The organism is Microcoleus sp. Z1_B2, assembly GCF_036700325.1.
Lineage (GTDB): Bacteria > Cyanobacteriota > Cyanobacteriia > Cyanobacteriales > Microcoleaceae > Microcoleus.
The window spans coordinates 1-57,671 of record NZ_JAUBOQ010000044.1; the positions used below are offsets into that span (position 1 = coordinate 1).

The following is a 57,671-nucleotide window of genomic DNA, read 5'->3' on the forward strand; positions in this document are numbered from 1 at the left end:
CCGTCCAAAAAGGACGGGCGGGACGCCCATCCCACAATAACAATTAAAATTGTAAGTTATTTAATTCGCGATCCTTAGTTAAAGAGTCGAATCCGCAAAAAACTCGACTCGATACCCGCGCTAGGAATTCTTGCGCTGTGCATCCTCACCGCCTTCGCGCTTCCGATAAGCCTTAGCCCAAGCATAGCGCTGCGGATCTTTTTTCAGCAGATATTCCACAACTTCCCGACGCTTCCCATTTTTAGCATTTTTGACAACCCGCTTCATTTCCGCATCCTGATCTCTGGGTGAAGCACCGCGTTTAATTGCCTCATTAAACCAACGCTCACCCTCTAAAAATTGACCCCGCTCAAAACAAATAGCTCCCATCAAAGTGTAAGGATGATGACTCTGAGGCTGATACTCAATAGCTTTTAGCGCACATTTTTCGGTATCATCTAGTTTATTAATATCTCGAAAAGCACCGCCCCTAGTTGTTAGCAAAGCGGACTTGAGCTTATTTTCTTTAATTTTGTCTAAGTCCAGATTTTCTGTCAGGTTCAATGCACTTCTCGGTTGCTCTGCCTTCCGCCAATGACTGCTGGCATTAGCCAAGTTCCATTTATTTCCAGTGCCTTTGTACTGCTGTTCATAAAAAAGTGCTTCGATTTTGTGGTAACCTGTAAAAATCTTGCCAGAGAACAGTCTCTGCCCTTGATATCGGCGTTCTTCCTGCCACCCATAATAGCTATAGCTGGGTTGAGATGCTTCAATTTTATTCTCCTCAAGCCAAGCAACATCTGTTGGTTCCAGTCGCTCTCCTTTATCCAGTTTTTGCAGAATTACGTATAACGGACTAGAAGGTGTCTTATCTTTATAGTTCGAGACATCATACTTAGACTTCAGAGCAGCAAATTCCTTTTCTTGGGCAAAAGTAATTACGTCTTCATATCCATTCTGTTTTAGCCAATCAATATCAGCCTCACTTAAATGCTCTCCCGATTGGATTTTGGATTTCAGACTAGCAGCATATTTGTCTTGGGCAAAAGTAATTACATCATCACGTCCATTCTGTTTCACCCAATCAAAATCAGCCTCACTCAACGGCTCTCCAGATTGAATTTTGGACTTGAGACTAGCAGCATATTTGTCAAGCGCCAGAGTAATTGTCTCGGTCAGTTTACGCTTTTTCAGAAAGTTAATATCCTGCTCACCTAGCGGATTGTCTAAATCAATTTTCTTGAGAACTTTATACAGATGGCTAGAGAGCGATGAATCCTCATAAGTAGTAGCTTTATACTTAACTTTCAGTTCAGCAAAGTGTCGTTTCTGTTCAATCTCCAAAACAATGCTAAGCGTTTCGCTAAGTTGATGCTCTTCTAGCCAGTTAAGTTCTGACTCGCTCAACTGCCGATCTGCCTCAAGATTTTTCAGGATGGGATACAACGGACTTGATACAGATGTTTCTGGGTATTCACTAGCTTTGTACTTATCCTTGAGTTGGGCAAACTTAGCTTCCCGTACAGCTTTTTGTTGCCAAAAAATTTCTAGAGTATCAACCAGTTGGTTATTGAACAGCCAGTTAGCCTCTACATCACTTAATATTTCTCGTGCATCCAGTTGCTTGAGGATTTGATACAAGGGGCTATCAAGTGAACAATTTGGATATTCAGTTGCTCGGTACTTAGCCTTTAGTGCAGCAAATCGCGCCATCTCTTGAACGATAGTAACTGTTTGAGTAAGCCCCTGTTTTTGCAGATATTTAACTTCCAAGTCAGTTAGCTGATTTTCTGAATCAAGTTTCCAAAGGATAAAATACAAAGGACTGGATATGCTTAGCCCTGTGGTTACTTTAAACTTAGACTTGAGTTTATAAAATTCAGCCTCTAGTGTTCTTCGTTCTTTAGCCTTACGTAGTGGCTCTTGCTCGATAGCTTCTCTTGTTTCCAAAAGCTCTTGGTTTAGTAACCAATTCCGCTCGAAGTCGGTAATTTCAAATTCTAAATCAGCTTTTCGCAGGATGAGATATAGTAGACTAGAAGGAGATGAATCTTCATATTTTGTTGCTTGATACTTGGACTTCAGCGCTGCAAAATGTTGCACATTGACTTCAAAAGGATCGTTGCTCATAATGAATCCCCCGATTTATACTTCTAGCCGCTACACAACCATCTCCCAGCATTCCGCGATCGCCCGCAGTCAAAACCCAAACTTTTTTAACTGAAAACTCATCCAGATGGTAATATTATTTTAACAGTTCGGTTTCACCAACTACAGCTACAAACCTCAGTATTTTCACTGAAATTTATAATAATTAGTACCTAAAGCCCCCTCCCTCATTCCATCAAATAATCGGTCATATATTCACCCGGATCAAACCGATAAAATAGTTCTCAACTCCATGAAATACAGATATGCGGTAGGGAAACAGCACGGCGCTGTGTCCTGAAATGTGCTGTCTCCTGAATTTACGGCCGACAATTGAGAATCTCTACAGCAATCCTATTTCATTTGTGAACTAATTTTTTAACTACCAGCCAGGAAGTCCCTCGGTATATTTAGAGGGGACACATCTGAGCGCTGCGCGAAGTACCCCGAATAAATTACCGCAGGGATGTCCAGAAGCGTCGGATGTCGCGGACGGAAGCCGACAATTATTTCTTTATACCCATTGATAATCTGGAAATACTCTGGTACTGTATTAGTCAGTGGGGGTGGAACTACCTCACTATAAAAAGCCTTTGCAAAAAAGGAAATACGAAGCCTGCGTACTAACGGTACTCCGTTGAACGCCTGGTTTGTTCACAGTAAACTATCCATTAAATCCATAACTTGGATAGCTTCATCTGACAAAGATAGTGATTCTTGTTGATTGAGGTGATGCTCCAAAACTCCTTTGAGCGCTATCAATTTCAGGCTATTTTCTGCTAAAGTTTCCGAAATAGCTTGCGCTCCCGGCAAATAGCCGATCGCCCCCAAGTCCATCAAAGCCGATCGCCTCAACTGCAAATTATCCCCATTCAAAGCACTTACCAACCGCTCTCCGTACACCCGCTCACCAGTTAACTGATACATCGCCCGCGCCGCAGCGTACTGCACCCGCTCCACAGAATGTTCTAAAAAAGGTGAAATTAGCGGTATTGCTTCTGTCGCTTGCAGGGTTCCCAAAGCTTCAATTACCGAGTCGTAAGGTTGCACGAGGTGCGATTTTCCTGGCACTCGCACAGCCACAGCTACGCCCCCATCCAATAGCTTCATTAGCGGCTCAATAGAATCGCGATCTCCCAGCATTTCTAGAGCTTGAGCCGCCGCTTCCCGCACGTAATAATCGGCGCATTCCAAACAGCGAATCAGGGCAGGTAAGGCTTGTTTGTCGCCCAATTTACCCAGGGCCCGCGCCGCATTTCGCAATAGGGAATAGTCGCCGATTTTCGTTTGTTCTGACTCTTCTTCCAATGCGGCAATTAAAGCTGCAATAGCTGCCGGTTCCTTGACTCGAAATCTGCCCACCCACCAAGCAGCATAATACCGGAGACTGTAATCTTGGGAGTGCAAATTTGCGATCGCCTGTTCAACAGTTAAAGACTCGCCCTCAGCTACACCCGCCGGCGGTGAGTCGGATTCGTAATAATTCATAGTCATTAGTTATTAGTTATTAGTTATTAGTTATTCGGCTCTTGAAATGGCTGCTATCCAGAAAAAACCTGCAAGGGTTAGGGAAACTGGCCGATTAAAATCGCTACTAAACAGACAAAACCCGCCGGGGCGGGTTACATTAACTCTTAGTCCGCTTGGAGTGGACGAAAGTTTGTCTAGGAGCGATTTTCATCGCCCCTTCTAGCTTGTGTCGGAGCGATTTTCATCGCCCCTGCAACCAAACTATTGGTGATCGTGGGATGATTCATGGGATGATTCTGCACCCGCGTTTAAAGGATGAATGCTGACAATTTTCCCGCCCATGCGAGTAATCCGCTGCATTTCTTGATTCATCCGATTGTAAGGCACAGTGATAAATGTACTCGCGCTCGATCGAATCGAATAATCCACATTATCTGTTTCATCGCTTTGGCGCAAGCCGACAACTTCATACCGAAAGCAGCGACTAGCCGAAGCTGTATTGCCACTTTTTCCAGCTACAATTTGACCCAACATAAGCTTCTTGGTAATTGGTAATTGGTCAGTAGTCCTTAGTCCTTAGTCCTTAGTCCTTAGTCCTTAGTCTCTAGTTCAGAATTTACGCAGAACCTAATTATGTAGGTTTCCGTGCACCTCGCACCTTACGCAGAAACTAATTATCTAATGACTAATGACTGATGACTAACAACTAAATTGGAGTAATGCTGGCGATTTTCGCGCCCATGCGTTGAAATTTCTGCATTTGCGAGGACAACTCCTCAACAGGTACGATGAAAGCCTTGCTGCTGCGGCGCACGCTGGGATATCCGCCCGTGCGAATGCCCGAAACTTCCACGCGCACCAGCCGCCCTTCTTTGCCGTAAGCTGCCGCACCGCCGAAAGTGCTGGCGGGAGTTACGTTTCTGGCGGAAGGCCGATATGCCCAACCTTCGTTACCGCCAGAAGGCCCAACTACAGCCGTAGCGCTGTTAGTGCCGAGTTCGACAGCTAAGCGAGAGTTATTGCCTTCTAGTTGAGATGTATCGCTGTTTGCATAGCCGCGATACAACCGGAACATCCGGGTAAAACCAACGGTTTTTTGACCGCGCTGGGTGTTAAAGCCGCGGTAGTAAGGGACGATACTTTCGCCGAAGTTTTCTTGATACTCTACTGAATCGATGTAAGAATCAATATCAGCGTCGTAGCCTTGTGTTTGGTACAAATCTAAGTGCTCAACTACTTCAGATTCGTCGTAGGGAGCGCGACCGAGCAAGTGTTTGTAGTTTAGTTCGATCGTCCGAGTTTGGAAGCTGTTGTAGAAAAACTTGGTTTTGTACAGTTCTGACTTAGCTACAGCGCGTACAAATTCTCGTACCGTCAAACTTCCGTCCCGCAGCAAAGACTCGGAACTTGTAAGTCGCTCGGATTTCATTAAATAGTCGTTGCCCAGTACCTGACGGTAAACCGCACGAATCACAGTTTCAACGTCGTCTTTGGTGTAGTTTGGGCGCAGTTCTACCTTCGGCGCATCGCTCAATGCGGATGTTCCCAGTCTGGACGCTGCTGTCGTAATCGCCACCAGATTTTCTCCTAAATTATTAATGACAAAAGTTTAATGCTTGGTTGCACTTGAAATTTTTAGGACTAAGGATAATATGCCTCAAAGTAGGGTGTACACTGCACACCTTACATATCCACATAAAATTGAAGAATTTTTTAGCCTTAGTCCTAATTTGCTAAAGACGTTTCAAAAAAACGTCAATACACAAACTTTAAGCTGTGGTAATACTTACCACTTTGCCACCACATTTGTTGATTTGCTGCAAGCGGCTCGAAAGTTGCTCGTAAGGCACGAGATATTCCGTAGTTGTCCGGCGCACTTGAGGGGAAAACTTAGCCGCACCTTGCATTGCAGTGACTCGGTAGAGTTGGCCGCGAGAACCGCCGGAAGTCCCGCCAAGGGCTTTTCCGGTGGAGGCTGTGTGTATCGGCGAAGCCATATTTCTCGCTACTTCCCAAGTCAGGCGGGCTTGGGTTTGGTTTTGCGAGCGATCGCTAGAAGCAAAACCCCGGTACAATTGAAACATCCGGTTAAAACCGACGGTTTTTTGACCTCTTTGAGTCGCGAAACCGCGATAGTAAGGCACTATACTGTCGCCAAAATTTTCTTCATACTCAACTGAGTCAATGTAAGAATTGATTTCAGCTTCGTAGCCTTCTGCATTGTACAAATCAACGTGGAAAGCAATTTCCGACTCGTCGTAAGGAGCGCGACCCAACAAATGCTTGTAATTAAGCTCAATTAACCGCGTTTGCGAGTTCGGATAAAAAAACTTTTTCCGATAAGTTTCGGAATGTGCAATTGACCGCACAAAATCTTTCACTGAAATCTGCCCTTGCATCAGCAGAGATTCAGCACTGGTAAGTCGTTCGCTCGACATTAAATACTCGTTGCCGAAAACTTGGCTGTAAGCAGCGCGAATTACTGCTTTCGCATCGTCTTGCGTCCAGTGGGGGCGCAGTTCTACTCGTCCCGCTTCTTCAAATGCTTTTATTCCCAACCGTTCTGCTGCACCTAATCCCGCCATCTTCGCTTCTCCCTTTTTTGCTTTAAAAACTGAAAACTGCTTAAAAAAGTATTTGCAAAACTAGGCTTAGATCGCAGATGCCCGGAATTCTAAACAACCGCTAACACTTAAGCTAACAGCAGCTTACAATTCCGGGCATCACGCAAATCTAGCTCAGAGCGTTGATTGCGTAGTCGATGTAGGAATTCGCTTCAGTTGCAGCGTCGCCACTCAGACCGTGGTTGCCTTTGATGTACTTGAGAGCTTCAACGTACCAGCTAGGAGACAATTCAAATGTCCGGTTGATTTCGTCAACACCTGCAATCAGGTACTCGTCCATCGGACCGGTGCCGCCTGCAACTAAGCAGTAGGTTACCATCCGCAGGTAGTAGCCGATGTCGCGAGAGCACTTGGCTTTACCGGTTGGGGTAGAAGCGTAGTTAGGGCCTTGCATTTGTTGTGTGTACGGGAATTTGTTGTACACAGCTTGAGCTGCACCGTCGATCAAGCGCTGAGAGTTGGCGGTCAAAGCTTTGGCTGCTTCCAAACCTGCTGCTGCTTGGCGGAAACGGCCGAAGGCGACTTGCAGTTCAGTGCTGCTCAGGAAACGGCCTTGAGAATCGGCTGCGGTTACTGCTTCAGTCAAAGGGGTTTTCATTGTTCTGGTTTCTCCCTAATGTTGTGTTGTTTTTGTACAAAAATGATTGTTTGCAAAAATGCGATGCTCGCTTCTTTACAAGAAAGGTTCGCTGGGCTATTTTTAGCCGACTGCATTGGCAGCGCGGTCGAAGTAGCTGCCGATTTCAGACATCAGCGAGCTGCAATCACCACGGGTAACGCCGTTGGGGTCGTTAGCGATCGCGATTGCTGCTTCCTTCATTTTTTGCACGCCGGCTGCAACTGAGCCACCGGGAACTCCCAGAGCTTGGTATGTTTCACGCAGACCGTTCAAGCAGCGGTCGTCCAAAACGCTGGCGTCGCCTGCAAATGTTGCATAGGTGACGTAGCGCAAAATGATTTCCATATCGCGCAAGCAAGCTGCCATGCGGCGGTTGGTGTACGCATTGCCACCAGGAGCGATCAGTTGAGGCTGTTCAGCGAACAGGGTGCGAGCTGCATTGGCTACGATGCTGGATGCGTTGCCGGTGATGCGGTTTACTGCATCAATCCGCTTGTTGGCGTCGGAAACCATGCTGCTGAGAGCATCTAGTTGACCCTGAGCTAGAAATTCGCCCCGAGCGTCAGATTGGGAAACCACTTTTGTAAATGCGTCAAACATGAAAGAACTCTCCTATTTGAGTTAATTGAGTTTGGTTGCGGTATAAAACCGTTAAGTTAAATTTGTTCAGGCTACGAGTGCCTGCAAGGGTTGAAATTTGATGCCAGCTAATCTGCTGGTCCCATCGATCTCTCCCTTTCCGCTACCTGCACTATTGTTACATTGCAACGGAGGTTTAAGAAACCTTAGAAAATTTTACACCTTTTATGAGATGCGACAAACCTTGTCAATCAGGGTTTTTGTTAACTTTGGCCTGTCGTTTCAACCCTCTGATAATCTTTATACAATGCTCGCCTGCGTTTGTTTATTACAAATTATTACAGAAACTTATCTCTCTAAGAAGGTAAATATCGGGGGGGAAAGTACGGGCAAATCTCCTTCTGAGGGTAGATGCGAGAAGACAACAATAAACGCAGAGTTTGCTTCGATCGCCCTGCTGTGGGGGTGCAACTGCCAGGAACCGTCCCGTGGGCCGATCGCCTTTGTTAGCTTTCTGTGGAAAAGCGGGATTGTTAAGAAGTGTTAAGTAAATTAAAGTTTTGGTAATAGAAGGCTGGGGGAATAGGGAAAAAAGCAAAAATTCTGCCCAATGTCAGGAGGCCTGCAAAATTCGGTGTGGGAAAAATCCCCAAGATTGTGAAGCCCCTCGCCAGAGCCTCAGCTTTTGCCGGAAATATCACCATTTGAAGACTAAACTCAGCCGTTGGGCATTGGGTAAAAGCCGAAGAAATTGCTAATTTTTAGTAGTAAGGTGGATAGGTGCTATCAGATACATTTAACCCGGTAAATCCAGGATTGCGCCTCGATATACTGTGTATGGCAGATCGGGCATCGCTTTTAGCGATCCCTAATAGGGAGGTATCTCTCAAAGCTTTCAACAAAATATTGAAAGCGCTATTCAATGCGTTACGTTTTTGGGGGCTGAGCCGTTACGCTTACTACGAAACTTTTTCGCTTAGTCCGATGCTTCGGCGCTGGTTTTAAACGGTAGCCTATCCTATTACATACTGCCAATGTCTACCGCTATCTTCTAAGAGTTTACAAGAATTCGTTTACTATACGAAAACAGCCGTAGGTCTACAAACGGCGCGATCGAGCCACCAGACGCATTGAAGTTAAAAGCTTTTTGCTTCCCCGGCATCGAAGCGCCCAAAACGAGTAGCAAGTTAAACAGTTTTTTATTCAGAACTCAAAACTCTCTCTCTCTGTAATCAGCCAGATGGATCGGCTGTAGCTGTCCGGCCGCAACCACCTTTATCCCCCATGCTCGATCGTAATTTATGTCTTCAAATTCTCCCTCTTCTTGGCACACCGTAGCAATTGACCAAACTCTCCAGCAGCTAAGCAGCAACAAAGACGCTGGCTTGAGCAGCAAACAGGTGTCAGAACGCTTGCAGCAATACGGCCCCAACGAACTCGAAGAAACAGGAGGCCGCAGTCCGTGGTCGATTTTTGTCGATCAGTTCACCAACATCATGTTGTTGATGCTGATGGGTGTGGCCGTGATTTCGGGTTTTTTGGACATCAGGTCGAATACTTTTCCCAAAGATGCGATCGCCATTTTTGCGATCGTCATACTCAACGGCATTCTCGGCTATTTCCAAGAGCAAAGTGCTGAAAAAGCCCTCGCAGCCCTCAAAAACCTCGCTTCCCCCCTAGTCAGAGTCCTGCGGGACGGCAAAACTTCGGAAATAGCCGCCAAGGAACTCGTACCCGGAGACGTAATGCTGTTGGAGGCTGGGGTAAAAATAGCAGCAGACGCACGCTTGATCGAAACATCAAATCTGCAAGTCAGAGAATCTGCTTTGACAGGAGAAGCCCTAGCAGTAACCAAGCAAGCCGATCTAGAACTTCCAGAAGATGCTTCCTTGGGCGATCGACTCAACCTGATTTTTCAGGGCACAGAAGTTGTTCAGGGACGAGCAAAGGCGATCGTCACCAACACCGGAATGAAAACTGAACTGGGCAAAATTGCCACCATGCTTCAGTCAGTAGAAACCGAACCGACTCCCCTGCAACAGCGGATGAGCCAGTTAGGAAATGTTCTAGTCTCCGGTGCCCTAACCTTAGTCGCAATTGTCGTCATCGGCGGCATGATTACCTTCCAAAACGGCGGCATCGGGTTCGATACCAGCAGGTTTGAAGAGTTGTTAGAAGTTTCTCTAAGCATGGCTGTGGCTGTGGTTCCCGAAGGACTCGCAGCAGTCGTGACAGTTACTCTGGCACTCGGAACTAGGCGGATGGTGAAGCGAAACGCCCTGATTCGCAAACTCCCTGCGGTAGAAACTTTGGGTTCGGTAACTACCATTTGTTCTGACAAAACAGGTACTCTGACTCAAAATAAAATGGTAGTTCAGCTAGTGTCTACGGGCGACTGCACTGTCGCCGTCGCAGGGGATGGCTATGCCCCGATCGGAGATTTTACCGATCGCCTGACATCGGCCAAAATTAATAATTTAGAGGAATATCCAGAACTCGAATCTTTATTAATTGCCTGTGCAGTTTGCAACGACGCAGTATTGCAACAAGAAAAACAAGAATGGCAGATTTTAGGCGACCCCACAGAAGGAGCTCTGCTTTGTGTAGCCGGAAAAGCAGGCATTTATAAGGAAAAACAGTCTCAATTGCTGCCGCGGACGGCGGAATTTCCTTTTTCTTCCGAACGCAAGCGGATGAGCGTGATTTGTGAAGTGCCCGGCAGATCGGGACATTCGGGATTTCCCGCAGAAAAAGGACAGCAGTCGAATTATTTGATGCTGACCAAAGGTTCTCCAGAGTTGACTTTGGAGCGCTGCAAAGGCATTATAGTCGGCGATCGAGTACAACCTTTAACCCAGGAAATGCGCGATCGCATCCTCGTCGAAAACAACAACATGGCAAGCGGCGGTTTGCGAGTCCTCGGGTTTGCGTACAAACTCTGGGAAAGCCTGCCGCCCGAAGGTTCTGAGGAAATTAGCGAACAAGACATGATTTGGCTGGGACTCGTCAGTATGCTGGACGCCCCGCGGCCGGAAGTGCGGGAAGCTGTGGTTAAGTGCCGCAATGCTGGCATTCGGGTGGTGATGATTACAGGAGACCACCAGTTGACTGCAAAAGCCATCGCCTACGATTTAGGTATTGCAACAGAGGGCGATCGAGTTCTCACCGGTCAAGAATTAGAAAAGCTCAGCCAAGAAGAACTCAAACAGCAAGTCGAACAGGTTAGCGTTTACGCCCGCGTCTCCCCAGAACACAAATTGCGGATTGTCCAAGCTTTGCAAAGTTGGGGCAAATTTGTCGCCATGACCGGCGACGGCGTTAACGACGCCCCCGCCTTGAAACAAGCCGATATCGGCATCGCCATGGGGATTACCGGCACCGATGTCAGCAAAGAAGCTAGCGATATGGTGCTCCTCGACGACAACTTCGCAACTATTGTCGCCGCCGCTGAAGAAGGGCGAGTGGTTTATAGCAATATTCGCCGCTTTATTAAATACATTTTGGGCAGCAACATCGGCGAAGTTTTGACAATTGCGGCCGCACCTTTAATGGGTTTGGGAGGAGTGCCGCTGACGCCGCTGCAAATTTTGTGGATGAACTTAGTAACAGACGGCGTTCCCGCTTTGGCTTTGGCGGTGGAACCGGGGGAACCGAACGTGATGAAAAGGCCTCCTTTCAGTCCGCGAGAAAGTATTTTTGCGCGGGGTTTGGGTTCTTACATGATTCGGATCGGGATTATTTTTGCAATTTTGACGATCGCAATGATGTCCTGGGCTTACGGATATACTCACTCTCCCGGACACGGCAATCCAGATGCTTGGAAAACAATGGTGTTTACAACTCTTTGTTTGGCACAAATGGGTCACGCGATCGCAATTCGGTCTAACACTCAGCTAACTATCGAGTTAAATCCCTTGACTAATATTTTTGTTTGGGGAGCTGTGATTGTTACTACTGCTTTGCAATTAATGCTGATTTATGTTCCGCCACTGAGAGCATTTTTCGGCACTCACTATTTGTCGCCTTTTGAATTGCTAGTTTGCTTCGGTTTCAGCGCTCTGATGTTTGTCTGGATTGAAATGGAAAAACTGTTTGTGCGCTTTTACAACAAATCTAGGAAATAGTGTTAACGGCTGACGGATAGTGAGCTAAGTTTGATTATTAGCTAGAGCGCTCGATTGGGTACTAAGCTGTTGGGCATTTAAAAGAGGATAGTAGGGTGCGGATCGTACATAAGTATTTCCCATATCCCGCCAGTGTTCGCGGATGACGCACCCTACCTCTATCGTTATTGGTTTAAATGTGTAACAGCTTATTTTCAAGAAGATCCGCCAGGGTTGAAACCCCTGGCTCACAGCGAAAGTCATTGCTACGAAAACTAAATAGATTGTGTCACAATTAAACATTTATTAGTTCGTTATAATGTCATTACGAATGCAACGTTCGGCGAAAATCGCCATCGTAAAGGCTCACGGCTACCAACCCTTAATGTTCGCCCTACGATGACTGTATTACAATTACCAATTACCGATTACCAATTATCGATTACCAATTACTAATATTATGTATTTGAAAACGCTGCACCTACGGCAGTTTCGGAACTACTTCGATCAAAAGGTAGCGTTTGACGCTCCCAAAACAATTTTAGTAGGAAATAACGCTCAAGGAAAATCTAACTTATTAGAAGCGGTAGAGTTGCTTTCTACACTAAAAAGCCACCGGGTAGGGCGCGATCGCGATTTAATACTCGACTCAAAGCCGATCGGGCAAATTGATGCTACACTCGAACGTCAAACCGGAGCGATCGACTTAGCTTTAACTCTTCGCTCAGGGGCGCGTCGGACACTGAAGCTCAACGGTGAACCGCTGCGCCGCCATTTAGACTTTTTGAGCGTCTTAAATGTAGTGCAATTTTCTTGTTTGGATTTGGACTTAGTGCGGGGCGGGCCCGAAGGAAGGCGTAATTGGATCGATCGCCTAGTCATCCAGTTAGAACCGATTTACGCTCACATTTTGCAGCAGTACAACCAAATTTTGCGCCAGCGAAACGCTCTGTTGAAACGTTCTAAAGAAATCAGGAAAGCGGAATTTTCCGACAGTTTTGACAAGATGCGATTTATTGCACCCGAAAGTCCCGAACCAGAAAATACAGAAGACTTACCAATTCCCAATTCCCAATTCCCCATTCCCAGTTCAGAATTAGCTTTGTGGGACGCGCAGTTGGCGACAGCGGGCGCTCGCGTTATCCGCAGGCGCGATCGAATTTTGGAGCGTTTGATGCCTTTAGCTCGAAATTGGCACCGTTCAATTAGCGGTTCAGCAGAAGTTTTAGATGTGAAATACGATGCTAATATTGAAGTAAGTTCAGAATTTATCGCTAAAGACAATCTCGAAGGAGTGCGGCAAGCATTTTTAGAGAAAATTCAAAAAAGGGCGATCGCAGAACAGTTTCAAGGAACCACTTTAGTCGGCCCCCACCGCGACGACATTACATTTACCATTAACAATACCCCAGCTCGTCAATACGCATCCCAAGGTCAGCAGCGAACTCTGGTATTAGCATTAAAATTAGCCGAACTGCAGCTTATTGAAGAAGTCGTCGGCGAAGCGCCTTTACTGTTGCTCGACGACGTACTTGCAGAACTCGATCTGAGTCGCCAAAATCAACTTTTAGAAACAATTCAAGAACGATTTCAAACTCTGATTACTACAACTCACCTAGGCGCTTTTGATGCTCAGTGGCTGCGACAAACCCAAATTCTCTCCGTCGTTGCCGGACAAATCAATCGATTTTAGATTTTAGATTTTAGATTTTAGATTGACAAATTTTCTGTTTCATGGTATGAGAACAAAAAAAAGTAGAAAGTGGCATTATTACCTCAATTCGAGATAGGATAAAGGTTAATTTTGATTACCGCTTTCGCTTCCATTTTTGTAAACCTTGTCAACGACCCAGGTCTAAAGACACTGGGCTTCTAGCCTAAGACTTAAACCACAGTTGACCAGACTAAGTACCTCGCGTACTACGTTAACGGTAAGAGTTTAAAGACCTACCAAGGGATGCGAAGCTAGTTCCTTGCTCTAGAAATTTAGGATTAAACAGACTTATTGGGTTAAATCAGTGTCCTAGATATAGTACCGGCCGTTAACTTTGTCGAAGCTAACATTACCCCGAAAGGGAGGCTCATAAAAGAGCGAACATTATGCGTACAGGGTTGCGAAGTTTGAGATGGTAATTGTCCCATCGAAAGTACACTACAAAAGTACACCGAATCTAGCAATCCCAAGGCGGTAATGGAAAGATTCACGCCGGTTTCAACCGCCGAGTCGTTTCCCTCTCAGCACTCTTCGTGACTGAGTTTCCCACTTACCGAATTTTTTATGAAGCATTACATTTCCCGTCTGTTAGCCCTGGTATTAGTTGTTGTCATCGGCGTAGCGGGCTGTACCAATGTTCCCGCCACTCTGAGTGGAGATTATGGCCAAGACACATTAGCATTAGTGAACAGCTTGAGAACAGCGCTCACTTTGCCAGAGGGCACGCCGGAAAAAGCAGCCGCTCAAGCCAAGGCTCGCACGAGTATCAACGATTTTTTTGCTGAATACCGCCGCGATCCCGCTCTTACCAAGCTGGCCTCTTTCACGACAATGCGGACGGCATTAAACTCTTTGGCCGGACATTACAGTTCCTATCCAAACCGTCCCGTTCCTGAAAAATTGAAAAAGCGTCTTGAGTCAGAATTTCAGCAAGTAGAAGCTGCTCTTAACAGAGGAGCTTAATCTCAAAATTTAGGATCGAGGATAAATTTCACTAATTCATCTTTCATCCTTGATATTTGAGTGTTAACAATTTTTAGTAGAAATATCAACTGCTTTTAGCGCCCACTGTATTCAGGCGCTTTTTTATGCAGCAGTTAGGGAAAAAATACTGCAAAACCGTTTAATCGCGGAGTCTTGTCTTACCCGATCGCCCTTATTGAATTTAAATAGCCGCCAGATAGAATTTGCACTGTGCGATCGACTTGTGCCATAACTAAGTCAACAGAAAAAAGTAGAAAATTTGTAGCTGCTTGTGGAGCGCGATCGCAAAAATGCGATAGCCACCCAATTTAAACCAGAAAACCCCATTCAATTCTCCCATGAAAATTGCACCAACTCGCATCGCGAATTTTCAACACCAGCGACGCTTTTTAAGTGCGGTAACTGCTGTTTTAACCAGTAGCATCATCAGCCAGCTTGTTTGGCCGTTTATCGGAAATCAACCAGCTTTTGCCCAAACATCAGCCTATTGCCAATTATCCCCAGAACAGGTCAATCAAAAAGAAGACTTGCGCCGCGCCGCGCTGTCGGGAAAACGGGAATCTCAGCAAGCATATTTTGCTGTTTTGAACAAACACGCGCGGGAAATAGCAGAATGCCGTAAAAAAACTTGGCCCGAAACCCAAGCAGTTTGGCTGCGTTTGTATCCCTGCGATGTCAGACCCGGAGAACTCGATCGAGTATTAGACAAAGTTGTGAATAAAGGCTACAACCAAGTCTATGTCGAAGTGTTTTACGATGGTCAAGTGCTTCTCCCAGTTGCAGACAATCCTACGGCTTGGCCTTCTGTTGTGAGAAATCGCGGTTACGAGAAATACGACTTGTTAGAAAGGGCGATCGCCAAAGGCAAACAACGAGGTTTAAAAGTATACGCCTGGTTATTTACCATGAACTTTGGCTATAGCTATGCTCAGCGTCCAGACAGACAGCAAACCCTCGCTATCAACGGTAAAAATCAGACAAGTTTAATAGTAAGCGAAGACGCAGCAATTAATCAGGATTTCGGAGAAGTTCCGGGCAATCAAGCCTTTATCGATCCGTACAACCCACAAGCACGGCAAGACTATACTTTGTTAGTAAATCAAATAGTCAAGCGCAAGCCCCAAGGAATGTTATTCGACTACATTCGCTATCTAAGGGGCATCGGGCCCGCTTCAGTTGCTACCAAAGTTCAAGACTTGTGGATTTACGGCCCAGCATCGCAGCAAGTTCTTTTGCAGCGGGCTAGCAATCAGCAAGGGCGAGATTTAATTCAGCGATATTTGACTAAGGGATTTATCAATCCTAATGACGTTCAAGCAGTAGTCAAACAGTATCCAACTGAGCGAGAACCTCTTTGGCAGGGTCGAATTCCGCAGGCGATGTCAGTAGCAACTCCACCTTCTAGAAGCCAGAATGCCGCATCAAGATCGGCCTCAACAAATCCCGCCCCTAACAAGCCAAACCCTGCAACTCCCACACCAAAACCGACACCGCGGCTTCCCGATACCGGCACTCTGCAAAAAGACCTGTGGAAACTGAGTGTTGCTCACGCCGTTCAAGGGATTTTAGATTTTTTTGGACTAGCTATTCAGCCAGCTCAAAGGATGGGAATTCCTGTAGGAGCAGTGTTTTTTCCTACTGCAAATCAAGCGATAAATCAAGGGGGATATGATTCGAGATTGCAGCCTTGGGACAGCTTTCCGGCTGCTGTAGAATTCCACGCCATGTCTTACGGAAATTGCGGGGATGTAAGCTGCATTGTCCCACAAGTGCAGCGGACTGTAAGTTTAGCGCCTCCGGGAGCAAAAATCATTCCTGCCATTGCTGGAGATTGGGGAAAACCTCTCAAAAATCGACCGTCTTTGGAGATTCAAATGGCGGCAATTCGCTCGGCGACTCCGCAAATTAATGCGGTAAGTCATTTTGCTTTTGGGTGGCAAGAACCGGAGGATGAAAGGGCGCGGCAAACTTGCCGATTGTAGATATATTCCTGGACGAAAAGGGTGTCATCATCTTGTTTTATGGTTGCGGAGCCTAAAAGCGTAGATTTTGGATCAATAAACCGGGTTTTTCTATCGGAATCGGCTGCGAACCACGATTGATTTGCCTAAAAAAACCCGGTTTTTGCCTCAGTATTGATTGAGTGCGATCGACCTTTTGCAAAAAAAATAATTTACCCAACTTTTAAGCTAGCTGAACAATCAGGCATAATGAGATTGTTCAAAAATTGCTGGAAATGCAAGCGGGACAAAAACAGCGAATTGCCGATCGCAAATCCCAATGAACAGACATCTGGGCCAAATTAACTTACTCAGAATTTCATCTGCGTTCATTTGCGTTCATCTGCGGTTAAAAATCCAAATTCTGCTAAACTTATTAATAACCATAAAAGCCTTGCTTAATCATAATGCAAAAAGTACAAGCAAGAGATATCAACCTCCGCTATCTAATCGATAACTTCGGTTTACAGCGAGTTCGCAACAGCGAATTTTTCCGAGAATGGCAAGAAAACTTACCCGAAGTAACCGACTCAGAAAAACAATTGCTCGATCGCGTCCAAGACATATACTTCAACTTGGTAGACAACCCGCCTGTATTGGAAAATGCAGTCAAGCTAACAATCATCAGCCCCATTTTGTTTATTGCCGGTCTGTATGAGTCTCCTTTTCAAGTCAAAGCCGAAAAGTCGATCGCAATTCAAGAGGAAGACGAAGGCAGAATCATCGAAGGCAGAATAGATATTTTAATTATGAAAGCAAACTTGTGGGTGACAGTAATTGAATCCAAACAACTTTCGTTTTCAACAGACGAAGCAATCGCACAACTCCTGACATATATGCTGGCATATCCGAACCCAGAAACTCCTACTTTTGGAATGATTTCCACAGGTGCTAATTTCAATTTTGTCAAGTTAGTTAGAGGCGAAACTCCCCAGTATGCCCGATCGGCGGAATTTGTTATTTCCAATCCCGGCAATGAATTGTACCGCGTTTTGCAGATTTTAAAACGCCTGAGTCAACTTCCAGACTAGCAATAAAAGCCATTTTGAGTTATCTTTCAAAACAGACAATCTCTAATATCTCAAATTTCAAACTAATGTGAGCATGGTAAATTACTGGATAGTCGGCGCTGTGGCAATAGCTTCTGTCTGCTGGGCAGAAATAATACGAGACTTTTATCACGTCGTGTCCCATTATTGGGCACCCCTGCAAAAGCTGCACACTTGGCATCACCGCGTTTTCCGCCCGAATTTGACCCCCGTCAGCGAGACAATTTACAAGCAAGCACACTGGCGTCACGACGTGCCCGAAGGTGCGGCGATGATGGTTTTGGGCTTGTTGCTGTGGGTTGTAGCTTATTTTGGGCTGCCGGAATACCACTGGGGTGCAGCAGCCGGTTGTATTTATACTTTAGGCTTTTTGTTGAGCGCGATCGCCCGCGGGTGCGGCATCAAAGGTGCAGACGAATTAACCGACATCACCCACCAACCGGGAGACTTCCTGACTCCCCCTGGCAAGTGGTTAGTTAATAAACCTTATCACTGGCGGCATCACTTCGACAATCAAAATGCTTACTATTGCGGTACTTTCACCTTAATAGATAAACTTATGGGTACAGCACTTTCTCTCAAAGGCAAAACTGTAGCCGTCACCGGTGCATCGGGAACTTTAGGACGTTTGCTACTCAAACACCTGCACAAAGCTGGTGCAAAAGTGATCGCCCTCTCATCGGGAAATGAGGAAATTACTTTGGATGTAGACGGCGAAAATTTACCTGTAAAAACCGTAACTTGGCAAGCTGGCCAAGAGGCAGACTTAGCCCTATTGTTAGAAAAAATCGATATTCTCGTCATTAATCACGGGATTAACGTACAGGGAGAAAGAACAGGAGAGGCGATCGCAAACTCATACGAAATTAACACTTTTTCCGCGTGGCGGCTGATGGAACTCTTTTTCTTAACAGTCCGCACTAACGAAAACATTGCTTGCAAAGAAGTCTGGATCAACACTTCAGAAGCCGAAGTAATTCCCGCTGTCAGTCCCCTGTACGAACTCAGCAAGCGCGCCCTCGGAGATTTAGTCACCCTGCGCCGGCTAGACGCACCCTGCATCGTTCGCAAACTGATTTTAGGGCCGTTTAAAAGCAACTTAAACCCGATCGGCATTATGTCTCCAGATTGGGTAGCGCAGCAAGTTGTCAAACAAGCTAAAGCTGATGCCCGCAATATCATCGTGACAATTAATCCTTTGACTTTTATCATTTTTCCAGTCAAAGAGTTTTTTGTTTCCCTCTACTTCCAAATTTTCAGCCGGAAAGCGATTTCAGAGATTAAAGCAGTGGCGACATCGGAAAAATCTAGCGTTGAATCTAAGATTAATTGACAAAAAAGAAACCCGGTTTTTTAGATAAACCGGGTTTCTAACTTGGTTCTAACTTGGGATGTAATACCAAATTCGGCTTTAATACCCCTTTTATTCTTTAGTCGCTCTCTGCCGTGACCAAAGTTTGTGTAGGATAGCTTTTAACCGCTGAGTCTTATTTAATTACTAACCTCAGCCATTTCAATCACGCGGCCATCGTAATCCTTGACCAAAAAATTCAGCGGCTTTTCCCGGCGAATTTTATAACTAATGCCGCGAGTTTGTACCCTCATCAATAGCTGATCCAAACAATCGCGATCGAAACAAACGTGACGCGGACGATTTTTTTCCCCTGCACCGGCCCCGCTAATAATGTGCAGTTGGGTATTTTTCATCAACTGATACCACAAACCATCGGGACTCCCCAGCGTTTGAGAGGTCGTTGCCCTCCCGACATTCGGCGACAAATACAGCGGATCAATACCTGTTGTGCCCAAAGTTTGCTCGTAATTGTAGTAGTAGTGCAGTGGCACTTCTGCTACGGGCAGGTTTAGCATACCTTCATAGAACTCCCTCGCTTGTCCGAGATCCGATACCATCACCGTGTGTACCTTCGGAGCACTGGTGAGAAACATCCACATCGCCCCCGCATAGGCCGCCAGCAGCATCACCATAATCCCTTGAGTCGAAAACAAGCTGTCAAGGGGCAGGGACGGCAAAAAAGAGCTCAAGTACAAAGGCCCAAGTCCAAAAGCAATAAAACTAACTGCTAGAGTCATGAATTATAAGAAAGGGTAAACAACGAAATTTATCAAGATTGCAGTCGCGATCGCCCGCGAGACTTAAACTATTAGCTTAGCCATCTATGTTAGCAAAAACTAGCGGTTAGGCCCTACCCGATGAAAGTCTTTGTCTACGGCACTCTCAAACCGGGGGAGTGCAACTACCTCCGCTACTGCGAAGGAAAAGTTGTGAATGCTTACCCCGCGATCGCCCGCGGTCAACTTTTTGCGCTGCCGATCGGCTATCCTGCGATGATGGCCGGAGATGGCACAGTCTGCGGTTTTCTCCTCTGTTTCGCAAATTCGGCTATTTTGGACGATTTAGACCGATTGGAAGACTATCATCCGCTGCGGGAACCGACACAAAACGAATATCAACGGCAGGAAATTGAAATCTTCGATCGACACCTCAAACCTTTAGGCACGGCTTGGGCTTACTTCATGTTACCCGATCGCGTCCGTTCCCTAGGAGGCATCTGGCTGCCCCACGGCAGGTGGGAAAATCGGTTTTTCACCAAATAAAGTGGTTAATGCCGATGAGCTTAGGAAATAGCCCTTGCAGTGCGATTCGGCGGCTCGAACCTGTAACCGTAACCCCGAATTGTTTTAATAAACTGCGACGCATTAGCATCAACTTGAATCATTTTCTTGCGAATCTGACCGATATGTACGCTAACAACGTTCTCTTCTCCTGTGTCGTTGCAGTTCCACCCCCAGATTTTTTCGATTAGCTGTTGGCGACTCCAAGATTGATTGGAATGACTAGCCAAAAAATACAAAATATTAAATTCCAAGGCTGTTAACTTGATAGTGCGATCGTTGAGTGTTGCTTCCCGACGCGCTGAATCGATCGCGAACTGATCGAATACAATACGTGATGAAGTGACAGGCCTCATCCGTCTCAACACAACTTCTATACGAATTGCCAACTCCGCCAAACCAAAGGGTTTGCAGATATAGTCATCAGCACCTGCAGACAGGACTTTAATTTTATCACCTTCGTCTGTGCGGCTGCTTAGCATAATCACAAAAACATTAGTACGGCGCTGCATTTCCTGGCAGAGGTGATAGCCTGTAGTATCCGGCAAATTCCAATCAAGAACGACTAGCAGTGGCTTTAATTTCTCAAACAATGTTAAAGCCGTCTCGCCATCTGCTGCCGAATCTACTTGATATTTCTGATTTAAAAAGCGATGAACTAGAGTGCGGATGGATGAGTCACTCGATTTTAGATTTTAGATTTTAGATTTTAGAATTGAAGCATTGAAGCATTGACTTGCGCGAGATAAATACGTTCGGCAAGTTTCATCGAATACAGGTTTTTTATTTCTGGACTGATGAATCCGGGGGCTTGTATCCTGGATGCTTTCGGTCATCATCCACAACGAGAATCTTGGGAGTAGTATCAGTAGTCATCACCAAAAAGTTTCTTTCTTTTGTCAATTTCAACCGGGCAATTAAAGAACAGCTTTAGTGAAGCGAAAATCCCAGGTCGTTCCAACTAATACAGACTTTTTTCTGGCAATTCTTCTTTCAACTTCGCTTGGAAGTCAAAAGGCTCTCCCCAATCCCAAATTTTTACTTCTAGGTGTTCGTTAAATACCCTTATTTCAATCTCTATCCGAGTTTCTAATGGCAGATTTTTGTGAGCGTGGCGAACAGCATTCGTAAACCCTTCAATCACAGCAAGTTTACACTGATGCAAAACGACTAGGGGAATGATTGGTAGAGGATCTAAAAAAACTGTATCAACCCACGATAAAACTTGAGCAACAGCCTTGATATCAGTATTTATGTGAAGGCTAATTTTTTTAACTTGCTGGTTAGAACTTGGCTGTGATTGCGGAAGTCGTTGCTTTTGAAACCAAAAATTAAAGCTGGTTAAAACATCTATCGCCCGCTTAAAAAAACCATCTTGAATACTGTCTTGGGATGGTACTATACCAGGCTGCTGATAATATTTTACAATGAACAGACAGTTTCTGCCGTCAGAAGTGCGGGTATAACTTAGCTCATCGGCAATTTTGCCAATAATTTTTATACCTATCCCACCTGACGGAATTTCATCTATGTTATCTATCATGGTGCTATCCTTTGTCATCATTTAATGTGTACTTTTTTACCTAAAAAAGAGAGTGGCATTCGGAACGATTAAGTTTGCATGATTTATGCCTGACTTTTCGCGTAGGCCGTGCAGTTGTTGTCCTGATCATTTTCTCTTTTTTGCTCAGGTCTTGACAAACTCAGTTTGCGATCGCTAAACTGAGGGAAAACTGATATTGACAATTAGATAAGTAAATTATATAATGACAACCCTCAAAGCCTCTGAAGAGGGATTAGTAAAAATTAAGCAAGCTAGAAGAGAAAGGGGCTCGACCATAGAAGACCCCAGATGGCTAGTAGAAGCTAGTAAAACATTAGAACCCGATCGAACTTGGACAGAGGCCGGGCCTTATGCTGATGGCCTCTCCCTGCCAACTTGGAGGCGTTTTTTAGGAGGAAGAGAACCCATTAAGGCTAATGCTTTCAAGGCTTTCTGCACGGTTTTGCAGTTGAATTGGGAAGAAATTGTCGATCGTCCTCCTTTAGCCCCCTCTTACCAAGGGAGGGTTGGGGGGGTTAAAGATTTTTGCCAACAGCATATTGATTCGGTAGTGCAAGAGATACGGCAAAAATGCCACAGCAAAATTCAACAGCTTTACAGCAAAATGCAACTGTTGGATATTGCACAGCCCGTTGATGTCAGCAACCTCTACGTTGAAGTCAACATTTTGGAGGAAATTACCAGTTGGCAGCCGGGAGAAATTAGCGATTTACTGAGAGACTTCAACCCAGATGCGGATAACTTTAACCGCTTGGGATTAGGTAAAGTATGCCAGAAACGAGTACCAGGATTGGATGCCGTGAAATCTCACTCTAAACTGATGGTACTCGGCAAACCTGGTTCCGGTAAAACTACCTTTTTGAAACACATTGCCATTCAGTGCGATCGCGCAAAATTTGAAGCCAACAAAATACCGATTTTTATCCCCCTAAAAACCTTTGCTGCAATCGCTAATCTTGACTTATTAGAATATATCAGCGACGAATTTGCCAGTTGCGGAGTTGAGGCGCGATCGCAAACTGAATCTGTACTTAGTCAAGGCAGATGTTTGATTTTATTGGACGGCTTAGATGAAGTGCCAGAATCAGATAGCGATGCAGTCGTCAGACAGATTCGTCAGTTTGTCCAAAAGTATTACAACAATCAGTTTATTATTACCTGTCGAATTGCCGCGGCTAAGTACCGATTTCACGACGAAGCTTTTACCTGTGTGGAGGTAGCCGATTTTAATTGCGAGCAAATCGCTGCCTTTGCGAGCAATTGGTTTGTGGCTTTTTCCCAGAATATGGAGGCAGGGAAAGCTTTAGCATCTCAATTTGTAGAGAAGCTGAAACTGCAAAAAAATCAGCAAATCAGAGAACTGGCAGTAACGCCAATTTTGCTTAATCTGACTTGTTTAGTATTCCAAGCCAAAGCCGATTTTCCATCCAACCGAGCCAAGTTGTATGAGGAAGGAATGGAAATTATGCTCAGAAAATGGGATGAAACTAGAGGCATTCTACGGGATGAAGTTTATCGCGATTTGAATTTGTGCCGCAAGAAACATTTACTTGCTTTTGTAGCAGCTATTACTTTTGAGCGGGGCGATTATTTTTTTGAAAAAAACACAGTTCAGCAATTGATTGCCGACTATCTAGCTAATTTGTCCGATGCCACAACTGACCGCGTTCAGTTAGAAATAGATAGTGAGGTTGTCCTGAAGGCGATCGAGGCACAACATGGATTATTAGTGGAGAGGGCAAGAAGGATTTATTCGTTTTCTCATCTAACATTTCAAGAGTATTTCACTGCTAGAGAAATTGTTACCAATTCCGATCCACAAGCTTTGGAAAAACTGGTCAGCCACCTGACCGAGAAGCGTTGGCGAGAAGTTTTGTTTTTAGCAGTTGGAATGTTGCAAAAAGTTGATGACTTGTTGCTGTCAATGAAACAGCAAGTTGATGGGCTGGTCGCTGAGGAGGAGCAGTTGCAGCAGTTCCTAACATGGATCAACAAAAAATCCCTTTCTGTTGATTTTCCCTACAAACCTGCGGCAGTTAGAGCATTTTACTTGACCCTTGAATATCCCCTCCTTGACTGCGGCTTTGCCCTTTCTCTTGACCCTTATCTGAAAAAAGTTGTGGGACAAGCTTTGGAACAGGTTCTTAACCTTGCACTTGAAGGTGCTCTTGACCTTGCCCTGAATACCGTCCTTAAGGATGCACTTGAGCCTACCCTTGGTTACATCAGCCTTACCCTTGAACGTACCCTTGTCCCTAACCTTGACCTTGTTCTTGACTCCGACCTTGTACCTGCCCTTAAGCCTGAACAAAGGCAAGGGATACAAGAACTTCTGGAACAACTGCCCGATCCAAAAAGTGACAAAGAGATATTTGCAAAATGGTGGCAAGATAACGGTCAGTCTTGGGATAAGCGATTAAGACAAATGATGATTTTGTATCGCGATGTGCGCCGCGTTTGGCAATTTAGCGAACAGCAGAAGTCATTGCTGAGGAAGTATTACGATGCTAATAAATTGCTGGTATATTGCCTCAATAGCGCTTCTAATGTATCTCCTGCTGTGCGGCAGGAAATTGAGGAGACATTGCTATTACCGATCGCCAATATTCAAAAAACCAGTGACAAGTGCGATCGAGTTTAATTGATCGCCATCGCCTTCCCCTTCGCCTTTACACGGAGAGAGCCACTGGAAATGATATAATGGCTAAAAGTTATTAGAAGTAAAGCGTATGAACATTACTCTAAAACCTGACCATAATAAATTCATTGAAGCCCAAGTCAAAAGTGGCAAGTATTCTTCGGTGGATGAGGTAATTGCTGCGGCGTTGGAACTACTCGCAGACAGAAGCGATCGGCAACAGAGCGATCGTTATCAAGAATGGGTCGATGAAACTCGTCCAAAAGTAGCGGCCGGACTAGCTCAGCTTGAACGCGGCGAAGGAATTGATGGGGAGATAGTTATAGCTAGATTGCGGGAAAAATTTCGCAAAATGCGGGAAAATCAACAATGAGCCGCTACATTATTTCCCCTGAAGCCAGTCGCGATCTCAATGAAATTACCGATTACTTTGCAACGAGAAATGTAGAAGCTGGTGAACAATTTATTGAAGACTTTGATAAAAAGTGTCGTAATTTAGTTAAGTTCCCCAATATAGGGCGCAATTACGAAGAACTAGCTCCTTCTGTGCGGGGAATTCCTATCAGGGGTTACATAATTCTTTATCGGGCACTGGACAACTTAATTGAAATTGTTCGGATCGTGAGGGGAGAACGGGATTTACCTTCTCTATTTTCTGATGAGGATGAGTGCAATTGCTGGTAGATTGCCTCAATAGCGGTTGTAGTGTATCTCCTACTGTGCGGCAGGAAATTGAGGATGCATTGCTGTTGCCGATCGCAAATATCAAAAAAAATCGGTGACAAGTACGCGCGTGCGAAACTATCCCGTAGGGAATCGCCCGCTCTAATTCCACTCGCTACCTACTCCCATATTAAGATGCGATCGCCCCACAATTCGTCATTCAAAGCCAGGAAAGCGTCAAAGGATATATCCACCTTGAAAAACTGGGAAAAACGGCAAAAAGCCCCCTTTTTTAGGGAGCTTAGTAACTTCCGTTATTGCTCAAAACAGAAATCCTACTGCGGCTTTGGCAATGACTTTTGAGGGGTTGCTACACCAACTTTGGGAATATCCACGATCGGTGCATTCACCCCAAGCATCAAATCGTTAGGATTAACCATCTCCACCAGAGGCTCGTTTAAAGCCATCATCAAACCGTCAGATTCAGCAGGAACGGGCGATCGAGCAAACTGAGGAGCAAACAATTGGCGGCCGCCACCGACACCAGACACCACCGCAACCAACAAAGCTGCGATCGCACCTCCACCCAAAATCCAAGTTTGTTTCGGCTTGCGTTCCACCCGCTGCAAAACCTTCGTCGCCAACTCCTGTGCAGATTGTTCCGCAGCAGGCACCGGCATTGCCTGAAAGCTCTGCTGCATCATCAGCAGTCGCGAGTACAAACGCTTCGTAGTGGGGTCATTTGTCAGCCACTCCTCAACTTGCCGGCGTTCTGTCGCCGTCACTTCACCGTCGAGGTAGGCACTTAGCAATTCAAAGCGATCGCGCATCATAGTAGTTACATTGCCCTGGGCATAATTGTTGTTAACTTGATTTTGGGCGAGTGAATCCCCGACGCCTTGCTGATTTTGATTTTTATCGGATTCAAAGTTACCCTTCATATTTCACACTTGCTCTAATTGGGGAATCACGCACTCGCTATTAGAATGATTTACTGCTTATTTATATTTTAAAATAGAAGTTTTGATGTCACAGCAAACTTCATCAAATCTTCTTAACCCGCCTCTGAAATTACTCTTGCTAATTACCATCAAGATATTTTTGCAATTCCAACTGCAATCTTTGGCGAGCTCTAGCAATTCTCGACTTGACAGTTCCCAGAGAAACTCCGGTCATTTCGGCTATTTCCTCATAGGCTAAACCTTCTATTTCTCTCAAAACAATTGTTGTGCGGAATACTTCCGGCAAATCTGCGATCGCCACCCGCAACTGGTCGTAAAATTCTCTCGTCGTCAAATCTTCATCAGGCCCCGGACTGTCTGCCGGAATTTCCCAATCAACCTCGCCATCTTCCAGAGTACGAGGTACGTCGAGCGACAGCGGAGTTCGCACCCGTTTGCGCTTCCGCAACTCATCGTAAAACAAATTAGTGGCGATGCGGCTCAGCCAGCCCCGAAATTTAACAGGCTCTTGCAAGCGGTTAATATTGCGGTAGACCCGAATCCACACTTCCTGAGCCAAGTCTGCTCGGTCTTGCCAGTCAGGGGCCAAGTGATAGAGAACCCTGTCTACGTGGGACTGATACCGCTTCAACAGTTCTGAAAAGGCCGTGGTCTCAGGTCGATTTCCTTCCTGACACCGCAACACCAAGTCATAATTAGAGAGTTTTTCGGCTGGCAATTGCACTCTTTGAACGGTCGCCACAACCGCAGACCAGGACACGGAAATAAAGTCGCTCATCGGTGGAATTGGCTCATCGAACATTCCACACTTTTTGACGTTAGGAGATCGTAACAAGTTCCCCTCTTCTATCTCAAATCTCAAATCGATTGACTAATGCCCGACAACCTCGCACGCTCCAATACTAACCCAACTGCTAGAACCGTCGGCCCAATGTTCCTTTTTCCAAATCGGTACATTGTGTTTGAGCGTATCTATGGCGTACTGGCAAGCTGCAAAGGCCGAGTCCCGGTGGGGACAGCCAACAGCCACCAGTACGCTGATTTCGCCTACCTGCAAGTGTCCGACGCGGTGGTGAATGGCGACCCGATTGACATCGGCCCACTGGCGGCGGATTTCAGTAGCAATTTGCTGGAATACTCGCACGGCCATCGGTTCGTAGGCTTGATATTCTAGGGAAACTACAGCTTGACCGTCAGTTTGGTTGCGGACTGTACCGCTCATCATTACCACCGCTCCGTTGGCGGGGTCATCTGCCAAAGCGTATATTTCCTCTACAGACAACGGCGCTAAGGTAATGGCGAAGCTGTCTGATTCATGGCGTTGAGGAATTGTGCCGATCGAAAGTGCAGCCAAGGAGTTCATTGCGAAAGAATTGGTGCTGGAGAAGTTAATTGATCTTGACACAAATCAAGTCGCGATGGATTTGTCTTGCATTCTTGTCGGGGACATAGGGCGACTAATCTTGAGACCCATCTTGTAGCACGGGTAAGAGCTCGACTCCATCGCCCCGAACTTCTGCACCAGTGCGATCGGCTACACTATGACTGACCAGAAGCAAATTAAGATCGTGCTTGAAGACGAGCCGGATGCTTGTTCGATCGAATTAACTGCCGATATTGCTGTAGCAATTCAATAAATCAGCACCAAAATAAGTAGTGTCATTCGCAACTCAGTACAAGCAATTTCCAACCCCAATCGATAACTTCGTTCCCTTTTGAATGAAACAGTTAAGTTTAATTGAGCCCGGAGTTCCGATCCGCGTCTGCAAAATTTTGAGCAGTCGATGTAAACTTTATTTATTTTTTTGTTCCGGAAAGCTACATCAATGACATGATATACCTGTGCAGGGTTCAGGAAAATTAGCCAATACTCGGCAAAAGCAAGACCTTAACGCCATTTTGTGGCTTTTATGAAACATAAGTTAATAATTTGGGCTGTTAATTGAGGTTTTGACCTGAGTCTGCACCAATAAAGGTTAACAACAATCACGAGGAAACTATGGAAGCACTAGCATTGAGCCACTCTTTTGTTGCTTATGAATCTCCAGAGTCCGAACTCCAAGTCAAGTCGTTAGACCAACTGGGCTTGAAAATTCCTAATTCTGCATGGATAGGCGTTGCAGGTATGGCAGTAGCCCTATCTGTTCTGAGTGTCGGTGGCGAAGCCCAGGCCGCAGGTTGCTACCGCAAACACTGTGGCCATCGCGCCCATCACGGTCATCACAACTACGCCAAAGTTGTCACCAATGGGGGCCGACTGAATATCCGCAACCGCCCCAGTAGCTGTTCTCATGTAATCGGCAAGTTATATCGTGGAGACCACGTAAAATTAACCGGTCGTTACAAAAACGGCTGGGCACAAGTCAAAGGTGGCGGCTGGGTATCTGCGTCCTGGCTTTCCTAACTCTTAACTAGAGCACTTGACATTTCTAGAAAGAGTTTTAATCGTTACCCGGCCATACTGGGTAACGATTATTGTAAAGAGGCGATCGATCCTGAAAATCATGGAATATCCGAAATTCATGACCACGAATTTCAAAGGTGGTATCAAGCCCCCGGATTTATCCGTGGAATCAATCCAAAATCGAAAATCCAAAATCCTCAAGAAAGAGCATTTATCTCGCGCAAGTCAATCGAAAATCCAAAATCCAAAATCTAAAATCGATTGACTAACAACTAACAGCCTAAACTTTACCGCCGCCGATTAGATAAAGTAATGCCATCCGCACCGCCACGCCGCTGGTAACTTGCTGAGAAATCAGGCTAAACTGGGCATCGTCCATCAAATCCGAACTAATTTCCACGCCGCGGTTAACTGGGCCTGGGTGCAACACCTTCACATCGGGCTTGCAGAGTTTCAGTCGATCGCGCGTAATCCCGTACAAAGAATGGTACTCTCGTAAACTAGGCAGCAAATGGTCGCTCATCCGTTCCTTTTGCAGCCGCAAAGTCATCACAAAATCAGCATCGGCCAAAGCAGGTTCAAGCTGCCAGTGCAAAAATAACTTGCCTTCCCTACCATCGCCACACTCAGCAAACAACAGCGGTAGCAAAGTCGGCGGCCCGGCCAAATGAACCTCTGCCCCAGAAGCCGTTAAACTCCAAATATTAGACCTAGCCACCCGCGAATGCAAGATATCGCCCACCACAGCAATTTTTTTGCCCGCTAAAAGTTCCAGCCGCGGATTTTCGTTATCTAACAGAACACAAATAGTAAATAAGTCTAGCAAACCTTGCGATGGGTGTTCGTGCTGGCCGTCTCCAGCATTGAGAACGCTGACTCTTGACCCCAAGCGATCCATTTCCGAAGCAATCGTGCTGGGAACTCCAGCTTGTTCGTGCCGGATTACCATCAAATCCGTTCCCATCGCCAGATAAGTCTTAGCCGTATCCAGAATAGTCTCCCCCTTCGTTAGAGAAGAACTTCCAGGGGTAAAATTCAGCGTATCCGCTGACAGCCGCTTCGCCGCCAACTCAAAACTATTGCGAGTCCGGGTAGAAGGTTCAAAAAACAAATTCGCGACCACTTGACCCTGCAGGGCCGGCACTTTCTTCGTGCGGCGGCCGAGCACATCCCGAAAACTGGCTGCTGTTTGCAGCACCGTATCGTATTCGTCCGAGGTAAAATCAGCCAGAGTGAGAATGTGTCGCCTTGTCCAAGTCATACAATTTTAGATTTTAGATTTTAGATTTTAGATTGAATCAATCAGGACGGACGATGGGTTTGGAACTTGCTGGTACGCCCGCTGTGCTGTCGCCTTTGAATGTTCGATCGACATTTAGGGGTGGCGATCAACAGTATCCAACAATTTTCGATCGCTTTTGCGGTCAGTAGAGTTATAATCGGTTTATGTAGTTCACATCCCACTCTCACAGCGAACCCAGCGTCGAAGGTGAAACAGGTGTGGTTTACCCGCAGGAAAGCGGAAATTACGCTGTAGCAGCGAAAGCGCAGTAGTTGCAGTTTCTCCTACGCAAACTCAGCCTTTTCCAGAACAAGCCGAGCGCAGCCCTTGCATCTACTACTATGTGGAAACAATTGAGGCGGCAAACCTTCCACTGCCGATCGACAGCATACAGTGCGACATTTCACAGATGATTAATTCTTTGAAGTCGGTCTTGACTATTCAGTCTTGCTTATAGGGCCTTGTCAAAACGAACAGTGTTGAGATACAAGTTGAATATGTAGCTTCCCGACTAAAATCTACACGTATCTTGGCTAGACTGTTCTTGGCGAAACTGCGATAAAGAGTGTGCGCTGGGAAGTGGTAATTACACAAGATTTAAACAATTCAAGAGGTATTATGAGCCAGAAGGTGATACAGCCGATGGTTAAGTTCCAGCGTCAGGTGCATTCTCTCGTCACGTCTGACATTATCAAGCCCACAGACAGTATTTGGAAAATTGCTCTGCTTTACGGCGACGAATGGCCGTACTGGAAACAGCAATTGCTAGAGTTTGATTTTTCTATGCAAGACCCCGTGAGCGAATTGATAGCTGTAGAAGCTTGGGACGAAGAATAACAGAGGAGACGGAGGACTGGGGTGTCGGAGAGAAATTTTGAGGCGATCGGGTAAATTTTCTTTCATAAATTTCCGTTGCTAAATTCTTCCCTCTTCCCTCGGACCTTTGCTCTGTTCCTAATGACTAATGACTTCTGACTTCTATTAAAGGGAAGCTGCTAAAGCTCGAGCTAATTGTTGAGCAGTTTGAAAGCGATCCCCAGGCTTAGCTGCGGTGGTTCGCAAAATGGTGTCCCGCAGCTTGGGGGCGATCGTCGGAATATTATCGAGCTTAAACCCGTAACCTCCCGGTATTTTCCCGTAAAAGTTTTGAGGGCTTTGGGCCGTTAGCAAAAAAATTAAAGTAGGCCCAATAGCATATAAATCCGACTGAGGGAGAGGCTGTCCCCGGTCTTGTTCTGGTGCGGTGTAGCCTTCAACGCCGATGCGAGTGCCCGGAGGAGTGCCGATTTCTTTAACGGCACCAAAATCCAGCACTGTAATGCAATTGTCGCGGTGGCGCACCAGCAAATTAGCAGGTTTAATATCCCGATGGACGATCGGGGGTTTTTGAGAGTGAATGTAGTCCAAAACCTCACAGGTTTGGATCATCCACTCTATTGCTTGTTGGGGAGCAACAGGGCCGCGGTTGTAGATGCGTTTTTCTAAATCCTCGCCGTGGAGCATTTCCATCACCAAGTATTTTTTACCCCCTTCCACAAAAAAGTCAAAAAACTGAGGAATTCCCCGATGGTGGAGGGCCTTGAGAGTTTTAGCTTCACGTTCAAACAGTTCTTGAGCTTTGGGGATTTGAGCCATATCAGCATTCATTTCCTTGAGGACTACCAGAGAAGCGGCGGGGGAACTTCCGGGTTGTTGAGCTTTCGCTTTCTCTCGATCCCAGGCTAAAGTCGTTGTCCCCATACCGCCTTGGCCCAAAGTTCTTAGCACTTGGTAGTGGCGCACCGTGCGATCGACTTTAATCGGTTCGCCGCAGTGGATGCAGAATAAATTCCCCTGCGGGTTTCCCGCATGGGTACATCTCGGTGCCACGAGATTGACGGTGGGGTTCGCCTTAATTTTGCCGCCGAGTTCAATAGTAATCACTTGGAAATGCAGAATTGGGCCGCCCCGCGCCAACTGGATCAGGGCACCGTCGGATATCCAACCCTGAGACATGAGAATACCGTTAACCAAAGTGCCATTTGTCCCCGAATTGACTAAGTACCACTGGCTGGATCTCCCGCTATTAACTCTTTGCAGTTCCAGATGCTGCCGCGACACTAGAGCATTGGGGATCACAACGTGATTTTCAGGAGAGCGGCCGATGCGAATAATGGATTCGCTCTGGAAACTCCACTGTTGCAGGGGGGTTTGTTTTTCTGGATCTAAAAGAGTCAGCAGCATTTTCGCTTGATGTGGTTGAACTCCCTAATGTGGCAGTGAGAGTTGGCGGGAATTTACAGATTAGGGGCGTAGGGCTTTGAAAAATTAGAAATTAAAAATTAATTATGAGCTTCACACGTTAGTTTTAGGAAAACTTTATAATATCCTGATTATGATTAAAGATTTCATAAACCATGAATTTATAAATAGTTTTTGGGGAACAATTATTCATAAAATTTGTGAGGGGTCGATCGCTCCTTAAAAAACAGTCGATCGATTTAACAATTGCCACAACAAAAACTAGGTAAACAATCGCTAAACTTTTACGTAAATTTGATGTAGCAGCAGATTGTGATGTCAGCCCCACATATATATGTAGAGAAGACACTTCCCACGTTGCCCCGATAGCGATCGAGTATAAAACAGATTTTGCATCAGCCCGCCTGCAGACTAACTTCATTTTAGTTTATTTTTTTTCATTAGACTAACTATTTTTGTAAGTGAAAGCTCTTTCAACAATGATGAATCCACTTACTATCAAGCAACTTTATTCGGTAGATTTCCTGAACATAGTCTCAAAATTAAAGCTACTGATAAATGGTTGGTACTCCACAGCTTTTCTGCAATCTTATGGGTCTGCAATCAGTTTTTGAACACTCAAGCTGAAGCTGCTTTAACACCGGATACCTAGAAAACAGAGCGAGAAGTAAAGCTTTGCCCGGAAACGACAGAAGCTGTTTTTTTTCTATGCAACAATCGGAGGTTTAACCCAGGCAGTCACGGGGGAAAGCGCCACCTTTGGAAAAGTTGGCAGCATCCAAATTCTAAAATCGAAATGCGCCTACCTGCGCCCGAATGATAATTGCCGTGATATTGTCGTGACCGTTGCGTTTGTTGCCGAGTTCAATCAACTGGGCAACTCCCTGGTCGAGATCAGCTTGGGGATTGAACAGGGGTTCGAGAGTGTTCTGCCAGTGAGTTTCCAACAAATCATTATCTGTCAGGCCGTCGGAAGCCAAAATCAACAAAGTATCTTCGCACAAGTCTAAAAACTGCACCTCTGGCTTGAGAAAATTACTGTCTCGCGGGCCGATGGCTTGAGTTAGTTGATAGGCGTCGGGACGGGCATAAGCAGTTTCCGGGTCAACCCCGCGCTTAATTTCGCGCTGGCCTACTTCGTGGTCTGAGGTGATTTTTTCTAGGGTTTGTCCCTTTCTCAGTCGGTAGAGGCGGCTGTCGCCGACGTGGGCAACGGCGAATTGGGTGTCTTGAACTAAGACTGCGACTAGAGTTGTACCCATGCGGGCGCTGCCGGAGCGTCCGTCTTTTTGATTGATTTCAAAGATGGCTTTGTTGGCTAGCAGGACTCCCTCGCGGATGGTGTCTGCCGGAGGTAGTTGATTTTCCCAACGGGTTTGAAAGAATTCTCTGAGGGTTTCAGCCGCTAGTTGACTGGCTACTTCTCCGCTGTCGTGTCCGCCCATGCCGTCGCAGAGAATGTAAAGCCCTTTGGTTTGAAAAATGCGACCGAAGGAGCTTTCGAGTTTGTTTAGCTGAGTCCAGATGCTGAAGAAGTCTTCGTTGTGGTCGCGCGTGCGGCCAACATCGGTGAGGCCTGCGTCTTCTAAGCTATAAATCTGGAGTGGCATGGGCTGGGTTAAGACCTCGCCAACTTCGGGGGGGGACTCGTCGGGGCTGCGGTAATGCCTGCGCGTCGGGGTTGAGCTTGGTGAAGGTGCGGGTTGGAGTTCGAGGGGAACTGTTTCTAGGCGCGATCGCAATTCTTCGATTGTGTTAATCTCGCCTCTGTACATTTGTTGCAGCAATTCGAGCAATGCGCCAAACTGAGTGCGACGATCGGACTGGCTAAATATCACCTGCCACAATTGCCCCAAATCTACCAGTTGCAGGTTGGAGCCGGCCGGTTCGGGATAGAGGTATTGCAGCCGCAAAGAAGCCAAAGAAAAGGAAGAGTCGGGGTTGACTCGCAAATTTGTCAGTTCCAACAAGCTTTGCCGACAGCGCCAGGGTTCTAGGGCAGCCCACAGTTCTGTCATTTCGTGCAGCCAGTATAAAATTTGCTGGGTGGAAGTTTCGGGTTGATTCCAGCGTTCTACCAGCGGCGGCCATTGGGAACAGTCTTCTAGCAGCAGCACTGCCTGTTCGTTGTCTGACCAGCTATCGTGAATGACTGGCAGGTTTTGAGAGAATTGCCACCGGAGTGCCAGATAAGGTTCAGCTATGCCTTGGCAAAGCTCTGCTAAGGCGGGATTGGTTGAATTTTCTCCGTCTTTGATTGCTGCGGTGTAGGGGGATGTTCGTCTGGCGACGCTGGCAGAGTTGGCTGCTAGCATGGCTTTGAGGGGTGACATTTCCAGCGGCTGACAGTCCAAGACTGTTACTGCTACTGTGTCTGAGCGTTTTCTCGGCGGCACGGTTTCTAGGAGTTGGTAGCGCTGCTGAGTGTCTAAATAAGCTCCTGCTGGCTGGGAAGGGATGACATATTCTGAATTGGGGATGGGGAATTCTGGAGATGGGGGGGAGATGTCAGCTATGTTTGGGCTGTCGGGGTTCTCGGTTGCTTCCGGGATTTGTTGAGGCTGTGGTGCGGTTGTAAAATGCTGCTCAGATGGGGTTATTTCGCGCTCTGGTGCTGTAGTAGAGCTTTTTTCGGTTGTTTGAAAGGATGCTGGTACGATCGCCCCCACGGCTACCACAGGGTCAATTTCTGTGCTGCTGAATTCGCCGTCGCTTGGCTGTGGAGAAGTTGATGCGACTGCTATTGGGGGTTCGGCTGGGGTGGTTATTTCGGTTTTAATGGCGTCTGTGATTGGTTCAGGAGAGTTTTGGCGCGATGCGATTTCTGGAACCCTCTCTGGTTTTTGGGGAAACTCGGCTGGGGGTAGGGTGGACTCGTCTGCCTCGACTGCTGGAAAATTCGATCGACCGCAGATAATGGCCCGCCACACTTGACCTGTTGCGACGCCGCAATTCTGACATAATGCGGCGCTAAAAGCGACTTGGGCACCGCATTCGTGGCAAGGTTTGTAAATTAGGGAATTTCCGCATTGTTGACAAAACTTGTTTGGATTGGGATTTTCAAATTGGCAGCGGGGACAGAGAAGCATAGGGGTTTTAAATTGGAGATGGGCGATCTAGTGAAAGCGGTGGGGAGTTTTGGGTTGTGGCCTGTGAGTTAGGAGTTATGAGTTTTGGGTCTGACTCGCAACGGATAACTCCCATTGCCCTATGCCTTATTTTATCGGGATGAATTCAGAAGTAAGATATTTCTTAGAACTGAGATGTTGCATCGGTGTCAGGAATAGGCTTCTTAAGCCACATCTACAACAACCTCTCTCGCTTCAGGGCCCCAAAAGCCAGCCCCACCGGTGGTAACAGCGTGCGGGCCCGACAATAAAAGTTATCTCATGAGTGGAACGGGCCGAAGATCCCGTTCTTAACAACGGTGCAATATGTCAGTTAGAACTCATGTGTTGCACCATTCTCAATTACTTGTTTAGGAACAGGCAAGATGCCTGTTCCACAAGAAAATTCCTTCTTTGTGGAACAGGCATCTTGCCTGTTCTTGACAATAGTCCAATATCTCAGTTAGAAGAGAATTGCTGTAGAATCTTCTTGGAAAACGGTTTCTCGGGCGATCGACACAATGGTGGAAAGGGGTACTTCACAGAAATATTTCCGCCGGAATTGTTCTTCGGATACTGCTGCTAGGAATTGCGCTGCAAAACGGGCGGCGATGGGGGAATTTGGCACTGAGGATTGGATGGATTGGCTATGTAATAACTGTTGGGGGATTTGCTTTGGCGCGTCTTCCTGCTGTGCGGTTTCGGGTTGTCTGGTGATGTGGAAAGCTCGATCGCGATAATTGATTTTAAAACCGAGATATGTTAGGGTTTTGAACCCTAGTTGCAAGGATGTGTCGCTGATGCCGAGTTTCTGGCGGAGTTGCTGTCTGGTGACGGGTTTTTTGGTGCGGCTGAGGTATTTGGCGATGCCGATTAGCTGTTGGCAGATTTGCTGTGGGGGTACGAGTGGGGGTAATGTGTAGGCGATCGCGAGTTTTTTCTGAGTTTGCTGTGCTTGGCGAAACCAGATCCGCAGTTCGTCCCAGCTTGCGGGGCATTCTTTGAGGACGATCGAGTTTTCGCGATCGACCTTTTGGGAATTGTAAACTAGATTGTCGATCGACATTGAAGATTCTAAGTTTGTGCTGGCTGCTAACAACTCTCCATCATTATTTTTATTGCGCCAATCTACGATCCAATCTATTTTAGCGGGCGAATTGATTTGGCCCTCTTCCGTGCGTTCTTGCACTGCTACGAGGCGCACTTCATACCGCGATTTGTAAGTATTAAAATCGAGTTCAACGGTGACATCGCAGCGGCCTTGGGGAACTTCATTTTGATTGTGTCCCCACCAAATGCCGGGAAATCCCGTAGGGCTAGATTCATCCCTAATTGTAAATTCTGTTTTGATATATTCTACTTTTTGTCCTTTCAAATCCTTGATTTTTTGATTCCAGAGATTCTCAAACCAGCAGTTTTCAATCAGCAATTTGGGTGCTGGATTGCCCATACCGCACGGTTCGAGCAATTTTAGTTCTTGAAATAAGTCTTTGCCTAATTCGGATACAGTAATTTTTAGGTCTGCTTGAACGGGGGCGGCTGTTAAACTATCGGTGCTGTATTGTTGTCGCAGTTGCTGATTTACCGCATCGGTAAATAGGGGGATATTTTCCACAGGGAGACTCAATCCGGCTGCAAAGGGATGACCACCAAATCTGTCCAATAAATGCGCTTGGTCTTTGACTAATTGGTAAAGGTCAATTTGATTGGCAGAACGGGCGGAACCCCTAGCTATTTTAGATTTTGGATTTTGGATTTTGGATTGGGGGAGTGTTGGTAATTCTGGGTTTAAGGAATCGATAAATTGTGTTTCCGGGGAATTTTCGTTAATTTCTTCGCTTCCTTCTGTGCTGAATAAAATCACGGGGCGGCCGTATTCTTGGGCGATTTGTCCCGCTACTAATCCTAATACTCCTACGGGCCATTGAGGGTCGCTGAGGACGATGACGCTAGTAGTTGAAAGGTCGAGTTTGGCTAATTTGTTGGCGGCATCTTTGGCAACATCTTTTTGTAAAGATTTGCGCCGGGAGTTGGCAATTTCGGTTAGATTTGCTAGTTCTTCGCAGCGTTTTTTGTCGCGGCTGGTGAGGAGTTCTACGCAGAAGCTGGCGTCGCCCTGAATGCGGCTGACGGCGTTGATTCGGGGGCCGAGGCCGAAGGAAATGTCGGTTGGGCGATCGCCCGATCTTTTGCACAGTTCGAGCAATTTTGCAACTCCTGGACGGGTGGGATTTGTGAGTTGTTTTTGCAGTTGTTCGATTCCGAGTTGTGCTAGATAGCGGCAGTCTCCTGTGAGTTGGACTAAATCGGCAATTAAGCCGATCGCCACTAATTCTAATAAATCTGCGATCGGGCGGTGCGGAATATCCGGTAATGTGTGATATAATGCTTCAATTAATTTGTAAGCTACTCCCACTCCTGAAAGGTTAAATAGTTGGTGGTTTGGGGGAAAGTAGCGGGGATTGATAATGGCTGTAGCTGGCGGGCGATCGTCTGGTAATGTATGATGGTCGGTGACAATTGTATCGATGTTTAAGCTGGTGGCATATTCGATTTCGGCGATGTTTGTACTGCCGGTATCGCAGGTAATAATTAAGCTGATTCCCGCTTTTGCTAAGGCATCTATTCCTGGAATATTGAGTCCGTGAGATTCGGTTAAGCGGTTGGGAATGTAATAAGTTAATTGGTCGTTTTGAGTAAAAAATTCTCCCAGTCCATCCCACAAAACGGAGGTTGAGGTAATGCCGTCGGCGTCGAAGTCTCCCCAAATTGCGACTTTTTCTGCGCTGTTTCGTGCTTGCTGGATTCTTTCTATCGCCCAGTTCATTTCTAGTCCGAATTCAAAGGGACTTGCTGGTTGGTAAAGTTTTGGATTTAAAAAACCGGGTATTTGTTCTGGGTTGTGAATTCCTCTATACCAGAGAAGTGCGGCGGCATAGTTTCCGGGGAGTTCTGGTGCGTGGTTCCTGACAGCTTGGATCAGCCAAGCTGGGGGTTGGGATAGGGGTTGAGTTGGCAAATTTTGAAGTATTTCTGTCATAAGTTATTTCATTAATTCCTGTAGGGGCGGGTTCACCAACAATCTTTCATTCACATCCACAATATCTATAAACCCGCCCCCACCGGGCGACTAATAGTTGCATAGTACAAGATTTGAATTAAATAAATATTTCATCGATTATAGCAAGATTTGGTAGCCAATCTGTAGGAGTTTCTGCGAGAAGATCGGGTGAGGTAATTTTTGTGTCGGTTGTGCGGTTGCAGCGAGTGGCAAATTGACAGGAATCGCAAAGATTGGAACTAATTTCTACTTGGGGTAAGAATTCGCCGCCTTCGGTATAGCGCTGTCGCCAGTCGGTTAGCTGCTGCAAGAGGTTGGTTAAATCTTGTTTTGTGCGATCGTGTTCAGTTTGGTTGTAATAAAATGTGAGTTTTTGCGGCGGTTCTTCTCCTTGCAATTGTACGAACCAGTATGTCATGGAAACTTGTTCGGGGGAATAGTCGCTGGTTTCTACTAAGACATATAAATAGAGGCGAGTTTGCCAACTTTCAGCTATCCATTTTGACTTTTGAGGGCGGGGATAGGTTTTCCAGTCGAGAATTTGGGCGGCGTTTGGTTCGGCTATTAGCAAGTCATAGATAACGGTGAATAGGTAGTCTTGGAAAATTAGGGTGCGGGGGTGTTCGGCTTGGCGGAAAATTCTATCGCTATTTTCTGAATTGGCGAAAAGTTCGGGTGCGGTGTTGATAAATGCTGCCACACAGCGTCCCAGTTCGGGGTCTTGTTGGATGATGAATTCAATGGGAAGTCCGAGTTCTCGCTGCTGCATTAATAGGTGAAAGTGGCTTCCCCATGTGAGTTTTTCTTTGTGTTCTGGGGATGCGGTGGTGGCTAGGAGTTCGAGGTAGCTATGTTGGAATTTGCGGGGGCATTCTTCGAGGATTTTGAGTTGGGTTTGGGAGAGTCGGAGCATTTTTATTTAAGGATATTCATATTGTTTGTTGCTGCTGCTTGTAGTTAGAATCTTCGTCGCAGTCAATAGTACCGAACAATTCCAATACTTTCAGTTGTTTTCTCATTGCAGCTTTAACAGCAGGATGAATCAATTCTTCAGGAATTCGATTGCGCTCAATATAAGTATTTATTTCTTCTTGGTTATCCAAATAAAAGCTCAGCGCGTCAAAAATTTGAGCTAATTTCAGGTGAGGTAAGTGCATGGGGATTTCTTCAGGAGTAATACCCAAACGCCACAATTCAACGATCGCCCGAACGGAAGTCCTGGTTCCTGCGATAATTGGTTCGCTTTGCAAGATTTCAGGGTGACGTGCGACATAACGCGAAACAGATTGTAGATTCATGGCAGATTAACAGGGCAGATATATTTTTATTATATGTTATGATTGAGGCTATAAGTGTGTAAAAAAGTAAGGGCGATCGCACTTTTCGTCAACCTATCTACAACTTCCCAACTTGTTGAGCAAACCACATCGCCGCCGTCCCATTTCCCTCACCCAAAAGTTTCAAAGTCTCCGAGAGTAAAGCAATTGGCAATCCCTCAAGAGCACCGGAAATTTCGCATTCTTGATATTTCCCGTTTTCCTGCAAGCGAAATGCCAAAACTCTCTCACCCTTAATATCTACTACCCAATACTCAGGAATTCCCAGCGCAGCATACAACCGCTTTTTTTCATCTAAATCGCTGGCCAAAGTAGTATCGGAAGTTTCTATAACTAAATCGGGGATTCGCGATTTATTCAGATTGACTCGGCGCGGTTCACCTTTTTGCCACTGGATGAATTCTCCGCCGACATATAAAATGCGATCGGGCGCACCTCCTCCCACCTTTGGCTTCTCAATTACACATCCACCCAAATCATCGAAAGCTTGTCCTCCTTTGCTGACAAACCAAAATCCAAACACCAGAGTCAAGAGGTTGTTAAATCTGGCGTGATTAATTCCTTCATTACCCATGTCTATCCAAAGATATCCTTCATAAAAAAATATTCTGGCTTCCTCCAAAGATGGATCTTCGCAAGCCGCTACATAATCTTCCCACGTCGCGGCTTGCCATTGGGGAATTTCACCCACTTGAGACACGATGAATTTTGGAGTTGTATAAGTCATGATTCAAAAGCAAATTGAGGATATTTTTATCCTAACTGAAGTTGATATTTATCTGCTGGATGCCCAGAAACCGGGTTTTTGCGAAAATACTGGTTACAGCCCGCAAAAACCGCAAAAAACCCGGTTTCTTTGATTTTGATGCGGTGTTTATCGAATTGCTGTGGGCGCCGCAATTGGTACTTCTAAGTCTGGCTGCAAGTCAAAGACTACGACAAGTGTTGCTTGAGGCATGAGTTGACGCAGACACAGCAAGTGTCCGTCAGCATCCGATCGACTGCGAAATCGCCCCACAATCGCCCGCTGCATACTGGGCATGAGTTTGGCAATCGCCCAAGGGTAAAGGCGTTTTTGGTACGCGATCGCACTAGGATTCGCTGTGAATCCCTGTTGATAACCGTTTTGTGGCATAATCGTGTTGTATTCGTAAGGAGTACACAAAAGGCGTTAGTAAGTTTCTTCGCGGGAATGTACTAACGCCTTTTCCATTAAAATTCAAGCACATATCACAAGAATTGTCAATTGTCAATTCTTAACGCTAAGTTTTAACGGTTATCCTATCTGAAGCTTTTATCGGCTATGGATTTGAGGGTTTTAGTAAGTGTTGAATTGTTTGCAAAAGTGATATATTTTTGATTTTTAACCGCAAATGAACGCGGATAAACGCGGATGAAGGAAAGATAAATTTAGTATGAGTTAAGGGGCGATCGCACTTAATCACACATCACACATCACAAAATCACTCTTTTGTCAATACAAAAACACTGTCTTTATTCCCCCGTCCAATCCGCAAATCTTTATCCAAATAAGTGACATCCAGCCATCCCTGCTGTTCGCGAGTATCCAGCCCGAAATCTACAGCAGCGAACTTTTTACCCGACTCAATCTCATCGATAAACTTCCCCGGATATTCATAGCCAATCAACCTGCTTAAACCTACTATAGACCGCTCAAACTTCACCTGCACTCGCCGTTCGGAAGTTGGCTCAAATCTTGCTGCTACACTGACAATTCCTTCCAAATAAGGCAAGCCGTAAAGTTCGCCAATGTTGTAAATTTTAGATTCTTTGACGCGGATAGATTGATAAATTTGACCCAATTTCACCAAGGGAAAACTGTCGAGATTCAGCAGTTCGCGGCTGGTGGTGTACAATAACCGCCAATCACCATTTAAAAGCTCTCCGGCTTCGACAGGGCGTGGTGTGGGGTTGTAATCTTCCAATTGGGCGATCGCACTTAAAATCGCTTGCTTGTCGCTAGCCGTAGCCAGCAAACCGCGATTCTTACCAGCAATTATCTCTAAGAGTGCAGATTTTCTAAGCATGATTTTTTAAGAAGGAAGAACACGGATTTTGACACGAATACACGGATTAATTATCGAAGGTGAGGCAAAAGTCAGACCGCTCTTTTCTTCTGTCTCAAGCGAGAGGGAGGAAATTTTGTGTACTAGCGATATTAATCGCCGATTCCGCAGAGTATTAAGCTGTTGTGCATTTAAATAGAATGTCAAAAAACAATCTAATTCTTGTGGGGTGGGCGTCTCGCCCGCCCTGAATATGCAATTTAAATGCGTGACAGCTTAACAACTAATAACTAAGATATCAAATTTCACCAAATAAAGCAAAGTCCGATACAGGTCGGCTAATTCTTGCTCGTTTTTAACGTAGCGTCGGATAAGTTCCCCCACGCCGATCGCACCTTCCTGCTTAATTGTCTCCAATATCTCCATCTGAATGTTAACAGATGTTCTCCTATCCTCACCAAAACTGGTAAACCTAATTGTCTGTACCTGCTTGAAAAGTTCTGGTGTGGCGATCGCACCCAGACTCAGCATCATCTCATTGCTTAAACTTCTAGTCGCATAATTAGCCAATACCCGAAACGGATCGTCGCCTAGGGGATAAGGCGGCTTCCCAGGTTTTAAAGGTGCTGACTCCGGTGCCCCCTGGCGAATTTCTGCTAATTCCCGCCACAATTGTTCGTAAGCAGCAATTACTACTTTCCAATCATAAATTTCCCTCGCCCTTTGTCGGGCATTTTCCCCCATCCGCTTTCTCAATTCGGGGTTTTCAATTAATTCACACAACGCCAGGGTGCAAGCATCAATGTCTACTGCTGTCGCGAGGGAAGTGTGACCCATGTAAGTCGGCCAATTTAAGCTGTCGTCAAGATAATTTAGGGCTAAATCTAAACAAGATTCCGGGGGCGGGATGAGTGTGGGAATGCGGAAGCCGTCTATTTCGTGGCGTACAGATTCTTTGTATCCGTTCCAATCGGAGACTATGGCCGGGAGTCCGTTCGCCATGGCTTCTATTGGTGTCAGTCCGAAGGATTCTTGAATGTTGTCGGAAAGCGAAATGAAAATGTCGGCCGCCGACCAAATATTTATTCTAATTTCGGGCTGTCTCCCATCTAAAAAAATAGCATTCACCGAGGGACAAAATATTGGCGCGCTCTTTTTAAAGTCGGGTTCTTCTCTCGGATCTTCGATCCAACCGGCTTGAATTAAGTGGATTTTGGCTTTTGTCTGTTGTGCCGCCCGTTCTAGGGAGATGTACATGGGTACCGGATGAGCTTTTGCAGAAAAAGTCAATCTACCGACAAATAACACAACAATATCTTCGGGAGAAATGCCGAGTTCTTGTCGCATTTGGTGGCGAATATTCACTGCTTCCACACCCTGCGGAAACGCGCTGCAATCGACTCCGAGGGGAATAACGGGGAATTTGACCAAAATTTCCGGTTTACCGCCGTTGCGCTGGGCTAAATATTCAGACCACTCTCTCATAACTCCTTCTACTGCTGTTTTCACGGCGGCAGATGTGCAGATCAGGGCGTCCCAAGGCTGCATGGGTGCGGTGATCAAATCGCCGATCGCCTCCATGATGTATTTTGTACCGATCGTGTGAGTAACGCCGCAAACGCTGTAGGCCCGCTGATCGACAAATCTGCGCGCCCAAACCATCTGCGACAGAACCGGATCGGGTCGGTAAATTGTGCCCGGTTGAGATAGCAAATCCGGTCGTTCCATGGGAATCCAGCGGACTTTCCGAGGTGTTTGCAGCCAAGGTTGGATGTGCGAACAAAACTCTTTAAAGGTTGTTTCGCTATCGGCGCAACAGTAGAGAGAGTCGGCGGTTCCGTGTTGGACTAAGCTTTTGAGAAACCCTTCTCCGGCTGAATGACGCCCCAGAAGTTTTTTGCCTCCGGTGTGGTAGCCCTCTTTGTTGTATAAAACCGCTGCCGTTATATCCATTCTGAGATTTATTGCTTGAGAGTTGACTGAAGAAGCCAGAGGGCATTCGGGATCAGGCTTTGATGAAAAACCAGGAGACTGTTGTGAATCAAACCCTTGCTGTTAGGGAGGCTTGCAGAACAGGATCGCCGCTTGTCCCGCGATATCTTAAAGACGATCGTCTTAGAGTACAATGCTTACGGCTAAAGAAGGATTGGCAAGAGCGGATTTTAGTGCTATCCTCATGCCCATGCTTGGGGGCGATCGCCTTTTGGGTCTCCCATCTTATCCGATCCGGAACCAAACAGTGCCTGTGGTATAATGCTTTAGCCTTGCTAAATGCCCGATTTGCAAGTGCTTGATCAAAGCAGCAGTTCGTCGGCAAAACGTTACCTCTACTCGATCGCGTCTTTGTCTTTAAAAACCGATAATCATGTACAACCCATCTCTGCGTCAAATTCCTCGCCATTTACCTGCGGATGTAATTCCATTAAAACAGCAATCTTCTCTTTTAGACTGGTTGGAATCTAACAATCGCCTGTTAGCAAGGGATGTCCAAGAACCCGACTATCTGCACGAAGAAGAAATTTCTGAACTGATGGCAGTTGACGACAGTCCTTACGATGATTTAGAAGATGAAGTAGAAGAGGATGTGAGTGTAGGCGAAGAATAACGGGTAAAAGGGTGAAGAAATCAACCGGAAACAGGGAAGAAAAACTCAGAGATTTCTCAATCTCCTGTATCGCACCCTATTCCCCCATTGTCAATTGCTTATTCTCAAATAGTGTGTGGTGAGGAGTGTTATGGATAACTTTTTGGATGAGAAAATCTCTTTTAGTCTGCCTTTCAAACTTACAGGCAAGAATTTATTCCTGCTGCTGGGTTTGGGGCTCGGCACTGTAGCGATCGGTTTAGATGTAGTAGCGGGTAGATTTTTGAATTTACCTGCATCGCTATTTATGCCGCTAGTTGTTTGTGCTGTAGTTGCGTCGGGGTTGGGCTATGCAGTGGTGCCCGTACTCCAGCAACTAAAAGCAGGACAAATAATTCGCGAAGACGGCCCCCAAGCCCATTTGAAAAAAGCGGGAACGCCGACAATGGGAGGCATCTTTTTTATACCTGCTGGGGTAGCAGTCGCTTTACTTTGGTCTAAGTTTAACTCAGATGTTGTTGCCGTATCGGCTTTAACTTTAGCTTACGGTTTCATTGGCTGGCTCGATGACTGGCAAATTCTGCGACGTAAGTCGAACAAAGGTATTTCACCTCGGATGAAATTGGCTTTGCAAATAAGTTTTGCTGCTCTATTTTGTCTGTGGCTGATGTTTCATCAACCTGCAATTTCTACGAATGTTGCTTTGCCTTTCGGTTGGGTATTGCCTTTAGGTTTGCTGTTCTGGCCGCTGGCTGGTTTTGTGCTAGTTGCCGAAAGCAATGCTACTAATCTTACCGATGGTGTTGACGGGTTGATGGGAGGTTTGGGGGCGATCGCACTTTTGGGATTAGGCGCATCTGTAGCCTCAACTTCGCCAGAATTAATGATATTTTGCGCTTGCATCAGCGGCAGTTGTTTCGGTTTCTTAGCACACAACCGCAATCCAGCCAAGGTGTTTATGGGCGATACAGGTGCTTTAGCTTTGGGCGGTGCGTTGGGTGCGGTAGCTTTATTAACAAATAGCCTTTGGATATTATTAATTATCAGCGGGATTTTCTTTATTGAAACGCTGTCAGTAATTGCTCAAGTAGGTTATTACAAAGCTACAAAAGGGCCTGATGGAATCGGCAAGCGTCTGTTAAGAATGGCTCCACTGCACCATCATTTAGAGTTGTGCGGGTGGTTGGAAACTCAGGTTGTTGGCATTTTTTATTTAACTAACGGGGCGTTAGTGTTAATGATTCTGATGTTAACTAGCAACATTTGAGAAGAGATTGCGTGACGGATTGCACAGGGGATGTAAGAGATATTTTCTACTATTTCATAGAAACAGGCAAGATGCCTGTTCCACAATAACTGAATGCAGTTGTGGAACAGGCATCTTGCCTGTTTAAGGCTCGGAAGTTATAATTTTGAGAATTGATATCCTCAGTTAATGCAATGGAAATTAGTAACACTTTTTAATTATTTGAATAACCGCGAAGAGGGTTCTAGGACAAAGGAAGAACTACATTTGCTTATTTATCTTCCTTAGCGCCTTCGCGGTTCGTTTAATCTTACTCAATATTAGTTATGCTATCGTTTACGGTTGTTTCTGAATGACTAAAACGTTTTTACCGGAGGTTTCGGTGGTTGTGCCTGTTTACAACGGCGAGATGGATTTGCCGGAGTTGATCGAGTGCCTGCGATCGCAAACTTATCCGCCACACAGAGTAGAATATCTCTTAGTAGACAACAACAGTCGCGATCGCACTTCAGCAATCCTCCAAACAGCAGCCTCTAACCCCCCCTCACTCCCCCCCTTGGTAACGGGAGGAAGCAATTTCAATCACATAACCATTCGCCACCTCACCGAAAATCAGATTCAAAGTTCCTACGCCGCCCGCAATCAAGGAATTCGCGCATCCACAGGCGAAATCATTGCATTTACCGATGCAGACTGTCGCCCGGAATCTGACTGGCTGGAAAATTTAGTTAAGCCATTTGTTGACTTAGAAGTAGGAATTAGCGCTGGGGAAATACTCGCTTTGCCCGGTAAAACTATCTTAGAACAACACGCCGATCGCCAAAATACTTTATCTCAAAAACATACCCTCGCTCACCCTTTTTGTCCCTACGGTCAAACCGCCAACTTAGCTGTACGGAGGCTAGTCTTACAACAAATAGGATTATTTCGCCCGCATCTCACCAGCGGCGGCGATGCTGACTTGTGTTGGCGGATTTTGCGCGAAACATCCTATAAAATGTATTTTGCCGAAAATGCGATCGTCCGACACCGCCACCGTTATACAATAAAACAGTTGCAAAGTCAATGGTATCGGTACGGCGAATCTAATAAATATTTGCACGAACTCCACGGTGTCGATTTGATGCGAGAATTGACAGCACCGGAATATTTTTATCGGCTGGCTAGATGGCTGTTAAAAGAATTTCCTGTGGCTGCTGCCAAAAGTGCGATGGCCCAAGCCGATATGGTAGATTTGTTTAATACGCCGATCGGTCTAGTGAATGTTAGGGCAAGGGCGATCGGACAGCGCCAAGCCAAACTTCCTTTAGCAGCTTGGCAGATTGAGCGATTTTAATATTTTAGACCATAAGCACTTCACGGGCGGGGAGGATGCCCAACTCCTACTCCCCACAAAAAAATTGAATTCTTTGTGGAACAGGCATCTTGCCTTTTCTAAATAAGCATTTCACGGGCAGGCAGGAAGCCCAACCCCTACTCCCCACAAAAAAATTGAATTCTTTGTGGAACAGGCATCTTGCCTGTTCCTCAAAATGGTGCAAGATGTGCGATCGACAAATATTCGTTTGTACACCATCCCGCCCCTATATACCTATAAGTAGAGGTTATCGGTATAGATAAGTATGCTGAATCAGAAATATGAAAATTTAACGCAATACTTAATATAAAATTAATAAGTCTATTCTTCCCGCCTAGTATCAAAACAACGAGTAACTCGAATACTGACGCCAAAATAGCCTCTAATTCTGCCTTCTGGCTTTCGCCGTGCTGTTGTTTGCCCGATCGGAATTATTCTCAGAATTTTAAATTTTTGTAACCTTTACAGGTAATGCCAATGGCTCAAATCTTACTCCAGACCGTTTGGTTTATACCTTGCTATCCACTTATCGGCGGAGTTCTGTCGATGCTGTGGTTTCCAGCAGTTACCCGCCGCACGGGGCCAAGACCATCCGGTTACGTGAACGCCATCTTAACCTTGTTCGCTTTCTTACACGGCGTCATAGCCCTGACAGCTATCTGGAACCAACCGGCGCAACACCAGTTAATTCCCTGGCTGAATGTAGCAGGTTTAGACTTAACCATTCCCGTAGAAATCTCTGCTGTCACCGTCGGGGCGACAGTTTTGATTACCGGACTGAACTTGCTGGCGCAGATTTATGCTTTCGGTTACATGGAAATGGACTGGGGCTGGGCGAGGTTCTTTTCCCTGATGGGGCTGTTTGAAGCGGGGATGTGCGGCTTGGTACTGTGCAATTCCCTCTTCTTCAGTTACATGATTTTAGAAGTTCTGACTTTGGGCACTTACCTGTTAGTCGGGCTGTGGTTCAATCAGTCTTTGGTGGTGACAGGAGCCCGCGACGCTTTCTTAACCAAGCGGGTGGGAGATTTATTCCTGCTGATGGGAGTAGTCGCAATTCTGCCGCTGGCTGGAACTTGGAATTTTGATGAGTTGGCTGTTTGGGCTCAAACTGCAAAGCTTGACCCTACTGTAGCGACACTGTTGAGCTTAGCCTTGATTGCCGGCCCGATGGGTAAGTGCGCTCAGTTTCCCTTGCACCTGTGGCTGGATGAGGCGATGGAAGGCCCGCTACCGGCGACGATTTTGCGGAACACCGTAGTTGTGGAAACTGGTGCTTGGATATTGATTAAGTTGCAGCCGGTGATTGCTTTGTCGCCGATCGGACTGAAGACAGCTATTATTGTAGGCGCCGCGACGGCGGTTGGCGCTTCATTAATTGCGATCGCCCAAATTGACATCAAGCGCACGCTTTCCTATATAGTCAGCTCTTACATGGGCTTAGTATTTATCGCCGTCGGCACCGGACAAGCCCAGACAGCCCTGACATTAATATTTGCCTACAGTTTGGCCATGGGTTTGCTGGTGATGAGCATCGGTTCGGTAGTTTGGAACAGCATCACTCAGGATGTCCGATCTCTCGGCGGTTTGTGGGAAAAGCGGCCAATATCGGCAATATCGTTTATTGTCGGTAGCGCTGGATTGGTGGGACTACCGCCCTTCGGCTGCTTCTGGGCTTTAGAAGACTTCACATCAGGACTGTCGGAAGCTCACCCTTCCTTGTTAGGAATAGTGCTGTTTGTCAACGGTGTAACTGCTTTTGGGTTGGTGCGCGTCTTCGGTTTAGTTTTTGGCGGCAAACCAAAGCAAATGACCGAACGTTCGCCGGAAGTTCACTGGCCTTTTATCTTGCCGATGACTGTTTTAATGGGCTTTACTTTGCACGTTCCGCACTTGCTGGCTGCGTGGCATTTAGTGCCGGGGGCAAGTTTGAATTATACCGCAACTGGATTGCTAGTTTTGTCAACGGCGATCGGCATCAGTGCCGGAGCATTTGTTTACCTGAACGAAAAATGGGAAAAACCGGTACGAATTGGTTCTGAAGCTTTGCAAGACTTTTTTGCTTACGACTTTTACACGGCAAAACTTTACCGGGTGACTGTGATATTTGCAGTCGGTTTAGTTGCTCAAATCATCTCGTGGTTCGATCGCAATATTGTTGACGGATTCGCGAACTTAATCGGTTTTGCAACGGTTTTCGGCGGGCAAAGCCTCAAATACAACGTTAACGGTCAAACTCAGTTTTACGCCCTAACAATTCTGTTCGGAGTAGCAGTTTTGGGACTACTCATAAGCTGGCCTTTGCTAGCTCGCTTGTCGCTGATTGTAGGCGGGTAAAGACATATAAAATTGAAGATTTTAGGTGACAGTTTTAATCTAAAATCTTAAAAACCTGAAATCTTGAACAAAGATTTCCCACTCGTTCAAATAAGGCAGCATAAATGACCTCAGACAACAGACACTTCAATCTTTCCCGACGCAATTCCCTCAAATTTGTCGCAGGAGCCATTGGTACAGGGATACTCGCAGCAGGAGCAGGCGCTGATTTGGCTGCACCCGAACCAGCAATTGCTCAAAATGACATGACTCCCGATGCAGCTTTGCAAAAGTTAATGAGCGGGAACAAGCGGTTTGTTGAAAAAAAACGCCGAGGTTTTAACCAAAACTTATCCGATCTCGCCCAAGTTGCCATATCTCAAAAACCTTTTGCTGCTATTCTCGGCTGTTCGGATTCCCGTTTCCCTTCCGAGATTATTTTCGACCAAGGATTTGGAGATTTATTTGTCTGTCGAGTCGCCGGCAATGTGGCGACTCCCGAAGAAATTGGCAGCCTGGAATTTGGCACGTTGGTGTTGGGAGCAAAAGTGCTGATGGTAATCGGGCATAAAAGGTGCGGTGCGGTAGAAGCTACCATTAAAGGTGCTCAAGTTCCCGGTCAAATTGGCAGTTTGCTCGACGCCATTAAGCCTGCTGTAGAAAGCTCAAAAAACCAAACGGGCGATCATCTAGAAAATGCTTCAAAAGCAAATGTTATCCTGCAAACTAGAAAATTAAAAGCATCTCCAGTGATCTCTCAGTTAATTCTGGAGAATAAACTGAAAGTGGTGGGTGGCTATTACGATTTAGATACGGGTCTCATCAATAGGTTGGTTGAGTCTTAAACAGTTAACAGTTAACAGTTAACAGTTAACAGTTGACAGTTGGTAGGGGCTGTGCCCCCGTGCCCGCCCCCAGAGTTAGTTGACCTGGGACAGTTGACCTGGGACAGCAAGGGGTTTTAACAGCCTACAATTGACAGTTGACAATTGACAGCGAGGGGTTTGTAACAGCGAAAAATTGAAATTTGACAATTGACGCTTGATAACTATCAACTATCAACTCTCAACTCTCAAAGATTGACTATCAACTATCAACTCTCAATAGATTCTTTACTCTTTACTCTTCACACATTATGCTTAGTGCCTTGCTCTGGTTGCCCGCGTTGGGCGCTGCGGTAGTCGGGTTCCTGCCCGGAAACATAAATGGGATGCGCCTGCGTTCAATAGCCTCAGCTTTTGCTGCTGTTGTTTTCCTGTTGAATATCTGGCTGTTAACTCAATTCGATCCAGCAAATTCGGGACTGCAATTTCAAGAATATTTGCCTTGGATTCCACAATTAGGTTTGAGCTACAATTTGGGCATTGACGGCTTGTCATTGCCGCTGCTGGTTTTAAGTGCTTTGCTGACGCTATTAGTCATTTACGGCACGGGCGAAAAGATGGAGCGCCCCCAGCTTTACTACGCTTTGATTTTGCTAATCAATGCTGGTATTGCCGGAGCTTTGATGTCTCAAAATTTGCTGCTGTTTGTACTGTTTTACGAAGTAGAATTAATTCCTTTTTACCTGTTGATTGCGATTTGGGGCGGAAAGCAGCGGGAATACGCTGCCATGAAGTTTTTGATCTACACGGCAGTTTCGGGACTTTTAGTGCTAGCAGCATTTTTGGGTGTGGCTTGGCTTAGCGGTTCTTTAAATTTCGATTACAGTGCGATTACCACTCAAGAATTGCCGAGAAATGTGCAGTTAATCCTGCTAACAATTTTGCTAATTGGGTTGGGAATTAAAATTCCCTTGGTGCCACTGCATACTTGGCTACCGGATGCTTACGTGGAAGCTTCGCCAGCAACAGCAATTTTGCTGGGAGGGATTCTGGCGAAGTTGGGAACTTACGGTTTAGTGCGGTTTGGCTTGCAGATGTTTCCCGAAACTTGGTCGATTATCGCTCCCGGTTTAGCGATTATCGGGACTGTGAGCGTGATGTACGGTGCTTTGAGCGCGATCGCCCAAAAAGACATCAAACGCATGGTAGCCTATAGTTCGATCGGGCATATGGGCTACATCCTCGTTGCCTGCGCTGCGGGTACGAAGCTGGCATTAATCGGTGCAGTCGGGCAAATGGTAAGCCACGGCTTAATTTTAGCTTTGCTATTTTATTTAGTAGGCATCATCGAAAGCAAAGTCGGCACGCGAGATTTGGACGTGCTCAACGGTTTGATGAATCCGATGCGGGGTTTACCCACGGCTAGTTCCCTGTTAGTTTTGGGCGGCATGGCAAGCGCCGGCATTCCCGGTTTGGTGGGTTTTATTGCCGAATTTTTAGTATTTCAAGGCAGTTTCTCTATCTTTCCAATTCCCACTTTAATCTGCATTTTAGCTTCGGGTTTAACAGCCGTTTACTTTGTGATTCTGCTCAACCGCACCTGTTTTGGGAAGTTGGACAATGCCACGGCTTACTACCCTCCAGTTACGTTTGCTGAAAATATGCCGGCGCTGGTTTTGGCGGGCATCATTTTCGTGTTGGGAATTCAACCTGCTTGGCTGCTCAAGTGGAGCGAATCGACTACAAATGCGATCGTTGCTACTCTGCCGGCTGACAGGAATACCCAAGTTGCTATTAGCTATCCTTGGAAAAAATCAGCGATTGAAATCGCCTTTACACAAACGAAGTCTGTCTCCGCAGACTGAGATAGTTCAGCGATTAAAATAGGGTCGGCACTTGCCTTGTGTCCGACTATGCTGCCTCACAAATATCTACTCGTTACTAGGCTCTGTATCCAATTTTAATGCAAGATTTTGGACGCAGAGCCTCCAGATAAATACCAGGAGATGAGCGCTCATGAAACCGAAAAAACTTTTCAGTGTATCCGCCGTTACAACCCTTCTTTTAGTAATGGCAACTTCTGCTTTTGCACAAGCTATAACTCGAATTCGCGATTTGCCAGCATCGAAAACAGGAATTACCATCTCTGGCCGAGTAGTCGGTTTTGGAGAAGCTGATGAAAATGAGTGGATTTTAAATGACGGCAGCGGTCAAGTTAAAGTCGATGCCGGCCCGCGCAGGTGGCGCAATATTAATCTATCAGAAGGGGAAACAATTACCGTTGTTGGCGAAATGGATGACGGCGAATTTGATGCTTTTTCGATAACTCTGTCGAACGGATCAATTATCAACATCCGCTCTCCACAAGGCCCGCCTCCTTGGGCTGGAAAAGAGGAAAAATAACTGTAAAAAGCAGCGCTATCTTTCCGAAAAGCATGAGATTTGGGAGAACCTAATTCCCGAATAGAGCAATTTATAAATAGTAAAATTCAGTCAAACAAAGGAAGAAACAATGGTACAAACCCCTAATAAACCAGCAACTAAACTACCCCCTTCAAAACACGAATTTGCCGAAATAATTCACAGACTGGAAGCGGGCGGCGCTATGATTCCAGATACGCCGGAAAATCTGATGCAAATCATCGCTATCTGGAAAGCTTACGCGGTGCCGATGGACTTCTACTGGCGGGATTTGCTTTACATCGCCGAACGAGTATTTTTACACCCGCTTCCTTTCTTTAAATACTTTTTACCGCAAGAGTATTTAGATTTACAAAATCACTATGCAGGCGACGGTGCAGATTTGCGGATTTGGCGCGGTACTGGAAGTGTCCACCCAGAACTTTTGGAGTTCATGGAGAAGGGTGAAACTGGTAAACTCCCGCGACTGTTCCATCATTTGTGGCACGATCGCATTAACATGGAATTTGCCGAAGAGTGCATGAGGTCAATGCTTTGGCACCGGGGCTTGTACGTCCCAACCAATCAATTCGATCCTTATTTGGACAGTGACGAATATAAAGCTAATGCCGATCGCGCAATTAAAGCTTACTTCAAAAAAGACCCGTTCATGCTGGCAATTCACAAAGCATTTCCCGAAATGTTTTTAGAACAGTGCCGCCAAATGTCTTATTACAGCAATCTCGGTTTATTCTGGGAAGTAATGGCACCAGTGTTTTTTGAAGTTTCCGACTTGTACGACGAAGGGAAAATTACCACAGTCCCGCAGGCGATGGATTTCCTAGTAAATGGCATATTTGCGATCGCCGGAAGACCCATTTACCACCATGTCCAAATCGACGGTGAAACCTACGAAATCATCCCCAAATCTAAAGGTTTCACTTGGCTTTACGAAGCAGCGTTACCTTACGTGGAAGCTGTATTTTATCGCACTTCGCCATTCCGAGGCACCAAATCTTACAACGCTCAAGCTAGAGAAGTTCCTGACGACCAAAAAGACTTCCACTACGGAGTTTTGTATGCAGACAAATTCCCGGTAGGTACGGCGGGGATTCCGCCGACTTTGCTAGCACAAGATATGCTGCATTTCCTGCCGCCTTATTTGATGGATTTCTACAAACAGCGCTGTCGCGGTGAAGATGATATCCTAAATCAAATTGGGGTGACATTCCAGCGATCGATGTACTGCGTAACTTCGGCGGTGATTCAAGCGTTACGGACTGCTCTTTTGTATCCTTTAGATGACCCGAATCCAAAGCATTTGAAGGCAAATCGGGCTTTCTTTGAGTCTCAGATCGATCGCTTCTGTCGCCCGGAATACGGCATGAAATATGCTGCGAAGCTCAAGAATATTCAGACTTCGGATTATAGGTAAAAGATGTTTGCGGGAGGCATATTAGCTTCCAAGTCCGCCAATCCGTTAGTCCGCCAGGGGTTTCAACCCCTGGCTCAAAGCTCAAGTCGGTTGAAACCGACTGGGAAAAATCAGAGCTTTTTAAGCCGTTTCAAAAGTCCTATAATATTAGATTAGTTGGTCTCAGAATTATTCATCTCTCTCTTCTCTTCCTCTGCGTTCTCTGCGTTCTCTACGGTTTAATCATTCCGATATAAAAAATAATCAATAACTATGGACAGCAAACAGCTAGCCAAATATATCGAAGCAACCGATGGGATTTCCAAACCTTGGCTGTTGGTGCAACTGCGGCTGAAAAAATTGCAAGAAAGGCGATCGGAGATTTCTGCTGAAGAGTATATGACAGAACTTACCGATATCCACAAAGATTTAATGAATCTGGGGGAATGGTGGCTGGGAATCGAAGATGAAGTGTTTTAAAATTTAATTGAAAGTTCAAGTAGGATTAAGTCGAGCGCACTTTAAAATTTATCCATCAAATCTTTTTCTTGGGCATAGACATCTCGTAGCTGTTGCAGCGCGGGCCCAGAAATGACCGATTTAACAGTAGCTACCAATTGGCCCCACTCTAGCAAGCTGTCAACGGAAACAGCTTTTTTGAACTTGTACGTGTAGAATTTAGTCCAAAATGCTGGTGCTTGCTTGCTTTTCCAGCGTTTGTACCATCTGCCAAAATCTTGAAGTGCGATCGGCTGTACTTGTAAAATAGGAGGAAAATCGGCGTAGCTAACAAAGCGGCTGATGCCTTTGGCGTGAACGTACACCATGTAACGACAGCATTCGATGCGGTAAATCTCGTCTGCTGTGATATTGAACAGGAGTGCAACTGTTTCTTCGGTAACGAATCTCGCCAGCGGATGCAGGATTGGCGATTTGTGAATTATTCTGGATTCTGCGATCGTCCGCGATTTTGCCGGAGTTTCTGATATCATGGCTAGTACACCTCTGGATATGGTTAGTAGACTTCTGGATATGGCAAATGCACTTTTTGATAGAAAGAAATAATCTGTCCAGATTAGGTTTTACAGACGATCGCCCTTTAGTTTTCCAGGCCGGGGGGCGATCGCTCTTTACATATAAAATTGTACGACGCAATTGCATCAACTGTCAAGCATGGGTTTAGTCAGGCTAAAAATTCGGGAACTAGCGGCGGAGAAGGGCTGGACGCTTAAGGAAGTATCCGATCGTTCCGGGGTAATTTATAGCACTGTCAGAAGCTATGCTCGTCGTCCTGAAATGGCAATGGTTGACTTTACTTGCCTGCGGAAGTTAGCTCGGACTTTTGATGTGATGATTGAGGATCTGGTTGAGGTTTTGGAGGAATAGGTCGATCGACCTTAAGTTGTCTAGACCGGGGGCGATCGCTTTTTTAGATGCAATTATCTTAAAACGCAACTGCATTATTTGTCAAGCATGGGTTTAGTCAGAGTTAAAGTGCGAGAGCTAGCGGCCGAGAGAGGCTGGACATTCAAGGAGGTGGCTGAGCGATCGGGCGTGATCTATAGCACCATAACCAGCTATGCTCGTCGTTCAGAAATATCAATGGTTGACTTTACCGCCCTGTACAAGTTAGCGCGGGCCTTTGATGTGATGATTGAGGACTTGGTGGAGATTATTGAGGAATAGGTAGATCGTCCGCGATTTTGCCGGAGTTTCTGATATCATAATAGACGCATCTCTTGATTGTAGGTGTGTACATCTTTTTGTTGTAGATGTGCAGGACAGAGATTATCTGTCCTGATTAGGTTTAATAGGCGATCGCCCTTAGTTGTCCAGACGTGAGGCGATCGCTTTTTCAGATATCTAATATTAAACGACAGCAGATTGTCATTTGTCAAGTCAGTATGAGCAAAGGCTTAGTGAGGTTGCGGATTCGGGAGTTTGCGGCCCAGAACGGCTGGACACTTAAGGAAGTTTCCGATCGATCGGGCGTTGGTTACAGCACCATCAGAAACTACGCCCAATGTCAAGGCATGACAACCGTTAATTTTGCCTACTTGCACAGGTTGGCTCGCACGTTTGACGTAATGATTGAGGATTTGGTGGAGATTTTGGAGGAATAGGTCTATCGGCCACGATATTGACTGATTTTCAGATATCATGGTGAGTCAACCTAAGAATTGCATCAACTGTCAAGCATGGGTTTAGTCAGGCTAAAAATTCGGGAACTAGCGGCGGAGAAGGGCTGGACGCTTAAGGAAGTATCCGATCGTTCCGGGGTAATTTATAGCACTGTCAGAAGCTATGCTCGTCGTCCTGAAATGGCAATGGTTGACTTTACTTGCCTGCGGAAGTTAGCTCGGACTTTTGATGTGATGATTGAGGATCTGGTTGAGGTTTTGGAGGAATAGGTCGATCAACCTTTCCACTTTTCCACTATAAACCCTTGTGTCTCGTCTTGTCAAGACGCGCTTAAGCAGTTGGCATCGCAGATAAAAGCTCAGCTTAAAGGTGCTAAGATTTAGTCTAAGTTGTTAATCTCCCGTTACCTTTGTGACTAGAGCCAGTACCGCCATTGGGGTTAGCCCCATAATTAAGGAACTTGTGCAGAAAAAGGCGCTAGCAACCAGGCTAACGCTGAAGGAAATCATCTATGTCGGGATGCTGGCGATCGACGAGTTAGACGAAAAGCGCTTACAAGAGTTGGCTGATAAGGTGCATCAGATGCAGGTAAAGGGCGAGATTTGAGGGGAAAAGGGCGATTCCCTACGGGATAGCTACGCTTCACGCCCTTTTGGTGAAGTGAGGTTCGGGGCGATCGCATATTCAAAAATTTTCCCGCCTATATTTTTCGTATAAATAAGCATCTCGGAGTTGTTGCAAAGCTGTTTCTGAGAATAGGGATTTGACTACAGCTACCAAGAGGCCCCATGCAAGCTGTTTATCCGCAGTAGTAGCGTATTTGAATTGATGTATATAAAATTGTGTCCAAAAATCAGGTGCTTTTTTGCCTTTCCAGCGTTTGTACCATCTGCCAAAGTCTTGAAGTTTCGGTAATTCTACTTCTAAAATTGGCGGAAAATCGGCATAACTGACAAACCGACTGATGCCTTTGGCGTGGACGTAGACCATGTAGCGACAGCATTCGATGCGGTAAATCTGGTCTGTTGAGATATTGAACAGCAGTGCAACAGTTTCTTCTGTGACAAATCTTGCCAGCGGATGAAGGACTGGGGACTTGTGGATAATTTTGGAGCAGGCGAAGGTGCTTGATTTTAGCTGGAATGCTGCTATCATGGTGGATAACTTAGACAGTTGATACCTGTCTACATAAGTTTTAAAGGCGATCGCCCTTAAGTTGTCTAGACCGGGGGCGATCGCTTTTTTGTATTTTTGACACTATAGCATGATTAATTGTACTTAGTCAAACATTATTGTAATTAATCGGACTGAGGATGGTAACATCAAGGAAAGTTGTTATTAATAGTTGATTATTCTTCGTGGCTAAAACTAATACTGCGATCGCGGTCAGTTCCGTGATCAAGGAAGTCATTCAAAAACAAGCGCTAGCGACCAGACTAACCCAGAAGGAAGTCGTGTACTTGGGAATGCTGGCAATTGATGCACTCGATAAGGAAAGCCGCCAAGAGTTGGCAGATAAGGTGCATCAGATGCAGGTGAATGGGGAGATTTGAGGGGATAAGGGCGATCGCCATTTTGGTGAAGTGAGGTTCGGGGCGATCGTTCCTAGAAAATAAGAGATTATAGTGAACCTACCTCTAGAAGTTTAATTAATAATTACTAATCCCTCAAAAAGATCCTATTTAATATTCCCCATAGAGATTATTTTATGTTACAATACAAACATAAAATAATCTTTATTGGTGCTAAACTGTATGTCAAATGTTAAAAATCAACACTATGTACCTCAATTTTACCTAAAGTATTTTACTAACCCGCAAGAAAAACTGTGTACTTTTGATAAAATTGAAAATAAAATACTCCCATTTACTAACGTCAAAAATTTAGCGTGTGAAAAATATTTTTATGATTTTCCTCAACAATCTGGCAATAAAGAGCGCCAACAACCGATGGAAAAGTGGTTCTCAGAACTTGAAACAAAAGCTTCTAAGTTTCTGAATCATATCCAGAAGAAAATACAAAGCATCCTCAGTCTGAAGCCCTCAAAAAAAGTGGATTCTCTTCAAGTTTTAACTCAAGACCAGAAGCTTGATTTAGCATATTGGGTAGCCGTTCAATCTCTCCGTACAAAAGATTTTAGATGTTTTTCAAATGAGTTTTGGCAAAAAACTCAACCATTGATACCCAATGAAGTAGAAG

General features: G+C 45.8%; 57 protein-coding genes (1 of these 57 running past the window's edge). 32 read left to right on the plus strand and 25 right to left on the minus strand.

Annotated elements, in window-relative coordinates:
* Positions 1-120: 120 nt before the first annotated feature.
* The 7 genes from QT984_RS22805 to QT984_RS22835 form a co-directional block, all read right to left on the minus strand.
* A complete protein-coding gene (locus QT984_RS22805; RefSeq protein ID WP_333055305.1) occupies positions 121-2,109 on the minus strand; it encodes a hypothetical protein in 1,989 nt (662 codons plus the stop codon).
* Positions 2,110-2,781: 672 nt separating this feature from the next.
* Positions 2,782-3,621: a HEAT repeat domain-containing protein gene (locus QT984_RS22810; RefSeq protein WP_333375023.1), complete on the minus strand. Its 840-nt coding sequence runs from the start codon at positions 3,619-3,621 to the stop codon at positions 2,782-2,784.
* Positions 3,622-3,858: 237 nt separating this feature from the next.
* Positions 3,859-4,131 (minus strand): phycobilisome linker polypeptide, encoded by a 273-nt coding sequence (locus QT984_RS22815; RefSeq protein ID WP_333055307.1) that lies wholly within the window; start codon positions 4,129-4,131, stop codon positions 3,859-3,861.
* 172 nt (positions 4,132-4,303) lie between these two features.
* The gene (locus QT984_RS22820; protein WP_333055308.1) at positions 4,304-5,173 is read right to left on the minus strand and encodes a phycobilisome linker polypeptide; all 870 of its coding nucleotides are present in this window, start codon (positions 5,171-5,173) and stop codon (positions 4,304-4,306) included.
* 193 nt (positions 5,174-5,366) lie between these two features.
* Positions 5,367-6,182, minus strand: coding sequence for a phycobilisome linker polypeptide (locus tag QT984_RS22825; RefSeq protein WP_333055309.1), 816 nt, complete (start codon positions 6,180-6,182; stop codon positions 5,367-5,369).
* A gap of 148 nt (positions 6,183-6,330) precedes the next feature.
* Complete coding sequence (cpcA, locus tag QT984_RS22830; protein WP_006631256.1) at positions 6,331-6,819, minus strand: phycocyanin subunit alpha; 489 nt, start codon at positions 6,817-6,819, stop codon at positions 6,331-6,333.
* Between the two features lie 102 nt (positions 6,820-6,921).
* On the minus strand, positions 6,922-7,440 hold the full coding sequence (locus QT984_RS22835) for a phycocyanin subunit beta (protein WP_333037001.1): 519 nt from the start codon (positions 7,438-7,440) through the stop codon (positions 6,922-6,924).
* 286 nt (positions 7,441-7,726) lie between these two features.
* Between QT984_RS22835 and QT984_RS22840 the strand changes: the two genes are divergently transcribed.
* The 7 genes from QT984_RS22840 to QT984_RS22870 all read left to right on the plus strand — a co-directional run bounded on the left by QT984_RS22840 (position 7,727) and on the right by QT984_RS22870 (position 18,602).
* A complete protein-coding gene (locus tag QT984_RS22840) occupies positions 7,727-7,966 on the plus strand; it encodes a hypothetical protein (RefSeq protein WP_333055310.1) in 240 nt (79 codons plus the stop codon).
* 754 nt (positions 7,967-8,720) lie between these two features.
* The gene (locus tag QT984_RS22845) at positions 8,721-11,543 is read left to right on the plus strand and encodes a cation-transporting P-type ATPase (protein WP_333375025.1); all 2,823 of its coding nucleotides are present in this window, start codon (positions 8,721-8,723) and stop codon (positions 11,541-11,543) included.
* A gap of 439 nt (positions 11,544-11,982) precedes the next feature.
* Positions 11,983-13,215, plus strand: a complete 1,233-nt coding sequence (locus tag QT984_RS22850) for an AAA family ATPase (RefSeq protein ID WP_333055313.1) — start codon at positions 11,983-11,985, stop codon at positions 13,213-13,215.
* Between the two features lie 585 nt (positions 13,216-13,800).
* Entirely contained in the window at positions 13,801-14,199 is a 399-nt protein-coding gene (gene psb27, locus QT984_RS22855; protein WP_333055314.1) for a photosystem II protein Psb27, read from the plus strand.
* 359 nt (positions 14,200-14,558) lie between these two features.
* Positions 14,559-16,202: a family 10 glycosylhydrolase gene (locus tag QT984_RS22860; protein WP_333055315.1), complete on the plus strand. Its 1,644-nt coding sequence runs from the start codon at positions 14,559-14,561 to the stop codon at positions 16,200-16,202.
* A 425-nt stretch (positions 16,203-16,627) separates the two neighbouring features.
* Positions 16,628-17,251, plus strand: coding sequence for a restriction endonuclease subunit R (locus tag QT984_RS22865; protein ID WP_333055317.1), 624 nt, complete (start codon positions 16,628-16,630; stop codon positions 17,249-17,251).
* A gap of 73 nt (positions 17,252-17,324) precedes the next feature.
* Positions 17,325-18,602 carry a bifunctional sterol desaturase/short chain dehydrogenase gene (locus QT984_RS22870; RefSeq protein WP_333375028.1) on the plus strand — a complete coding sequence of 426 codons (1,278 nt, stop codon included), beginning with the start codon at positions 17,325-17,327 and terminating at the stop codon, positions 18,600-18,602.
* 158 nt (positions 18,603-18,760) lie between these two features.
* Here QT984_RS22870 and QT984_RS22875 read toward each other — a convergent pair whose 3' ends face one another.
* On the minus strand, positions 18,761-19,360 hold the full coding sequence (locus QT984_RS22875; protein WP_333055319.1) for a glyoxalase-like domain protein: 600 nt from the start codon (positions 19,358-19,360) through the stop codon (positions 18,761-18,763).
* A gap of 120 nt (positions 19,361-19,480) precedes the next feature.
* Between QT984_RS22875 and QT984_RS22880 the strand changes: the two genes are divergently transcribed.
* Positions 19,481-19,885, plus strand: a complete 405-nt coding sequence (locus tag QT984_RS22880) for a gamma-glutamylcyclotransferase (protein ID WP_333055320.1) — start codon at positions 19,481-19,483, stop codon at positions 19,883-19,885.
* 20 nt (positions 19,886-19,905) lie between these two features.
* Here the strand turns inward: QT984_RS22880 and QT984_RS22885 are convergent, their stop codons facing one another.
* Together QT984_RS22885 and QT984_RS22890 are read right to left on the minus strand one after the other, a co-directional pair.
* Positions 19,906-20,574 carry a response regulator transcription factor gene (locus tag QT984_RS22885; protein ID WP_333055369.1) on the minus strand — a complete coding sequence of 223 codons (669 nt, stop codon included), beginning with the start codon at positions 20,572-20,574 and terminating at the stop codon, positions 19,906-19,908.
* Between the two features lie 290 nt (positions 20,575-20,864).
* Positions 20,865-21,467, minus strand: a complete 603-nt coding sequence (locus QT984_RS22890) for an ATP-binding protein (protein ID WP_333209634.1) — start codon at positions 21,465-21,467, stop codon at positions 20,865-20,867.
* Positions 21,468-21,669: 202 nt separating this feature from the next.
* Here QT984_RS22890 and QT984_RS22895 point away from each other — a divergent pair, with 202 nt between their 5' ends.
* The 4 genes from QT984_RS22895 (at position 21,670) to QT984_RS29865 (ending at position 24,887) form a co-directional block, all read left to right on the plus strand.
* Positions 21,670-24,108, plus strand: a complete 2,439-nt coding sequence (locus tag QT984_RS22895; protein WP_333055323.1) for an NACHT domain-containing NTPase — start codon at positions 21,670-21,672, stop codon at positions 24,106-24,108.
* An 88-nt stretch (positions 24,109-24,196) separates the two neighbouring features.
* Positions 24,197-24,478: a type II toxin-antitoxin system ParD family antitoxin gene (locus tag QT984_RS22900; RefSeq protein ID WP_333055324.1), complete on the plus strand. Its 282-nt coding sequence runs from the start codon at positions 24,197-24,199 to the stop codon at positions 24,476-24,478.
* Positions 24,475-24,789, plus strand: coding sequence for a type II toxin-antitoxin system RelE/ParE family toxin (locus tag QT984_RS22905; protein ID WP_333055325.1), 315 nt, complete (start codon positions 24,475-24,477; stop codon positions 24,787-24,789). The genes QT984_RS22900 and QT984_RS22905 overlap by 4 nt, the downstream gene beginning before the upstream one ends.
* Positions 24,774-24,887 carry an NACHT C-terminal helical domain 2-containing protein gene (locus QT984_RS29865; protein WP_445243033.1) on the plus strand — a complete coding sequence of 38 codons (114 nt, stop codon included), beginning with the start codon at positions 24,774-24,776 and terminating at the stop codon, positions 24,885-24,887. Before QT984_RS22905 ends, QT984_RS29865 begins: the two co-directional genes overlap by 16 nt.
* 216 nt (positions 24,888-25,103) lie before the next feature.
* On the opposite strand, the gene QT984_RS22910 is transcribed toward QT984_RS29865, so the two are convergent.
* The 3 genes from QT984_RS22910 to QT984_RS22920 form a co-directional block, all read right to left on the minus strand.
* Positions 25,104-25,709 carry a zf-HC2 domain-containing protein gene (locus tag QT984_RS22910; RefSeq protein WP_333055326.1) on the minus strand — a complete coding sequence of 202 codons (606 nt, stop codon included), beginning with the start codon at positions 25,707-25,709 and terminating at the stop codon, positions 25,104-25,106.
* 139 nt (positions 25,710-25,848) lie between these two features.
* Positions 25,849-26,508, minus strand: a complete 660-nt coding sequence (locus QT984_RS22915; protein WP_041622468.1) for a sigma-70 family RNA polymerase sigma factor — start codon at positions 26,506-26,508, stop codon at positions 25,849-25,851.
* 93 nt (positions 26,509-26,601) lie between these two features.
* Complete coding sequence (locus QT984_RS22920) at positions 26,602-27,093, minus strand: molybdenum cofactor biosynthesis protein MoaE (protein WP_333055327.1); 492 nt, start codon at positions 27,091-27,093, stop codon at positions 26,602-26,604.
* A 636-nt stretch (positions 27,094-27,729) separates the two neighbouring features.
* Between QT984_RS22920 and QT984_RS22925 the strand changes: the two genes are divergently transcribed.
* Positions 27,730-28,134, plus strand: coding sequence for an SH3 domain-containing protein (locus QT984_RS22925; RefSeq protein ID WP_333055329.1), 405 nt, complete (start codon positions 27,730-27,732; stop codon positions 28,132-28,134).
* Between the two features lie 280 nt (positions 28,135-28,414).
* On the opposite strand, the gene QT984_RS22930 is transcribed toward QT984_RS22925, so the two are convergent.
* Positions 28,415-29,395 (minus strand): aspartate carbamoyltransferase catalytic subunit, encoded by a 981-nt coding sequence (locus tag QT984_RS22930; RefSeq protein ID WP_333055331.1) that lies wholly within the window; start codon positions 29,393-29,395, stop codon positions 28,415-28,417.
* A gap of 32 nt (positions 29,396-29,427) precedes the next feature.
* Here QT984_RS22930 and QT984_RS22935 point away from each other — a divergent pair, with 32 nt between their 5' ends.
* On the plus strand, positions 29,428-29,565 hold the full coding sequence (locus QT984_RS22935; protein ID WP_333055332.1) for a hypothetical protein: 138 nt from the start codon (positions 29,428-29,430) through the stop codon (positions 29,563-29,565).
* Between the two features lie 469 nt (positions 29,566-30,034).
* Complete coding sequence (locus QT984_RS22940) at positions 30,035-30,253, plus strand: DUF4327 family protein (protein WP_193973492.1); 219 nt, start codon at positions 30,035-30,037, stop codon at positions 30,251-30,253.
* 144 nt (positions 30,254-30,397) lie between these two features.
* On the opposite strand, the gene QT984_RS22945 is transcribed toward QT984_RS22940, so the two are convergent.
* The 6 genes from QT984_RS22945 to QT984_RS22970 form a co-directional block, all read right to left on the minus strand.
* The gene (locus QT984_RS22945; RefSeq protein WP_333338906.1) at positions 30,398-31,639 is read right to left on the minus strand and encodes a protein kinase domain-containing protein; all 1,242 of its coding nucleotides are present in this window, start codon (positions 31,637-31,639) and stop codon (positions 30,398-30,400) included.
* 803 nt (positions 31,640-32,442) lie between these two features.
* Positions 32,443-34,746, minus strand: coding sequence for a serine/threonine phosphatase (locus tag QT984_RS22950; RefSeq protein ID WP_333055334.1), 2,304 nt, complete (start codon positions 34,744-34,746; stop codon positions 32,443-32,445).
* Between the two features lie 481 nt (positions 34,747-35,227).
* Positions 35,228-37,804, minus strand: coding sequence for a DHH family phosphoesterase (locus QT984_RS22955; protein WP_333375031.1), 2,577 nt, complete (start codon positions 37,802-37,804; stop codon positions 35,228-35,230).
* A gap of 118 nt (positions 37,805-37,922) precedes the next feature.
* Complete coding sequence (locus QT984_RS22960) at positions 37,923-38,738, minus strand: PD-(D/E)XK nuclease family protein (protein ID WP_333055337.1); 816 nt, start codon at positions 38,736-38,738, stop codon at positions 37,923-37,925.
* Between the two features lie 16 nt (positions 38,739-38,754).
* Complete coding sequence (locus QT984_RS22965; protein ID WP_445243032.1) at positions 38,755-39,123, minus strand: DUF433 domain-containing protein; 369 nt, start codon at positions 39,121-39,123, stop codon at positions 38,755-38,757.
* Positions 39,124-39,220: 97 nt separating this feature from the next.
* Positions 39,221-39,889 carry a Uma2 family endonuclease gene (locus tag QT984_RS22970; RefSeq protein ID WP_333233680.1) on the minus strand — a complete coding sequence of 223 codons (669 nt, stop codon included), beginning with the start codon at positions 39,887-39,889 and terminating at the stop codon, positions 39,221-39,223.
* On the opposite strand from QT984_RS22970, the gene QT984_RS22975 reads away from it, so the two are divergent.
* A complete protein-coding gene (locus QT984_RS22975; RefSeq protein ID WP_333313655.1) occupies positions 39,888-40,022 on the plus strand; it encodes a hypothetical protein in 135 nt (44 codons plus the stop codon). The genes QT984_RS22970 and QT984_RS22975 overlap by 2 nt on opposite strands.
* A 14-nt stretch (positions 40,023-40,036) precedes the next feature.
* On the opposite strand, the gene QT984_RS22980 is transcribed toward QT984_RS22975, so the two are convergent.
* The 3 genes from QT984_RS22980 to QT984_RS22990 all read right to left on the minus strand — a co-directional run bounded on the left by QT984_RS22980 (position 40,037) and on the right by QT984_RS22990 (position 43,142).
* Complete coding sequence (locus QT984_RS22980; protein WP_333375033.1) at positions 40,037-40,297, minus strand: hypothetical protein; 261 nt, start codon at positions 40,295-40,297, stop codon at positions 40,037-40,039.
* A gap of 328 nt (positions 40,298-40,625) precedes the next feature.
* On the minus strand, positions 40,626-41,210 hold the full coding sequence (locus QT984_RS22985; RefSeq protein WP_333273478.1) for a PAP/fibrillin family protein: 585 nt from the start codon (positions 41,208-41,210) through the stop codon (positions 40,626-40,628).
* Positions 41,211-41,465: 255 nt separating this feature from the next.
* Positions 41,466-43,142, minus strand: coding sequence for a glycosyltransferase family 4 protein (locus QT984_RS22990; RefSeq protein WP_333375035.1), 1,677 nt, complete (start codon positions 43,140-43,142; stop codon positions 41,466-41,468).
* A gap of 412 nt (positions 43,143-43,554) precedes the next feature.
* Between QT984_RS22990 and QT984_RS22995 the strand changes: the two genes are divergently transcribed.
* From QT984_RS22995 to QT984_RS23035, 9 genes are all read left to right on the plus strand, one after another.
* Positions 43,555-43,794, plus strand: coding sequence for a DUF3134 domain-containing protein (locus QT984_RS22995; protein WP_190659900.1), 240 nt, complete (start codon positions 43,555-43,557; stop codon positions 43,792-43,794).
* A gap of 130 nt (positions 43,795-43,924) precedes the next feature.
* Positions 43,925-45,040, plus strand: a complete 1,116-nt coding sequence (mraY, locus tag QT984_RS23000; protein ID WP_333338912.1) for a phospho-N-acetylmuramoyl-pentapeptide-transferase — start codon at positions 43,925-43,927, stop codon at positions 45,038-45,040.
* 331 nt (positions 45,041-45,371) lie between these two features.
* On the plus strand, positions 45,372-46,355 hold the full coding sequence (locus tag QT984_RS23005) for a glycosyltransferase (RefSeq protein WP_333055346.1): 984 nt from the start codon (positions 45,372-45,374) through the stop codon (positions 46,353-46,355).
* 498 nt (positions 46,356-46,853) lie between these two features.
* Positions 46,854-48,713 carry an NAD(P)H-quinone oxidoreductase subunit F gene (locus QT984_RS23010; RefSeq protein ID WP_333055347.1) on the plus strand — a complete coding sequence of 620 codons (1,860 nt, stop codon included), beginning with the start codon at positions 46,854-46,856 and terminating at the stop codon, positions 48,711-48,713.
* Positions 48,714-48,817: 104 nt separating this feature from the next.
* Entirely contained in the window at positions 48,818-49,537 is a 720-nt protein-coding gene (locus QT984_RS23015; RefSeq protein WP_333055348.1) for a carbonic anhydrase, read from the plus strand.
* Between the two features lie 290 nt (positions 49,538-49,827).
* Complete coding sequence (locus tag QT984_RS23020; RefSeq protein WP_333209652.1) at positions 49,828-51,381, plus strand: NADH-quinone oxidoreductase subunit M; 1,554 nt, start codon at positions 49,828-49,830, stop codon at positions 51,379-51,381.
* 151 nt (positions 51,382-51,532) lie between these two features.
* Entirely contained in the window at positions 51,533-51,919 is a 387-nt protein-coding gene (locus QT984_RS23025; protein WP_333055351.1) for a NirD/YgiW/YdeI family stress tolerance protein, read from the plus strand.
* A gap of 109 nt (positions 51,920-52,028) precedes the next feature.
* A complete protein-coding gene (locus tag QT984_RS23030) occupies positions 52,029-53,351 on the plus strand; it encodes a CO2 hydration protein (RefSeq protein ID WP_333209656.1) in 1,323 nt (440 codons plus the stop codon).
* A gap of 252 nt (positions 53,352-53,603) precedes the next feature.
* A complete protein-coding gene (locus tag QT984_RS23035) occupies positions 53,604-53,810 on the plus strand; it encodes a hypothetical protein (RefSeq protein ID WP_333055353.1) in 207 nt (68 codons plus the stop codon).
* Positions 53,811-53,851: 41 nt separating this feature from the next.
* Here QT984_RS23035 and QT984_RS23040 read toward each other — a convergent pair whose 3' ends face one another.
* On the minus strand, positions 53,852-54,322 hold the full coding sequence (locus QT984_RS23040; RefSeq protein WP_333055354.1) for a hypothetical protein: 471 nt from the start codon (positions 54,320-54,322) through the stop codon (positions 53,852-53,854).
* A 181-nt stretch (positions 54,323-54,503) separates the two neighbouring features.
* Here QT984_RS23040 and QT984_RS23045 point away from each other — a divergent pair, with 181 nt between their 5' ends.
* The 5 genes from QT984_RS23045 (at position 54,504) to QT984_RS23065 (ending at position 56,078) form a co-directional block, all read left to right on the plus strand.
* Positions 54,504-54,716: a helix-turn-helix domain-containing protein gene (locus QT984_RS23045; protein WP_006631307.1), complete on the plus strand. Its 213-nt coding sequence runs from the start codon at positions 54,504-54,506 to the stop codon at positions 54,714-54,716.
* A gap of 87 nt (positions 54,717-54,803) precedes the next feature.
* Positions 54,804-55,016: a helix-turn-helix domain-containing protein gene (locus QT984_RS23050; protein WP_006631308.1), complete on the plus strand. Its 213-nt coding sequence runs from the start codon at positions 54,804-54,806 to the stop codon at positions 55,014-55,016.
* 218 nt (positions 55,017-55,234) lie between these two features.
* Entirely contained in the window at positions 55,235-55,453 is a 219-nt protein-coding gene (locus QT984_RS23055; RefSeq protein WP_293135490.1) for a helix-turn-helix domain-containing protein, read from the plus strand.
* Between the two features lie 75 nt (positions 55,454-55,528).
* Positions 55,529-55,741 carry a helix-turn-helix domain-containing protein gene (locus QT984_RS23060; RefSeq protein ID WP_006631307.1) on the plus strand — a complete coding sequence of 71 codons (213 nt, stop codon included), beginning with the start codon at positions 55,529-55,531 and terminating at the stop codon, positions 55,739-55,741.
* A 142-nt stretch (positions 55,742-55,883) separates the two neighbouring features.
* On the plus strand, positions 55,884-56,078 hold the full coding sequence (locus QT984_RS23065) for a hypothetical protein (protein WP_333055355.1): 195 nt from the start codon (positions 55,884-55,886) through the stop codon (positions 56,076-56,078).
* Between the two features lie 78 nt (positions 56,079-56,156).
* Here the strand turns inward: QT984_RS23065 and QT984_RS23070 are convergent, their stop codons facing one another.
* A complete protein-coding gene (locus tag QT984_RS23070; RefSeq protein ID WP_333055356.1) occupies positions 56,157-56,627 on the minus strand; it encodes a hypothetical protein in 471 nt (156 codons plus the stop codon).
* 203 nt (positions 56,628-56,830) lie between these two features.
* Between QT984_RS23070 and QT984_RS23075 the strand changes: the two genes are divergently transcribed.
* Together QT984_RS23075 and QT984_RS23080 are read left to right on the plus strand one after the other, a co-directional pair.
* Positions 56,831-57,025 (plus strand): hypothetical protein, encoded by a 195-nt coding sequence (locus QT984_RS23075; RefSeq protein WP_333055357.1) that lies wholly within the window; start codon positions 56,831-56,833, stop codon positions 57,023-57,025.
* A 201-nt stretch (positions 57,026-57,226) separates the two neighbouring features.
* Positions 57,227-57,671, plus strand: partial view of a DUF4238 domain-containing protein gene (locus QT984_RS23080; RefSeq protein WP_333055358.1) — the beginning only. 584 nt of this gene lie beyond the right edge of the window; the window shows 445 of its 1,029 coding nt (coding positions 1-445); the start codon lies at positions 57,227-57,229; its stop codon lies beyond the right edge, outside the window.

Coding starts and splice junctions, on each gene's coding strand:
- QT984_RS22805 (WP_333055305.1), bottom strand. CDS start 2,109: ATGAGCAACGATCCTTTTGAAGTCAATGTGCAACATTTTGCAGCGCTG.
- QT984_RS22810 (WP_333375023.1), bottom strand. CDS start 3,621: ATGACTATGAATTATTACGAATCCGACTCACCGCCGGCGGGTGTAGCT.
- QT984_RS22815 (WP_333055307.1), bottom strand. CDS start 4,131: ATGTTGGGTCAAATTGTAGCTGGAAAAAGTGGCAATACAGCTTCGGCT.
- QT984_RS22825 (WP_333055309.1), bottom strand. CDS start 6,182: ATGGCGGGATTAGGTGCAGCAGAACGGTTGGGAATAAAAGCATTTGAA.
- cpcA (WP_006631256.1), bottom strand. CDS start 6,819: ATGAAAACCCCTTTGACTGAAGCAGTAACCGCAGCCGATTCTCAAGGC.
- QT984_RS22835 (WP_333037001.1), bottom strand. CDS start 7,440: ATGTTTGACGCATTTACAAAAGTGGTTTCCCAATCTGACGCTCGGGGC.
- QT984_RS22840 (WP_333055310.1), top strand. CDS start 7,727: ATGCTCGCCTGCGTTTGTTTATTACAAATTATTACAGAAACTTATCTC.
- QT984_RS22845 (WP_333375025.1), top strand. CDS start 8,721: ATGTCTTCAAATTCTCCCTCTTCTTGGCACACCGTAGCAATTGACCAA.
- QT984_RS22850 (WP_333055313.1), top strand. CDS start 11,983: ATGTATTTGAAAACGCTGCACCTACGGCAGTTTCGGAACTACTTCGAT.
- psb27 (WP_333055314.1), top strand. CDS start 13,801: ATGAAGCATTACATTTCCCGTCTGTTAGCCCTGGTATTAGTTGTTGTC.
- QT984_RS22860 (WP_333055315.1), top strand. CDS start 14,559: ATGAAAATTGCACCAACTCGCATCGCGAATTTTCAACACCAGCGACGC.
- QT984_RS22865 (WP_333055317.1), top strand. CDS start 16,628: ATGCAAAAAGTACAAGCAAGAGATATCAACCTCCGCTATCTAATCGAT.
- QT984_RS22870 (WP_333375028.1), top strand. CDS start 17,325: ATGGTAAATTACTGGATAGTCGGCGCTGTGGCAATAGCTTCTGTCTGC.
- QT984_RS22875 (WP_333055319.1), bottom strand. CDS start 19,360: ATGACTCTAGCAGTTAGTTTTATTGCTTTTGGACTTGGGCCTTTGTAC.
- QT984_RS22880 (WP_333055320.1), top strand. CDS start 19,481: ATGAAAGTCTTTGTCTACGGCACTCTCAAACCGGGGGAGTGCAACTAC.
- QT984_RS22890 (WP_333209634.1), bottom strand. CDS start 21,467: ATGATGACAAAGGATAGCACCATGATAGATAACATAGATGAAATTCCG.
- QT984_RS22895 (WP_333055323.1), top strand. CDS start 21,670: ATGACAACCCTCAAAGCCTCTGAAGAGGGATTAGTAAAAATTAAGCAA.
- QT984_RS22900 (WP_333055324.1), top strand. CDS start 24,197: ATGAACATTACTCTAAAACCTGACCATAATAAATTCATTGAAGCCCAA.
- QT984_RS22905 (WP_333055325.1), top strand. CDS start 24,475: ATGAGCCGCTACATTATTTCCCCTGAAGCCAGTCGCGATCTCAATGAA.
- QT984_RS22910 (WP_333055326.1), bottom strand. CDS start 25,709: ATGAAGGGTAACTTTGAATCCGATAAAAATCAAAATCAGCAAGGCGTC.
- QT984_RS22915 (WP_041622468.1), bottom strand. CDS start 26,508: ATGAGCGACTTTATTTCCGTGTCCTGGTCTGCGGTTGTGGCGACCGTT.
- QT984_RS22920 (WP_333055327.1), bottom strand. CDS start 27,093: ATGAACTCCTTGGCTGCACTTTCGATCGGCACAATTCCTCAACGCCAT.
- QT984_RS22925 (WP_333055329.1), top strand. CDS start 27,730: ATGGAAGCACTAGCATTGAGCCACTCTTTTGTTGCTTATGAATCTCCA.
- QT984_RS22930 (WP_333055331.1), bottom strand. CDS start 29,395: ATGACTTGGACAAGGCGACACATTCTCACTCTGGCTGATTTTACCTCG.
- QT984_RS22940 (WP_193973492.1), top strand. CDS start 30,035: ATGAGCCAGAAGGTGATACAGCCGATGGTTAAGTTCCAGCGTCAGGTG.
- QT984_RS22945 (WP_333338906.1), bottom strand. CDS start 31,639: ATGCTGCTGACTCTTTTAGATCCAGAAAAACAAACCCCCCTGCAACAG.
- QT984_RS22950 (WP_333055334.1), bottom strand. CDS start 34,746: ATGCTTCTCTGTCCCCGCTGCCAATTTGAAAATCCCAATCCAAACAAG.
- QT984_RS22955 (WP_333375031.1), bottom strand. CDS start 37,804: ATGACAGAAATACTTCAAAATTTGCCAACTCAACCCCTATCCCAACCC.
- QT984_RS22960 (WP_333055337.1), bottom strand. CDS start 38,738: ATGCTCCGACTCTCCCAAACCCAACTCAAAATCCTCGAAGAATGCCCC.
- QT984_RS22965 (WP_445243032.1), bottom strand. CDS start 39,123: ATGAATCTACAATCTGTTTCGCGTTATGTCGCACGTCACCCTGAAATC.
- QT984_RS22975 (WP_333313655.1), top strand. CDS start 39,888: ATGATTCAAAAGCAAATTGAGGATATTTTTATCCTAACTGAAGTTGAT.
- QT984_RS22970 (WP_333233680.1), bottom strand. CDS start 39,889: ATGACTTATACAACTCCAAAATTCATCGTGTCTCAAGTGGGTGAAATT.
- QT984_RS22980 (WP_333375033.1), bottom strand. CDS start 40,297: ATGCCACAAAACGGTTATCAACAGGGATTCACAGCGAATCCTAGTGCG.
- QT984_RS22985 (WP_333273478.1), bottom strand. CDS start 41,210: ATGCTTAGAAAATCTGCACTCTTAGAGATAATTGCTGGTAAGAATCGC.
- QT984_RS22990 (WP_333375035.1), bottom strand. CDS start 43,142: ATGGATATAACGGCAGCGGTTTTATACAACAAAGAGGGCTACCACACC.
- QT984_RS22995 (WP_190659900.1), top strand. CDS start 43,555: ATGTACAACCCATCTCTGCGTCAAATTCCTCGCCATTTACCTGCGGAT.
- mraY (WP_333338912.1), top strand. CDS start 43,925: ATGGATAACTTTTTGGATGAGAAAATCTCTTTTAGTCTGCCTTTCAAA.
- QT984_RS23005 (WP_333055346.1), top strand. CDS start 45,372: ATGACTAAAACGTTTTTACCGGAGGTTTCGGTGGTTGTGCCTGTTTAC.
- QT984_RS23010 (WP_333055347.1), top strand. CDS start 46,854: ATGGCTCAAATCTTACTCCAGACCGTTTGGTTTATACCTTGCTATCCA.
- QT984_RS23015 (WP_333055348.1), top strand. CDS start 48,818: ATGACCTCAGACAACAGACACTTCAATCTTTCCCGACGCAATTCCCTC.
- QT984_RS23020 (WP_333209652.1), top strand. CDS start 49,828: ATGCTTAGTGCCTTGCTCTGGTTGCCCGCGTTGGGCGCTGCGGTAGTC.
- QT984_RS23025 (WP_333055351.1), top strand. CDS start 51,533: ATGAAACCGAAAAAACTTTTCAGTGTATCCGCCGTTACAACCCTTCTT.
- QT984_RS23030 (WP_333209656.1), top strand. CDS start 52,029: ATGGTACAAACCCCTAATAAACCAGCAACTAAACTACCCCCTTCAAAA.
- QT984_RS23035 (WP_333055353.1), top strand. CDS start 53,604: ATGGACAGCAAACAGCTAGCCAAATATATCGAAGCAACCGATGGGATT.
- QT984_RS23040 (WP_333055354.1), bottom strand. CDS start 54,322: ATGATATCAGAAACTCCGGCAAAATCGCGGACGATCGCAGAATCCAGA.
- QT984_RS23045 (WP_006631307.1), top strand. CDS start 54,504: ATGGGTTTAGTCAGGCTAAAAATTCGGGAACTAGCGGCGGAGAAGGGC.
- QT984_RS23050 (WP_006631308.1), top strand. CDS start 54,804: ATGGGTTTAGTCAGAGTTAAAGTGCGAGAGCTAGCGGCCGAGAGAGGC.
- QT984_RS23055 (WP_293135490.1), top strand. CDS start 55,235: ATGAGCAAAGGCTTAGTGAGGTTGCGGATTCGGGAGTTTGCGGCCCAG.
- QT984_RS23060 (WP_006631307.1), top strand. CDS start 55,529: ATGGGTTTAGTCAGGCTAAAAATTCGGGAACTAGCGGCGGAGAAGGGC.
- QT984_RS23070 (WP_333055356.1), bottom strand. CDS start 56,627: ATGATAGCAGCATTCCAGCTAAAATCAAGCACCTTCGCCTGCTCCAAA.